Below are 43,659 nucleotides of genomic sequence, written 5' to 3'. Positions count from 1 at the left end.
CATCGGGCTCAATGCCAGGGCGGGCGTTTTTCAGCATGGCCTGGGCGTGCAGCGGAATGTCGGGGCGGGACCAGGCGTCCTGGGCCGGGGACAGGTCATCGGTGTTGGTTTCGCCGGGCACCTTGAATACGGTCATGGTGATCTTGTCGGCCAGGGGCGCACGCTCCAGGAACCAGTCGGCATCGGCCCAGGACTGCATCACCTGTTTGGCATGGGCATTGCCGGCCTTGGCCTTCTCGGCCACATCGTGGAAGGCGTCAAACATCAGCAGAGTGTGGCTCAGGGCCTGGGCGGCGATGGGGGCCAGGGCATCGACGTCGAGCAGTTCGATCAGCGGCTGGATGTTGTAGCCGCCCTGCATGGTGCCCAGCAGCTCGGTGGCCTGCTCGGGGGAGACCACGGGCGAGCTCACTTCGCCCTTGGCCACGGCGGCGAGGAACCCGGCCTTGACATAGGCGGCTTCGTCAACCCCGGGGGGGATGCGGGTAGAAAGGAGTTCGTAGAGGAAGGATTCTTCGCCGGCGGGGGGGGTCTTGAGAAGTTCAACCAGGGCGGCCACCTGGGTGGTGTTCAGGGGCAGGGGGGCCAGGCCGTCGGCGGCACGCTCGGCGGCCTGGTTGCGGTAGTGTTCAAGCACGATGAGGTCCTTTTGTTGAATAAGACGGGGCCCGGGGGCCCCGCCAGGGTTAGAGGTTGATCAGGCTCAGCAGGTAGGGGTCCAGCAGGCCCTCGGGGTAGTCGATGCTCATGGCCTTGCCGAGGCCGACCAGAAACAGCAGCTGGCCCGCCGCCACCGTGCCCGACAGTCGCCAGCGGGAGCCGGTGAACAGGCGCAGGAACAGCAGGGTGAAGATCACCGAGGTGCTGATAAAGCCCAGGGTGAAATAGAGCAGGGCAACGCCGAGGAACAGGCTGATATAGAGCAGCTCTCGGCCAACCTTCTGGCTGCCGGGCTCTGCCGGTTTGCGGCCGGTACCGAAGGCGACCGCCAGGGCCGAGCCGGCGGTGAGCAGGATGGCGAACAGCGGGAAGGCCCGGGTCAGCTCGGAGCGACCCCACACATCGAACAGGGCGAGGGCGCAGACGACCAGCAGCAGCGCGATGATGGCGCCGTCCAGCCGGCTCAGGGGGGCTCGTTCCGGCTTGGGTTCCGTATTGGCTTCGCCACCGGTCCTGGCGGCCAGGCGCTTGCGGATAAAGGGCACCGCGAAGCTGAGCAGGATCAGGCCGGCGATGATCAGCACACCGGGGCGCTGCATCCAGCCGTAGCCGTAGAACTGGATGCTCTGGAAGAAATAGTTCTCGGCACCGGCCGCCAGCACGAAGCCGATCAGGAAGGCCGGGCGCGACCAGTTGGCGCTTTTCAGCAAGATCCCCAGGGTGGCGATGGCGGCCAGCACCACGAAGTCGCCCAGGCTCTGGGTGGCCTGGTAGGCGGCGAACAGGATCAGGGTGAGCAGCACCGGGGCCATGCGCGAGAACGGGATCCGGGTAAGCATGGCCACCGGCGAGGCCAGCCCCAGGCAGAGCAGGGCGCCGAGGATATTGGCCAGGGCCAGAGACCAGACGATGGTGTAGGTCAGGTTGAGGTGGGTATCCACCATAGAGATGCCGGGCTGGATGCCAAGCAGCAACATGCCGCCGAGGAACACCGCCGCCGTGCCCGAGCCGGGCACGCCGAACAGCAGCGTGGGGATCATGCTGCCGCAGGCGCAGGCGTTGTTGGCGGATTCGGGCGCGATGACACCGCGGATCTCGCCCTTGCCGAAGCTGGACTTGTCCTTGCTCGACTGCATGGCGAAACCATAGGTCATCCAGTCCACCACCGAGCCGGCCAGGCCGGGGATGGCGCCGACCAGGCTGCCGAACACCGAGCACTTGCCCACCAGCGGCAGGTTGCGCAGGACGTCGCGCACGCCCTGGCCCCAGCCGCTGCCCAGGCTGTTGCCCTTGCCGGAAATGGACTTGTTGCGGATCAGCAGCTCGATGATTTCCGGCAGGGCGAAGATGCCGAGCCCCACCACCACCAGGGGAATGCCGTCGTACAGGTAGTCGATGCCCAGGGTCATGCGGAACTCCCCTGTGGCGGGGGCCGCGCCTATGGTGCCCACCAGCAGGCCGACGCCGCAGGCGGCCAGTCCCTTGAACAGGTTGCCGCCGGACAGCGAGGCCACCACGCTCAGGCCGAGCAGGGTGAGCATGAACAGCTCCGCCGAAGAGAACGACAGCACCAGCGGCCGGGCCACGATGATAAAGCCGCTGAGGATGATGGCCCCGGCCACCCCGCCGAGCAGCGAGGAGGTGAAGGCCGCGGACAGTGCCCTGGCCGCCTGGCCCTGCTTGGCGAGGGGAAAGCCATCCATCACCGTGGCTTGGGAGGCGCTGGAGCCGGGAATGCCCATCAGCACCGAGGTGAAGGTATCGCCGGTGGGCACTACCGCCACCAGGCCCATCAGCATGCCCAGACCGACGGACGGCTCCATGCCATAGAGGAAGGGAAGCAGCAGGGACATGCCCGCGATGCCGCCCAGGCCGGGAATGATCCCGATGATGAGGCCGATGATCACCCCCAGCACCAGATAACTGAGGTGCGCGACGGTGAGTATCTGGCCCAGTGCCGCCAGTAATTCGTTCATGAGTTCAGCTCCTTGCGACCGGACCAGGCCGGCTTATTCCACCGACACATTGAATTGGGTCTTCAGCCAGTCCTTGACCCAGGCCTGCAGCTCCGGGGTCATGCTCACCGCCTGCTTGAGGTGGACTTCCACCACGGCGCCGATCAGGTTCTGGTAGGGACCGATCTGCTCGACCGCATCCTGCTGGAAGGCTTCATCCTCGACCATGCGATCCACCGCCAGCAGCAGCTCCTGTTTCATGGGCGCGGGAATGTCCTTGGGCACCAGCAGCACCTTCTGCAGGGCGAAGCCGGCGGTCAGGAACTTGCGGTAGGCGTCGTACTGCAGGCCTTGCGGCTCCTCGCCCCTGTATTCCTTATAGACCTCCTCGAAGGTGGGTATATCCGGGAAGGCCGGGTCGCGCACGGTATTGCCTTCGTCATCGATGATGCCGAGGGAGAACAGGGGGACCGCCTTGTTGCCGTTTACCAGGTCGGTGACCGAGTTGATATAGGCGGACGTGGTCTGGAAGTCGACTTTGGCCTCGCCCCGCTCGAACGCCAGCCGGCCTTCGCCCCGGCTGGTCATGCCGAACACCGGCCGCAGATCCAGGCCCAGCATATCGAGCGCCAGCATCACCGGCAGCTCCAGCTGGGTAGGCCCCTGGGCGGCAAAGGGCAGGGTCACGCCGTCCAGCTTGCCCAGATCCTGGCCGGTGGCGACGCCGAGATCGGGCTGGATATAGACCACGCCGCCGGTGGGGGACGCCATGATCGGGGTCCACTTGTCGAAGTCGTAGCGGACCCGGGAATCACCCAGCATATAGGGATAGAGGGTGGAGGCGGAAATGCCCAGCATCTCGCTGCCGTTATCCTTGGCCCGCATGTAGAACAGATTGGTGCCGGTGATGGAGCCGCCGCCGGGCACGTTTTTGATCACCAGGGTCGGCGAGCCGGGCAGCTGTTTGGTCAGGTGGGGCGACATGAAGCGGGCCCAGACGTCGGTGCCGCCGCCGACCCCGAAGGGGATGGTCCAGTTGATGGTCGAGGGCAGGGCTTGCGCCAGTGCGGGGGTCGAGAGGGCAAAGGTACCGGCCAGCAGGGTGGCATTCAGCAGCATTGTTAATTTTTTCATGATTGACCTTCCTATGGTGAGTTTGCCTGGTGAGGGATGGCGACGGATTTTCAGGGTAGAAAAATGGTGCCGCTCAGTATCTTGCGGGCCGTGCGGATGAGTGAGACGGCGGTAATGCCGCTTTCATCGTCACCGCTTTTGCTGATTTCCAGCTCCAGCATGCCCGATGGGTGCTCTATTTTGATCATGGTGTTGTTGCGGTCGCGGGCAAGCTCGTTTGCCACCGAGCCTTCGAGACCACAGGCGGTGGCGATGGCGATACTGCCGGTCACCGCCAGTGCCTTGTGGCAGCTGTGGGGCACGAAGTAGCGGGCGTGGATATCGCCGCCGTCCCGGGCCGGCGCCAGCAGCACCGGCTTGGGGATCACCTGGTTGCTGACATCGCCCATGCCCATCAGTTGCCCGGCCTGGCGGCGGATGTGCTCAATCCTGGCCAGCAGAACCGTATCCTGGTCGAGTTCGGCGGGGGATTCATAACCGGTCTTGCCCAAATCCCGGGCCCGGATCAGCACGCAGGGAGTGGCGGCATCGATACAGGTGACACCGATATTGTCGATGCTGTCCCTGCTGTGCCCTGTGGGTAGCAGGTGGCCGGTCTTGGCTCCCTGCACATCGAGAAAGGTCAGCTTGATCGGCGCTGCCGGATTGGGGGCGCCGCTGATCAGGGCGTCACCTTCGTAGCTGATCTTGCCGTTCGGCGTTGCCACCTGGGCATGAATGATCTTGTTGGTGTTGAGGTTGCGGATCCGTACCAGGGTGACGGGCGAGCCGGCGGCCACCAGGCCGGTTTCGATGGCGAAGGGGGCGACTCCCGCCAGCATGTTGCCGCAATTGGGGGAAAAATCCACGCTGTGCTCTTTGACTCCTACTTGGGCGAAGAGGTAATCCACGTCGGCGGCGGGGTCGGTGGACACGCCGACCATGGCGACCTTGCTGGTCAGGCTGTTGCCGCCGCCGATACCGTCCAGCTGCAGTTCATGGCCGGAGCCCATGATCTGCTGCAGCATCAGGGCGCAGTCATCACGGTTTGCGGGCAGCTCGCTGAGCTTGAGGTAGGGCCCCCTGGAGGTGCCGCCGCGCATGATGATACAGGAAATGGCTTGTGACATGGTTGTTTCCCACAGGTTGCTTTCTTGGAGGGAAGGTTGTCACGGTTTTGACATTTGCATCAAATGCAAAGAAAATCGGGTATTGATTTGTTTATTGCATTAATGACCTATGCACCAGATTGAATTCAAGGACCTGGCGATCTTTATCCGGGTGGCCGAGAGCGGCAACTTCCACGAGGCGGCGGAATTCGTGCACCTGTCCCAGCCGGCGCTGAGCCGGCGGATGCAGCGGCTGGAGGCGATACTGGGCACGCCCTTGTTCGAGCGCACCACCCGCAAGACCTGGCTGACCCCGGCCGGGCGGGAGTTCCTGCCCAAGGCGCGCCGCATGCTGGAGGATTTCGAGCTGTCGGTGCTGGGCATCAAGGAAATGGCCACCCACCAGAAGGGCAAGGTCACCATCGCCTGCATACCGACCGCGGCGTTTTATTTTTTACCCGGCGTGATCCGCGAATTTAACCAGCTTTACCCCGGTATTCGCATCAAAATCCTCGACGTTAGCGCCAATGAGGGGCTGGAGTGCGTGATTCGCGGGGACGCGGATTTCGGTATCAACATGGCGATAGCCCAGTATCCGGAAGTCAGCTTTACCCACCTGCTGGACGATCCCTTCGTGGTCTGTATCCGGCGGGATCACCCCCTGGCACAACAGCAGGACATCGGCTGGTCGGACATGGAGCCCCACAAGCTCATCACCGTCAGCAAGGACAGCGGCAACCGTACCCTGCTGGACAGCGCCCTGGTGGAAAGCCATGTCAGGCTGAACGGCTTTTACGAGGTGCAGCACCTGTCGACCTCGCTGGGGCTGGTGGAAATGGGGCTGGGGATAGCGGTGATACCGCAACTGGCGATGCCGAGCAACGACAGCTCCATGCTCACCTGCCGGCCGTTGCGAGGGGCCCCGATCAAACGGGTGATCGGGGTGGTCAGGCGAACCCATACCAGCATCACCCCGGCGGCGGATCTCTTTATCAATATCCTGCTGGAGAAATGGTCGAAACCCTGACGTTGCCGGAACGGCGATGGTCGCCGCACGGTGGATTCAGCCTTCGGCCGGGCTTGCCTGCTGGTAGTCCTGGGGCTTGTCGGTAAAGATCATGTCCACGCCCCAGGCGGGAAAGTCCTTCACCTTGTCCGGATGGTTGGCGGTGTAGCAGTGCAGCCGGTAGCCGGCGGCCTTGACCGCCTCGGCCTGCTCCCGGCTGAGGTAGCGGTAGTTGCAGTGCAGGGCGGCGCAGTCGAGCTGCTCCAGCCGTGTTTGCCAGTCGTCGGGGATATGCTCCACCAGCAGGGCGCGAGGGATTTCGGGCTGCAGCACCTGCAGGTAGCGCAGGCAGTCGGGCTCGAAGCTGGAGAACAGCAGGCCGGCCTTGTCGAACCCGTGCTTGTCAATCAGCTTGCTGACCTTGCGGCACAGCCGGGCCGGGTTGTCCTTGTCATAGATTTTAAGCTCGATGTTGACCCTGATGCCGAGCTCCCGGGCGCGGGCCAGGTAGTCCCTGAGCCGGGGCACATGCTGGCCGGCGAACTCGGCACCAAACCAGCCGCCTGCGTCCAGCCGGGCCAGTTGCTCCCAGTCGTATTTGCGGACCTTGCCCTTGCCGTTGGTGCAGCGGTTGACCTTCTCGTCGTGGATCACCACCACTTTTTCATCCTTGGTCAGCTGGACGTCGATTTCCACCCATTCCAGCCCCAGCTGATGGGCCTTTTCCAGGCCGGCCAGGGTATTTTCCGGGGCCAGGCTGGCCACGCCTCTGTGTCCGCACAAGATCATCGCAATGTCCTTCTAAATGGATCCTTGGCCGAGGGTAGAGCGTCACCATGACAGATTTGTGACAATGCCGCCAGCCAGGACGGTCCCGTTTATCCATGGTGCGTCCGGCCAGCGCCTTGCCTGGCTGGGCTCCCCGGACAGGGTCTACCAGCTTTGCCAGCGGGCATGGGGCCTGGCCTGAGTCAGTGCCCGCTGCCTGACCACAGCTGGATCACTACTACCCCACTGATAATAAGGCCCATGCCGAGCAGGGCCGGCCAGTCCGGCAACTGCCGGTAGACCAGCGCCGCCAGCAGGGTGATCAGCACTATGCCTGCGCCGGACCAGATGGCATAGGTCACGCCCACCGGCAGTCGCTGCATCACCAGCCCCAGCAGCCAGAAGGCCAGTCCATAGCCGCCGATCACCAGCAGGCTGGGACCGGGTCGGGTAAACCCCGCCGTCGCCTTGAGCGCCGTGGTGGCCACCACTTCGGCGGCGATGGCCAGTAACAGCAGTACATATACGTTCACCCCAACCTCCGGGTCCGTGACGGGAAAAGCCTGTTATTTGACACCAATTCGGGCCCGGCGCAAAGTGTGGCGACCGGCGCGAAAGATGTATTCGGCAGGCCTTTACACTACAATACGCGCCTTATTTCACGGCGTTACCGGCAATACCATGACAGATCCCCTCGGCTACGGCCAGCGGCAATGGCTGCAGATCCTGAACGATTACGACCCCGCCCTGCGCCGCCGGGTGCGCGAACTGGTGCTGGCCCACAGCGAGCGGATGGCCGACGAGTTTTACCAGTACATGATCACGCAACCCGAGGCGCGCGAATTCCTGGACCATGACCAGGTCAACCTGCGTCTCAAGGCGTCGATGCAGCACTGGCTGGAGCAGTCCTTTGCCATCGACGACGAGGCCGCCATTGCGCTGACCATAGAGCGCCAACTGGAGGTGGGCCGGGTCCATGCCCGCATCAACCTGCCCATCAACCTGGTGTCGATGGGCGCCCGGCTGCACAAAAAGCGGCTGATGGCGCTGGTGTTCGGCCTGGAGGAGGAACCCGGCTACTGGCAGGCGGCCTGCGGTTACCTGCAGGAGGTGATGGACCTGTCCCTGGAGCTGATGAGCCTGGCCTATGTGTCCAAATCGGAGCGCAAGAGCCGGGCGGCGGAGGCCTACCGACTGCATACCCTGGGCCTCAATATGCCGGTGGAGCGCGAACGCCAGCGCGCCGCCCTGCTCGACTGGAGCCAGGAGCTGATCTTCGGCCTGCACCGGGGCGACCGGCCGCCGGGCGGCATCATCCGTTCCGAGTTCGGGCTCTGGTTTCAGCACAAGGCGGCCTCGGTGTTTGAGGGAGCACCCGAGCTTGGCCAGATTGAACAGGCCCTGCAGCAGATAGACCTGGTGATCCTGCCCGAGTTGCGGGCGGCGGGCAGCGACACCGAGCGGCTGGCCCGGCAGATGGCGGCACTCCAGCAGGAAGTGAAGGCCGTGGGCTATTTTCTCGCTACCCTGTTCGATCGCTATATCGAGCTGGAGCATGGCCGGGATACCCTGACCCGGCTGCTGGACCGGCGTTTCCTGCCGGCGGTGCTGAACCGGGAAGTACGGCTGGCCAAGCGGGGCGGCGCCGCCTTTTCGGTGATCCTGTTCGATGTCGACCATTTCAAGCAAATCAACGACAGCCATGGCCATGAAGGGGGCGATCTGGTGCTGCAGCAAATCGCCAACCTGGTGGCCGGCGCGGTGCGCAGCAGCGACTTCACCTTCCGTTATGGCGGTGAAGAGCTGCTGGTGGTGCTGGTGGAGGCGGAGCCGGCCAAGGCCCTGGAAATTGCCGAGAAAATCCGCGAAAAGGTCGCGGCCAACCGCCTGCAACTGCCCGAGGGCAAGACCATGCAGGCCACCCTGAGTGGCGGTGTGGCCGGGTTCGACGGCCACCCGGACTATGAGTATCTGATCGGGCGGGCCGACAAGGCCCTGTACCGGGCCAAGCACCAGGGCCGCAACCGTTGCCTGCTGGCCGACTGAGTCAGCAGTCCGGCTCGTCCCCCGCCAGCGGCGGCAGGGTCTCGTGCGCCAGCCGGGAAGGGGGCAGGGCGCCGACCCTGAGCTCCCATCCCCCCGGTGCGGTCTCGTCCGGCAGGCGGGGATGGATCAGCGCCAGTGTCAGCCCCGGGGCCCGCTGCTGCAGCCGCTGGGCGGTGCCCAGGCCATCGGCAATGTGGAAACGGCCCAGGGTGAGCAGCACCCGGTAACCCGGATGGGCCTCCAGGTAGCGCTCCACGCTTTCGGCCATGGTGTCGTCCCAGCTGGTCTGGGCGGCAAACTGGAATTCGGTGGGAGCCTGACCATGGTGGCGCGAGGCCATGAAGCGGGCCTTGTAGGCGTCGTCGGCCAGGGTCAGCCGGCGTGCCACCCAGGCCCGGTGGCTGGCGGGCAGGCGCTCCAGGTAGCCGGGGCCCTGACGGCCGATGCAGCGCACTATGTGGCGGGGGGCGTTGGCCGCCAACACGTCGATGCTGGCGGTGCGGGCCAGCTCCACCAGGGGCCGGTAGTCGCTGCGATAGCCGGGCCAGGCATTGGCGCGGCGAATAAAGGCCTCTTCGCCCAGCTCGCCGGCCAGGTAGGCGTCCACCGCCGGCTGGCGGTCGCGGCTGAACTGTTCCATGGCCAGGGCCACCGGCCGGGGTTCGGCCAGCAGCCGGGCCAGCAATTCGGCCTGGAAGCGGTGCACTCCAGGATGGCCGTGCAGCTCGCCCACCATAATCACGTCGGCCCCGGCCAGTTCGTGTGCCGCCTCGGCCAGGGACAGGGGCCGGCCGTCGGGGGCGTGCAGTTCAAAGTCGTAGAGGGTGGCGGGCACCCCGGCACGGGCCTGGCAGCCGGCGAGCAGGAGCAGCAACAACAGCATCAATGGGCGCATGGCGTCACCTTTAGCGCAATGGATAACAGCAATCCGTCGGTAAAGTTATTATCATAGACGGCATCATTTGCTAACCCTGTATCGGACATGGCGCCCGCTCTCTGGCTTTCACTGTTTTTTGCCGTTTATTACTTCGGCTACGGTATCTTCCTGCCGTTCTGGGCCCTGTGGCTCAGCCATGCGGGGGCCGAGGCGGGCTTTATCGGCCTGCTGCTGGGCCTGGGCATGGCCGCGCGCTGTGTCGGCAACCTGGCGGTGATGAGCCGGATCCGCGCCGCCGCCCACCTGCTGCCCGCCACCCGCTGGCTCGGCCTGTGCAGCCTGCTGGCCTTTGCCGCCTTCTACGGCTGGCAGAGCAGCCTGGGGCTGTTGCTGCTGATGCTGCTGGCCAACCTCATCTATCCCTCGCTGATCCCGGTCAGCGAGGCCATGGCCAGCCGGCTCATCGTGCAGGTCCGGCTCGATTACGGCAAGGCCCGGCTGTGGGGATCGGCGGCCTTTATCGCCGCCAACCTGGCGGTCGGCGCCCTGACCGACCGGCTGGGGCCCGAATGGGTGCTGCACACCATGGTGGCGGCGCTGGCGCTGATGCTGCTGCTCAGCCTGCTGCCGATGCATCCGGCGCCGGCCGATATTCACCCTGGGCGCCAGGGCGACTCCATCATGCAGGTGCTGCGCCGTCCGGGCGTGGGGCGCTTTTTGCTGATCACCTCGCTGCTGCAGGGCAGCCACGCCTTTTATTACGGCTTCAGTGCCCTGTACTGGCAGCAGCAGGGCTACCCGACCAGTGTCATCGGCTATTTGTGGGGGCTGGCGGTGCTGGCGGAAATCCTGGTGTTCGCCGCCGATCGCCGCTGGCTGGGGCGGTTCGGTGCCCGGCCTCTGCTGCTGGCGGGCTTTGCCTGCGCCCTGGTACGCTGGGGCATACTGGGGGCGAGCACGGCGCCGGGCTGGCTGATCCTGGCCCAGATCCTCCACGCGGGCAGTTTCTGCCTGAGCCACCTGGGGGCGGTGCGCTACATCAGCCGCGAGCTGGACGGCGAAGCGGTGTTCGGCGCCCAGGCCCTGTATGCGGCCATTCCCACCGGCCTGGCGCTGGCCCTGCTGCTGGTGGTGTCGGGCCAGTTCTATCCCGGGCTCGGCGGCCATACCTTCTGGTTGATGGCGCTGGCGGTGGTGCCGGTGGCCTGGCTGTTGCGCCGGCCGCTGCCGGGTTCGCGGCGGGAGGCGTGATGCAGGGCTGGACCGTCATCAATATCTCGCTGGCCTACCTGGCGCTGCTGTTCCTGCTGGCCTGGCTGGGCGACAAGGTGCGCCTGGGGGCGCGCTCGCGCCGGCTGCGGCCGCTGCTCTACAGCCTGTCGCTGGCGGTGTACTGCACCTCCTGGAGCTTTTTCGGCACCGTCGGCCAGGCCAGCACGGACGTCTGGTCCTACTTTTCCATCTACCTCGGCCCCATACTGGTGTTTACCCTGGGCGGCCCCTTTGTGGCCCGGCTGATCGAGGTGGCCAAACGCGAACACATTACCTCCATCGCCGACTTTATCGCCGCCCGCTACGGCAAGTCCCAGCGGCTGGCGGTCTACATTACCCTGATCGCCATCGTCGGCGTGCTGCCCTATATCGCCCTGCAGCTCAAGGCCATCGTGATGGGGCTCAACCTGATGGCCCCCGAGGTGGTCGGCGGCGCCGGCAAGGACGCGGGGGAGGTGGCCTTTATGGTGACGATGCTGTTCACCCTGTTCATCCTGCTGTTCGGCACCCGCCATATCGACGCCACCGAGCACCAGCGGGGGGTCATCGTCGCTATCGCCGCCGAGTCCGTGGTCAAGCTGGTGGCCTTCATCGTGGTTGGCGGCTTCGCGCTCTGGCTGATCCTGGCCTTTCCCAACCAGCAGCGCACCATGGTCACCCAGGATTTCCTCGGCCAGTTGACCGCCTTCAGCAGCGGCAACCTGCTCGACATGGGGGTCTATACCCTGCTGTCGATGAGTGCCATCATCTGCCTGCCACGCCAGTTCCACGTGACCGTGGTGGAGCATCACGACCCGGCCGACCTGCGCTGGGCCCGGCGCATTTTTCCGGTTTACCTGCTGCTGTTCGGCCTGCTGGTGTTGCCCCTGGCCCTGGCCGGCCAGCAGTGGTTGTCGGCGGGTACCTCGCCGGATACCTATGTGATCAGCCTGCCGCTGGCGCTCGACTACCCGCTGCTTGCCATGCTGGCCTTTATCGGCGGCGCCTCCGCCGCCACCGGCATGATGATCATCTCCACCATCGCCCTGGCCATCATGATCAGCAACGACCTGGTGCTGCCGATGATACTGCGCCGCCGTCAGCTGCAGGGCGACGGTTTCGACGACGTGGCCCAGCTGCTGCTCAATGTGCGCCGCACCGCCATCATCGTCATCATGGTCACCGCCTGGCTGGTGTTCCTCTGGCTCGGCGAAATCAGCAGCCTGTCGCGGATTGGCTACCTCAGCTTCGCCGCCATTGCCCAGTTTGCCCCGGCCCTGGTGCTGGGCCTGCTGTGGCGCGGCGGCAACCGGCGCGGCGCCTACTGGGGGCTGAGCCTCGGCATGGTGATGTGGCTGCTCAACCTGATGGCCGAAACCGGGCTGTTCGCCGGCGACGCCGACACCAACTTCCTGCTGCGCATGCTGACCCCGCCGGAGCTGGGCTGGCTGGCCGGCATGAGCTCGGTGACCTGGGGCATATTGCTCAGCCTGCTGTGCAACCTGGCGGGCTATCTGCTCGGCTCCTGGCTGTCGGTGCCCTCGGTGAGCGAGCGCTTCCAGGCCGGGGCCTTCGTGGGCCGCCAGCACAAGGACGACGGCGATGTCTACCGGGCCAAGGTGACGGTACGCGACCTGGAACAACTGGCTTCCCGCTTTGTGGGCGAGGCCAGGGTCAAACGCGCCTTCGCCCGCTACGCGGGCGAGCAGGGCACCCTGGACGGCAGCCTGCAGGCGCCCGCCAGCCTGATCCGCCACACCGAGCGGGTGCTGGCCGGGGTGTTCGGCGCTTCCTCGGCGCGGCTGGTGCTGGCCTCGGCACTGCAGGGCCGCTCCATGGAGCTGGAAGAGCTGGCCGCCATCGTGGACGAGGCGGGGGATGTCTTCCGCTTCAACCGGGGGCTGCTGCAGGGGGCCATCGAACATATTGGCATGGGCATTTCGGTGGTCGACAAGGAGCTCAAGCTGGTGGCCTGGAACCGGCGCTACATCGAGCTGTTCGCCTATCCGCCCGGCCTGATCCGGGTGGGACGCCCGATTGGCGACATCATCCGCTACAACGCCGAAAAAGGCCTGTGCGGGCCCGGCGAGGTGGAGCGGCAGGTGGCCCGGCGGGTGGCCCACATGCGCGCCGGCACCGCCCATGTGTCGGCCCGTACCCGGCCCGACGGCCGGGTCATTGAAATGCAGGGCAACCCCATGCCCGGCGGCGGTTTTGTCATGACCTTCAACGACATCACCACCTTCCGCCAGGCCGAGCAACTGCTGAAGGACGCCAACGAAGTGCTGGAGGCGCGGGTGGCGGAGCGCACCCGGGAACTGTCGGCGGTCAACCAGCAACTGCTGGCGGCGACCCGCCAGGCCGAACGGGCCAATGCCTCCAAGGGCCGTTTCCTGGCGGCGGTCAGCCATGATCTGATGCAGCCGCTCAACGCCGCCAAGCTGTTTACCTCTTCCTGGCTGGAAACCTCCGGCGACGAGGAAAGCCGCCGGCTGGCGGGCCATATCGACCGCTCCCTCACCGCCGCCGAGGAGCTGATCAGCGATTTGCTCGACATGTCCCGGCTGGAGTCGGGCAAGCTGACCGCCCGGCCGCGGGGATTTGCCCTCAACAGCCTGTTCGATACCCTGAAAGTGGAGTTCGGCGCCCTGGCGGAGCAGGACGGCGGCCGCTTCGAGGTGGTCGCCACCCGCCTGGGGGTACACAGCGATCCCCGCCTGCTGCGCCGTATCCTGCAGAATTTCCTCACCAACGCCCTGCGTTATAACCCGGGCGGGCGCATCCTGCTCGGTCTGCGCCACTGTGGCGAGGGCCTGCGCATCGAGGTGTGGGACAATGGTCCCGGCATTCCCGCCGACAAGCTGGAACTGGTGTTCGATGAGTTCCAGCGGCTGGAGCACGGTCATCGCCACCAGCAGGGGCTGGGTCTGGGGCTGGCCATCGCCCAGGGTCTGGCGGGCATTCTCGGTCATCGTCTGCAGGTACGCTCTTGGGAAGGCAAGGGCTCTGTGTTCAGCGTGACGGTGGCGCGGGCGGCGGTTCAGCCGGAACTGCCGGCCGAGCCGGTGGCCCGGGCGGGACCGGACCGGCTGGCGGGGCTGAGGGTGCTGTGCATCGACAATGAAGCGGACATCCTTACCGCCATGGACGGCCTGCTGTCGCGCTGGGGCTGCGAAGTGCGCCTGGCCGGCGGCGGCGAGGCGGCTCGGGCCCACTGCCGGGACGGCTTCCGCCCCCAGGTGATACTGTCCGACTACCATTTGGACGACGGCGAAACCGGGGTGGCGGCCATCAACCTGCTGCGCCTGGAGTTTGGCCGGATACCGGCGGTGGTGATCAGCGCCGACCGTCAGCCCGAACTGCAGCAACAGCTGCAGGAGCTGGGCCTGGGGTATCTGAGCAAGCCGGTCCGGCCGCTCCGGCTGCGGGCGCTGCTACAGCACCTGGTGGCCTGAGCCGGCGGTGCGGGCTCAGCGCTCGCCGCCATCGAGCTGGGACAGGGCAATGACCGCCTGAGTGCGGTTTTTGACGCCCAGCTTGCGGAAAATGGCGGTAACGTGGGCCTTGATGGTGGCCTCAGAGACATCCAGCTCGTAGGCGATCTGCTTGTTCAGCTTGCCCTCCGACAGCATGGTGAGCACCTTGAACTGCTGGGGGGTGAGGCTGGCGAGGCGGCCGGCGATGTCGTCCTCGGGGCTGTCGTCCAGGCTGATCCCCTCGGGAAACCAGGTGTCGCCTGCCAGTATGGTATTGAGGGCGCTGACCAGGGTGCGCATGGGAGCGGACTTGGGGATGAAGCCGAGGGCGCCGAACCGCATGGCCTGCTGTACCACGGCGGGCTCCTCGCTGGCCGACACCACCACCACCGGCAGTTCGGGATACTGGTTGCGCAGCTGGGCCAGGCCGGAGAAGCCGCTGGCGCCGGGCATTTTCAGATCCAGCAGCAGGAGGTCGACTTCCTCCGTTTCGCCGAGCAGTTGCATCAGGTTGTCGATGCTGTCCACCTCCTGCAACCGGGCGCCCTCGATCGCCAGTTGGACCGCCTGGTGCAGGGCATTGCGAAACAAGGGGTGGTCATCGGCAATGATAATGCTGTAGCCCGTTTCCATGTGTCGTCAGGATCCTTGTATCTGTTGTATAGGCAATGGAAACTTATCCCATCATTTTTCCCCTGTTATGATAGGGCTTTAGCCCCGGGCTGAGAACCGCCCGGAGGGATTTTCGTGATCGGAGGAGCGCATGGCTTCGACAAGGCCGGGCCAGGGCCTGGCGGAACTGCTGAACAACGACGAGGATGCCCGGCTTTGCCGCGACATCCCCGACGAGGCCTGCCGCCAGGTGCCGGGCAACCGGCGCCTGCTGGTGCTGTCCCAGTTGGCTACCGCCCTGGCCGAACTCATGGTCAACGCCAAGACGGTGCTGCCCTGGCTGTTCCAGGCGGTGGGCGCGCCCCTGTGGTTGATCGGCTGGCTGGTGCCGGTCCGGGAAAGCGGTTCCATGCTGCCCCAGATTATCCTCGGGGCCTATGTCCGCCAGTTGCCCCTGCGTCGGCGGGCCTGGCTGTGGGGGGCGGGCCTGCAGGCCGGCTGCCTGGTGCTGATGGCGGCGGTGGCCCTGTGGCTTAACGGCTGGCTGGCGGGGGGCCTGCTGCTGCTGTTGCTGATCCTGATGAGCCTGGCCCGGGGCCTGTGCTCCATTGCCGCCAAGGACGTGCTGGGCAAGACCATTCCCCGCCGGGAGCGGGGCCGGGTCACCGGCACCGGTGCCAGCCTGGCCGGTGGCCTGGGTCTGGTGTTCGGCCTGTTGCTGAGCCGGCTGGAAGACATTCCCCCCGGCGGATACGCGGCCATCCTGCTGGCGGCGGCACTGGTCTGGGGGATGGGGATGCTCTGCTACGGGCGGATCCGCGAACAGCCCGGCGCCACCGAGGGCGGTGTCAACGGCTGGCGCCACGGCCTGGCCAGCCTGCGGCTGGTGCGCGAGGATCCGGATTTCGGACGCTTCCTGCTGGTGCGTACCCTGTTGCTGTCCACCGCCCTGGTGACGCCCTATTATGTGCTGCTGGCGCGGGACAGCGATGCCAGCCTGAGCGTGCTGGGCAGCCTGGTCATCGCCCAGGGGCTGGCCCAGTTCGCCAGCAGCTGGTTCTGGGGCCGGCTGGCGGACGTTTCCTCTCGGCGGGTGATGCAGTTGGCGGGGTTGCTTGCCGCCGGGCTCGGCCTGGCGGTCTGGCTGCACCTGGGCTGGTTGGGCGGCGCCCCCCTGCCGGGCTATTTCGCCCTGGTGATCTTTGTGCTCAGCCTGGCCCATGCGGGAGTGCGGGTGGGGCGCAAGACCTACCTGGTGGATCTGGCCGGAGGGAACCGGCGCACGGATTATGTGTCTGTGAGTAATACCCTGATGGGGTTGCTGTTGCTGGTGGCCGGCGCGCTCAGCATGTTGCTGGCGCTGCTGTCCGGCCTGGCGGTGATACTGGTGTTTTCACTGTTGGGGCTGCTTGGTGTATGGTTGGCGCAAGGGTTGCCGGATGTACAGGCCGACCCGCCTAACGAGGATAAATGATGTTGCGAAAAAGCGTGATTGCGCTCTGTGGCCTGATGGTGGCCGCCCAGGTGTCGGCCCGGGATATCGATCAGATGCGGGCCGAATTTACCGTTTCCCTCAACGGGGATCAGACCCGGGGGGTCAATACCCTGACCATAGATCGCAACAGGGAGCAGTACCATGTGCATTTCGCCCTGAGCCACTGGCTGCTGGACGTGGATCAAAAGGCGAGCTTCACCTGGCAGGATTGCACCGCCCGGCCCGATACCTTCAATTACAAGGCCAAGGCGCTGGGGGTAACCCGGGAGGAGCGGCTGGTGTTCGACCGCCAGACCGACATGGTGCTCTACCAGGACAAGGATGGGGATCAGCTGCTGTCGACCGAGGGGGGGGTGTTCGATCCGGTGAGCTTCTTCTTTGAGGCGCGCTGCGATCTGATGGCGGGCAAGCAGGCGTTCGATTATCCGGTGCTGCGCAACGGCGAGATCAAATCGACCCCGTTCAAGGTGGTGGGCGAGGAGCCCCTCAAGACCGGTATCGGTACCTTCGATACCCTGGTGGTGGAACGGGACCGGGGCGACAGCAAGCGCAAGACCCGTTTCTGGGTGGCGCCCGAGCTGGACTACCTGCTGGTACAGATAAGCCACGAGGAAAACCGCCAGTTGGCGGTGACCGCAACCCTCGACAAACTGAGCTATACCCTGGTCGAGCCCGAGGACGTCGTGGCGCAGGAGGGTCAGCCCACCGCCACCGAGTGATCGAGCACCAGGTTTTCGCTGCAGATCCGGCAGCGGCCATTGTCCTTGGCCCGGTACAGGGCCCGATCGGCACGAACCAGCAACTGGTTCGTGCCGTCGCTTTTACGGGCCTCGGTCAGGCCGCCGCTAAAGGTAAAACCGATGGTCTTGTCCGCCAGGTAAAGAGGGGTTGCGGCCACGGTGTCGAGCAGGCGCTGGGCCAGGTGCATGCCCTGCTGGTGATCGGTTTTCGGCAGGATCAGCAGGAATTCCTCGCCGCCGATGCGCGCCAGTATGTCGGTGTCGCGGATGGTCTTGCGGCTGAGCCGGGCAAAATGGCGCAGCACTTCGTCACCGGTATCGTGGCCGTGCTGGTCGTTGATGTGCTTGAAGTGATCGATGTCCAGCATCACGATGCAGAACGGATGGTTGTAGCGTTGCAGGTTGGCCAGCTCGTACTGCAGCCGGGCCTCGGCGGCCCGCCGGTTGGGACAGTCGGTGAGCGGATCCGTGGTGGCCAGCTGCTTGAGCTGGCGGTTGAGGCGGACCAGCTCGTTGTTGGCCCGGCCCATCACCAGCCGATGGCGGCGGTTGCGCTTGAGGGTGAGGACCGTCAGCAGGCCGCCCCACAGAGAGCCGGTGGCGCCCAGGGTGATGAGGGTGGCCAGCCGGTCCTGCTCCAGCGCCAGCCGGTAGGCGGCGCTGGCGTCGGCCATGGCGTGCACCTGATAGCCTCCTTCCTCCGGCGCGTGGCTGACCAGCAGTACCGGCGTGCGCTCGTCGCCGAGCAGCAGCACCTTGGGCAGCAGGGGGCTCAGGACCAGGGGCAGGCGGGGATATTCCCGCTCGGCCGGGGTGGTGCCGGCACCGGGCAGGCGCAGCACATGTTGCAGCCAGCCGGCGTCGTCCGCAAGCGAGATCAGGCCCTGGCTGTCTGTGACCAGCAGGGATACCCGGTAGGCCTGGCGGGCCGGGCCGCCGACCGCGCTGCGCAGCAGCAGGATGGCTTCCCGCTTCCCGGCACCGACCGGGGTGGCGTAGTAGAAGGTCGCCTGCCGGCGCTCCGGCTCCAGGATAAAATGGCGCAGGCCGGGATCCTGCTCCAGGGCCAGGCTTACCTCGGCCGGCGGCGGTCCGGCGGGCGTCGGCAGCAGGGGCTGGCGGTCCGGCCCGAGCAGCCAGATGCCGTCCAGTCCAAAACCGCTGTCGAAGCGCTCCAGATCCGCCTGCAGGCTGGCGCGGGTGCTGTTTCCGGGGGCGGCGACAAAGGCCCGGGTGCTGGACAGGGAAGCCAGGGTGCGGGCGATGCTTTTGAGCTGGTGCCGGCTTTGCTGCAGATCCCGGGTGGCGGCAGCGGCGAGCAGGGCGGCCTGCTGGTGCAGATCCTCCAGTTGGGTGCCGATGCGCTGGCTGATCCAGTGCTGGCTGGTGAACCAGCTGGTCAGGGCAAGGGTGAGCAACAGCAGTACGATGGCGGCGAAGGAGTAGAGATCCTGGGGCAGCCAGCGGAGTTTGTTTTGCGGCGACATCCGTATTCCTGTTCAGCCATGGGTCTGTGGTCGGTTTGACGAGAGCGCCTTTATTTTAGTCAAGAATTGTCGCAGCGGGGGCCGGTTGTCATCGACTTAAAGTTGCATATTAAAAGTCACTTAAGGTGATCCAGATCAACGGCGGGCCGCCACCGATCGCCGACCATGGCATATTGCCGCCAAGGCATGACCAGAGGGGCCCCGGGAGTCGCCGTATGCATCTGACCCACTACACCGATTACGCGCTGCGCGTACTGATCTACCTTAACCTGCACCGCCAGCGGCGCTGCACCGCCCTGGAAATCGCCGAGCATTTCCGGGTGTCCCACCACCACCTGCGCAAGGTGATCCAGGATCTGCACAAGCGCGGCTATGTCACCACCATCCGGGGCAAGGGCGGTGGCCTGCAGCTGTTGCGCTCGCCGGACCAGATTGTGATTGGCACCCTGGTGCGGGAGCTGGAGCCGGACATGAACCTGACCGACTGTTTCGAGTCGCGCCACCATTGCGTCATTGCCCCGGCCTGCCGGGGCCGGCAGATTTTCGGCCTGGCGCTCAAGCAGTTTCTGGCGGTGCTGGATCAGCACACCCTGGCCGATCTGATGCCTGCCCGGGTGCGCAGCCAGTGTATCAACCTGCTGTATCAGGACTCGCCCGCCGCCTGATGGCGGTAGCGGGCCAGCTTGTCGTAGAGGGTTTTGCGGGGAATGCCGAGCCGCTCGGCGGCCAGGGCCACGTTGCCCTCGGCCCGTGCCATGGCGGTCAGGATCAACTGGCGTTCCAGCGCCGCCAGCTGGCTCGGCAGGGTGGAAGCGGTCTCGTCGGCCGGCTCGGACAAAACCCCCAGCACATACTGCTCCGCCGCATGGCGCAGCTCACGCACATTGCCCGGCCAGTCCCGCTGGATCAGTTGCTGGAGCAGGGCGTCTGAGGGCGGCGGGGCGTCCCTGTGGTACTGGATGCGGGCCTGTTCCACAAAGTGCAGGAACAGCAACGGAATATCGACCCGCCGCTCGCGCAGGGGCGGCAGCGCCAGGGTGACCACGTTGAGCCGGAAATAGAGATCGGGCCGGAACAGGCCGGCCTCGCCGGCGGCGTGCAGATCGATCTTGGTGGCGGCCACCACCCGGGCGTCCACCTCGATCAGCTTGTTGCCGCCGAGTCGCTCCAGCACTGATTCCTGCAGTACCCGCAGCAGCTTGGCCTGCAGGTTGAGGGGCATGCCTTCTATCTCGTCGAGGAAGAGGGTGCCGCCGTCGGCGTGCTCAATCTTGCCGATGCGGCGCTTGGTCACCCCGGTGAAGGCGCCGGGCTCGGCGCCGAACATCTCGCTTTCAAAAATCGACTCGGGCAGGGCGGTGCAGTTGACCGCCACGAAGTGGCCCTTGCGGCCACTGCCCTGGTGCAGGCTGCGCGCCACCATTTCCTTGCCGGTGCCGGTTTCTCCCAGGATCAGCACGCTGGCGTTGGTGTCGGCTATATTGTCTATTTGCCGGCGCAGCAGCTCGATTTGCGGGCTGTGGCCGAGCAGCAGGCCGGGATCCCGGCGTGCAGCCAGCTGCTCGCGCAGGCGGCGGTTTTCCAGCACCAGGGCGCGCCTGTCCATGGCCCGGCGCAGGCTGTGCAGCAGTTGCTCCGGCTCGTAGGGTTTTTCGAAGAAATCCTGGGCGCCCAGGCGCATGGCCGCCACCGCCATGGGAATGTCGCCGTGGCCGGTGAGCAGCAGCACCGGCAGCTCGGCATCGCGCTGCTGCAACTGTTGCAGCAGCGCCAGTCCGTCCATCCCCGGCATGCGCACGTCCGACAGCACCACCACCGGCGCCTGGGGCGACAGTGCCTGCAGCGCCTGCTCGGCGCGGGCAAAGCCGCGGGCTCTGATGTCGGACAACTGCAGGGTCTGCAACAGGGTCTGGCGTACGTCCTCGTCGTCTTCCACCAGCCAGACTTCAATTTCGGGATGGTTCATCTTCACTCCAGATCAGGGTAAATCGGGCGCCGCCTCCGGGCCGGGCGGCAATCTCCAGCCGGCCGTCGCTGGCTTCCACCAGGTCGCGCACTATCGCCAGCCCCAGGCCGAGCCCCTGGCCGGCCTGCTTGGTGGAGAAAAAGGGCTCGGTCACCTTGTCGAGCAGCTCGGGGGCGATGCCGGGGCCATTGTCCCACAGACAGAAGTGGCCGGCACCGGCCTCCAGGGTAATGGTGGCGTCCGCCGTGCCCGCCAGGGCGTCCAGGCTGTTGCTGATCAGGTTGGCCAGTACCTGCTCCAGGGCGTGGGGCTCCATCGGCAGCACCGTTCCCGGGGCCGGGCGCTGCAGCCGCACGCCCTGCTCGCCCACCCGGGCTCCCAGCCAGCTCAGCACATTGTCCAGCGCCTCGTCCAGCCGGGCCTGGCCACGGGTCTTGCGACGGGTGGCGGCAAACAGCTTGAGCTGGGAGGTCAGCCGGGCGATGCGGTCCACCAGCCGGCCCATGGTCTGCAGGCTTTGCTCTACCTGGTCGGTGTGGCCGCGTTGGGCCAGCAGCAGGGTGTTGACCGACTGATTCTTGAGGGCGGTCAGCGGCTGGTTGACCTCGTGGGCCACGCTGGCCGCCATCTGGCCGAGGGCGGCCAGCCGGTTGACCTGGATCAGTTCGTGCTGCATGGATCTGAGCCGGGCCTCGGCCTGGATCCGCTCCTGCACCTGCCGCTCCAGCTGGTGGTTGGAGGCGGCCAGGGCGGCGGTGCGCGCCATTACCTTGCGCTCCAGCTCGCCCTTGGCGCGGATCTGGGCCTGCACATAGCGCCGCCGCTGGCGCCAGTAGAGCAACAGCAGGGTCAGGGCGACGATGCTGATGCCGGCCACGGCGGTAACCAGGTGGGCGGTGTGGTACAGGGGGCGGTTCGGCCACCACAGCTGCAGCCGCCAGCGCAGCCGGGGCAGCGGCAATTCACTGACGCCATAGCCCTGGCCCTGCCAGCGCAACTGGCCGTCCCGCCGTTCCAGCGCGAGTGGCGTCAGGGGCATGGGCGTGTACTGGCGGGAGCGCTCCAGCCGGGACCTGGCCTCGTCGCTGAGCGGACTCAGGGTCTGGAACTTGAGTTCGGCGCGGGAAGCGAGGGCGATGACCTGGTCCGCATCCACCACCATCACCAGATCCCGCGCCGGCTGCCAGCTGCGTTCCAGTTCGAGCAGGGTGATTTTGGCGGCCAGTACGCCCTGAGTGCCGTCGACGCTGGCCAGGTGCAGGCCAAAGAAATAACCGGGAATGCCGGTGGTGGCGCCAACGCCGTAGAATTCGCCGACGCTGCCTTTGAGGGCGTCGGTAAAATAGGGGCGGAAGCGGTAGTTCTGGCCGATAAAGCTGTATTCCCGGTTCCAGTTGCTGGCGGCCAGGGTAAAGCCGTGGGCATCGATCAGGTAGAGCGCCTCCACCCCGGTTTCCGCCGCCAGTTGCGCCAGCAGCCGGTTGGCCCGGGCGATGGCGTGCGGGTCTGCAGGCCACTGCAGGGCCTGGCTGAGTACGGGATGGGAGCGCAGGGCGCGGGGGATATTCTCGAAGCGGGCGATCTCCGACTCCAGCGCCGCCCGGTACACCAGCAGTTGCTGTTGGGCGCGCAGCTCCTGCTCCACCGCCTGGCGTTGCCAGCTGCCGTGCCAGATCCAGGCCAGCAGCAGCAGGAACAGCGCCAGGCCGAGCAGCCAGAGCAGGCGTTTTTTCCATGCAGGGGTGTTCAGTTGACCTCCGCGGTCTCGCAGGCGGTGAGGGTGACGGCCGGCCCCGCCGGCAGCCAGTGGCCGAGCGGGCGGCAGGGAGCCGAGCCCGGGCAGAGGCTATAATCGCCGGTAAACTCGGAGCTGGCAAGCCGTACCTCGGCCAGCCGCAGGCCCGGTTGCCAGCGCCAGGCGCCGTCTTGCAGCCGGGCCTCGGGGGGCGGCTCCATGCCGGCGCCAGAGCCCCGCACGCTGGCTTCCGCCAGCAGCAGCCTGTCCCCGTCGACCCGGTAGTGCTCGCTCCAGCGAATTTTTTCCACCGAATGATCCCAGCTGAGGGTGAGGCTGCCGGTCAGCAGCATCACCAGGGCGGAACCCGAGGCCAAGCAGATCATCAGGCCACCGCCAGCGCCCGCTGGCGACGGTATTGCCACCAGTGGCGTCCCAGCAGCAGGGCGGCCAGGCCCAGGCCGAGTTCGTCGGTGAGCGGCAGCGAGAATACCAGCAGGCCGGCGGCGGCCACGGCCAGCAGCCGTTCCCACCAGGCGAAGGAAGCCAGCCAGTAGCCGATGGCGCCCATGCCCCACAGGGACACCGCCAGCAGTGCCTTGAACACCACGAAGACGGTGGCAACCAGGCCCGCATCGCCCTGCAGCATCAGCTCGGGGGCGTACACCGCCATGTAGGGCACCACGAAGCCGGCGATGGCGATCTGCAGCGAGCGGATGCCGATGCGCAGCCCCGAAGCCTTGGCGATGGGCGAGGCGGCGAAGGCGGCCAGGGCCACCGGCGGGGTCAGGTCCGCCATGATGCCGAAGTAGAACACGAACATGTGCGACACGATCAGCGGTACGCCGAGTTCGAGCAGCGCCGGGGCGGCGATGGAGCTGGTGATAATGTAGTTGGGGATGGTGGGAATGCCCATGCCCAGCACCAGGCAGGTGAGCATGGTCAGCGCCAGGGACAGCAGCAGGCTGTGCTCGCCCAGCTGGATGATGTAGCCGGCGACGATGGTGGCGGCGCCGGTGAGCGAGATGACGCCGATGATGACGCCCACCAGGGCGCAGGCCACGCCCACCGGCAGGGCATGCAGCGCGCCCTGGTAAAGCGCGTTGACCACGGTGGACAGGATGCCCTGCTCGCGCTTGACCAGCAGCAGCACGGCCAGCACCGCCACGATCACGAAGATGGCGGTGATGCCGAACCGGTTGAAGGTGGCGCAGGCCAGGCCCAGGCCGATCCAGAAGGCGTAGCGCAGCCCTTTGGCGCCCAGGTGTTTGGCCACGCCGTTGCCCATGATCAGCACCACGGTGAGCGCCAGGCCCATCATGCCGGCGAACAGGGGGGTGAAACCGGAGAACAGCATCACCACCAGCGCCACCAGCGGCAGCAGCAGGTACCAGCGGGTCCTGAGCGCGGCCAGGGGGCTAGGGCACTCTTCCTTGGGCAGGCCGTGCAGGCCGGCGCGGCCCGCTTCCAGGTGCACCATCAGGAACACGGTGAAGAAGTAGAGCACGGCGGGGATCAGCGCCGCCTTGGTGATCTCCACATAGGGCACGTTGATGGTTTCGGCCATGATAAAGGCCACGGCGCCCATCACCGGCGGCATGATCTGGCCACCCATGGAGCTGGTGGCTTCCACCGCCCCGGCAAAGTCGGCCTTGTAACCGAATTTTTTCATCAGCGGTATGGTGAACTGGCCGGTGCTGACCACGTTGGCCACGCCGGAGCCGTTGATGGTGCCCATCATGCCCGAGGACAGCACCGACACCTTGGCCGGGCCGCCGCGGGTATGGCCCACAGAGCCGATGGCCACGTCGTTGAACAGCTTGAGCATGCCCGCCTGTTCCAGGAAGGCGCCGAACAGGATAAACAGGAAGATGTAGCTGGACGACACATAGGTGGGGGTGCCGTAGATGCCCTCGGTGCTGAAGGCCAGCTGGGAGACCACCTGATCCAGGCCGTAGCCCCGGTGCATCAGGGCGTCGGGCAGGTGCTGGCCGAACAGGGCATAGCCCACGAAGGCCAGGCAGATCAGCGGCAGCGCCCAGCCCATCAGCCGGCGGGCGGCGTCGAACACCATCACCAGGGTAACGCCGCCGATGATCCAGTCGGCCTGGTTCATGTCGCCGGCGCGGTAAATCAGGTCCGCCTCGAACCACCAGTGGTAAAAGGCGAACAGCAGGGCCACGGCCCCCAGCAACATGCCCCAGACCGAGGGGCGGGACAGGTGCTGGCCGCGCGCGCCATGAAGCTGATACACCAGGAACAGCAGAAAGCCGACATGGATGGCCCGCACCACTGTGGTGGACAACGGGCTGAAGGCGGCGGTCACTATCTGGAAGATTGAAAAGGCCAGGGCGCCGTAGAATATCAGCGCGTGGGGCCGGGAATGGGCACTGCTCATCATCTCTCCTCAGCCCGTGTCGCCAACGGCGCACGGACTGCTGTCTTGATCGGGTCGGTTGTTATTATGGTAACGGCCCGGCGCCAGCCGGGCCGTGGCGGGCTCAGTCGATCAGGCCCTTTTCCTTGAAATAGCGCTCTGCGCCCGGGTGCAGCGGCAGCGGCAGTCCTTCCACCGCCAGCTCGGGATCGATGCCGTTGGCTGCGCTGTGGGCGTTGCTCAGGGCGGGGAGGTTTTCATACACCTGGCGGGCCATTTCATAGGCGGTGCTGTCGGACACGTTTTCGTGGGTCACCAGCAGGTTGCTGATGGTGACGGTGGGCACGTCCGCGTCCTGGCCGGTATAGGTGCCGGCGGGGATCACCCCGGTGCGATAGGCGTCGTTGCCGATGCGGGCGACCACTTCCCCGGGAATGGGAATGAACACCACGGGAGCGTGGGAGGCCAGATCGCGGAAGGCGGCCATGCCGAGGCCGGCGGACTGCAGGGTGGCGTCCAGCTGGCGGTTTTTCATCAGTTCCACCGACTCGCCAAAGGGCAGGTACTCGGTGCGGGAGAAGTCGTCATAGCCCATGCCGGCGGCCTTGAAGATGGCGCGGGCGTTGAGTTCGGTGCCGGAGCGGGGGGCGCCGACCGAGATGCGTTTGCCCTTGAGATCTTCCAGGCTGGTGATGCCGCTGTCGGCCCGGGCTACGATCTGGATATAGTTGGAGTAGGTGGAGCCCACCGCCCGCAGTTTTTTCAGCGGCGCCTTGAAGCCGGCCTCTTCCACGCCGTTCCAGGCATCGCCCACGCTGTCGGCCAGGGCGAAGCCGATCTCGCCCCGTCCCCGGTCGAGCAGGGTCAGGTTTTCCACCGAAGCGCGGGTGGCCTGCACCTGGACCTTGGCGTTGGGAATGTGTTCGCCGTAGAGCTGGGAAATGGCCACGCCGAGCGGGTAGTAGACGCCGCTAGTGCCGCCGGTGAGCACGTTGATGAACTCACTGGCCTGGGTGGCGGTAACGGACAGGGCCAGGGTGGCGCCGAGCATGCATTGTTTGATGACCTTCATTGGTTAGCTTCCTTGGTTATGGTTGTGCAGCGATAAGGTTGCACTTTTGATGCCAAGGGTTAAATTCCTGTTTTTGTTTTTAACTCTTTGATTTTATTAGGGTGGTCCTGTTATGTATTCCGAAAATCCGGAATATGGCCGTCATTGCGTTCCGATATTCCGGAATCCGGCGGGCCTTGGTCCGCCGCCCGGCTGTGTTACCATGCGCCGGTGTAACCCGGACAGAGGATGTGGAACATGATGCTGGTGCTGGCCCTGTTGGTGGTGTTGCTGGCGGCAAGGCAACTGGACTGGAAGGCATTGCTGGCAGACAGGCTCCGTCAGCACCTGTGTTTCGGAGCGGCCATCGCCCTGGTGCCGTTATGGATGCTGCAGGCGGGGGTCAAGGATGGACTGGAGGTGCACTTTCTCGGCCTGACCACCCTGGCCCTGGTGCTGGGCTGGCGCATGAGCCAGCTGATGGCCTTGCTGCCCCTGCTGCTGGTGACCCTGTTCGGCTTCGAGTCCTGGCCGGCCTTTGGCGCCAACCTGCTGTTGGGCGTGGTGTTGCCGCTGGCGGTGAGTTATTTCGTGTTCCTGCTGACCTATAGTTACCTCTACCGCCATCTGTTCGTGTATCTCTTCGTGGCCGGCTTCTTCAACGCCGCCCTGACCATCGCCGCCAAGACCCTGGCGTTTGCCGCCTACATGACCTGGTCCGGCCAGTATCCCTGGCCGGTAGTGCTGGACAACTATGTGGCCATACTGCCACTGCTGCTGTTTCCCGAGGCGCTACTCAACGGCATGGCCATCACCCTGCTGGTGGTGTTTCGGCCCCAGTGGGTGCGCACCTTTTACGACCGGGATTATCTGCTCAATAAGTGAGGCTGAGCACTTTTGGCGATCCGGCCTGTCTGTTAGGCTGTGTTTAAGTTATCCCGATGCGAGAATACGATGAAAAAGCGAGTACTGAAGACCCTGGTTCCCCTGTTGGCCCTGGGCCTGACGCCCCTGGCCCAGGCCGAGATGAGCCGGGAGGAGTTCCAGCAGCTGGTGCGCGAAACCCTGCTGGAGCAGCCCGAAATCCTGCGCGAGGCCATCATCAAGCTGGAGGAAAAAGACAAGCTGGCCCAGCAGCAGCAGTTCGAGCAACAGCTGAAGGAGCAATCGGCGCTGCTGTTCGCCAGCAGCACCGACGGCATCATGGGCAATCCCGGCGGCAAGATAGAAATGGTGTATTTCACCGACTACAACTGCCCCTATTGCCGCCGCCTCAACCAGACCCTGCTGGAAGTGCTGAAAACGGAGCCGGAACTCAAGGTAATCGTCAAGGACATCGGCATACTGGGGCCGGATTCGGTGCAGGCCGCCCGCCTGGCCCTGGCCGCCGCCCGGGAGGCGCCCAAACAGTATGAGGAGCTGCACCAGGCGCTGATGAGCCAGCAGCGGGTACAGGCCGCTGCCCTGGCGACCATCGCCGACAAGGCGGGGCTGGATGCCAAGGCGCTGCAGGCCAAGGCCGACAGCAAGGAGATTGCCGACAAGCTGACCGAAAACCTGAGCCTGTTCCGCAGCCTGGGGCTGAACGGCACCCCGGCGCTGGTGTTCCCGGACGGCACCCTGATCCCCGGCGCCATCGATACCGCCGGCCTGAAGGAGATCCTCAAGGACAAGCAGAAGTCGTAGGGATTGGGGGAACCGGGACTGAGGACTGGGGATCAGACAGTTCCGGTTTCCCAGGGGGTAAAAACAAAAGACCCGGGCCAAGGCCCGGGTCTTTTGTTATCGGAGCGCAGGCGGCTCGCCTGCAATGGCGCCGAAGGCGCCAGCATTGCCTGATTGAAGCGAGGGTTCAAGGTTGCCGCTTCACGCCAAGATACGGGGATGCGGGCAGGCTGCCCGCGCTCCGAAGGCACGATTCAGACATCAAGCCCCGGCGTTTTGCCCGGTGAAGCCGGGCTACCCAGTCCCGAATCCCCAGTCCCCGGTTTTTACTTCCAGCTGGCCTCGCGCTTGGCCTTTTGCAGCTTCTCATAGGTGGCCAGCAGTGCCTGGTGGGCGGGGAAGTCCGCCAGGCTTTCGTCGGAGGCGGTCAGGCCGTGGAAACGGGCCTCGCCCGCCACCTGTTGCCAGGCCTGGGCCACGGTGTCGGCGCCGAACATGCTGTCGAAGGCGGATCTGTATTGGGCCGGCTCGCGGTGCTCATCCAGGTGCAGTTCCAGGGAGGCCTTGAGGCAGCGGTAGTAGCGGTGGCGCTCTTCGGTAAACACCGAGGCGTTGAAGCTCAGGGTCCAGTCGGCGTAGTCCAGGGCGGTTTCCAGCTCGCCGGCGGCCAGGGCCAGCATACACTTGAGCTCGCCCACCCGCAGGGTGTGCCAGGCGGTGCCCTTGGTGGAGGCGATGCCAATCAGCTCCCGTACCCGGGTAAAGTCGTCCAGCCCTTCTTCTTCCAGCTGCTCGTACAGGCCCATCAGCTGCTCGCCATCGGCGTCGCTGCCGGGCAGGCTCAGCAGTGTCGCTCTGAGCCCCGCGCCCATATTGTTGTTGGCCAGCTCCAGATCCTCCACCGGATAGATGTCGGACATGCCGGGCACCAGGATACGACAGGCGTACACGCCCAGGTGCTCGTAGTCGGCGATGTACACCGGCTGTTCCAGCTCGTTGAATACCGCCATCAGGTGGTTGAATTCCTGCTCGGAGGTGCCGCTGAAGTCCCAGTCGGCAAAGGCGTAATCGGCCTGGTCCTTGAACAGATCCCAGCTGATCAGGCCGGAAGAGTCGATGAAGTGGGTTTCCAGGTTGTGGTGGTCGGCCACTTCGTCGTCGTCGAAGGAAGGCGGCACGAACACGTCAAGATCCTTCAGGCCGCGGCCCTGCAGCAGTTCGGTAACGGTACGCTCCAGCGCGACCTGAAAGCGCGGGTGGGCGCCGAAGGAGGCAAAGCAGGTGCTGTTGGCGGGGTTGAACAGTACCACGCAGATCACCGGATAGCGGCCGCCCAGGGAGGCGTCGAAGGCGTGGATGGGGAAGCCTTCCGCTTCCAGCGCCGCGATGGATTCCTGGATGTGCGGGTAGCGGGCCATCACCTCGGCGGGGATGGCCGGCAGGCTGATGCGCTCGGCTATGATGCGGTTTTTGATATGGCGCTCGAACACCTCCGACAGCCCCTGGGTGCGGGCTTCGGTCCTGGTGTTGCCGGCGCTCATGCCGTTGGACACATAGAGGTTGCCGACGATGTTCATCGGGATGTAGACGGTTTTATTGTCGCCCTGGCGCTCGAAGGGCAGGGCGCAGATGCCGCGCTCGGCGTTGCCCGATTGCAGATCGATCAGTTGTTCGGCGGTCAGTGCCCGCTCCGGATCGTAGAAGCCGCGGGTGTAGTCGTCGAGCAGGCCGGCGGGCAGCTGATTGTCGGCCGGAATGGGGAACCACTGCTCGTTGGGGTAGTGCACGAAGTCGCCCCCGGCGATGTCGCGGCCCAGGTAGAAGTCGGCAAAAAAGTAGTTGGTGGCCAGGCGCTCGAAGTATTCGCCCAGGGCCGAGGCCAGGGCGGCTTTTTTACTGGCGCCCTTGCCGTTGGTGAAGCACAGGGGGCAGTCCTTGTCGCGGATATGCACCGACCAGACGTTGGGCACCGGATTCAGCCAGGAGGCTTCCTCGATGTTGAACCCCAGCGCCTGGAGCTGGCGCTGGAAGTAGTCGATGGAGTCTTCCAGGGCGGCATCTTTGCTGGGGATAAAGGTTTTCATGGTGTCCTCGGGCGTGATCGGCGAAAAAAGGGGGCCGATCCTAACCCGAGGCGATAAAGTGAACAAGGACTGTTTCAGCCCGGGGCGGGCAGGCGCAGGCGGGAGAGTTCGGCCATCCAGGCGGCGGAACTGTGCTCGGCCCGTTCGACCTGCGCCAGCAGCTGCGCGTCGTCCGCGCCCCGGGCGCGCAGCGCCAGGGCCTCGGCGAAGGCCTGGTCCAGCGCCTGGCGGCAGGCCGCCAGCCCGGGATCGGGATGCTGCTCCAGCCACTGGCCAAAGCGGCCCTGTTGCTGCAATGCCGCCATCCGTTCCCGCGCTGCCATGTCCTCCCCGTCTTCCAGCAGCCGGTAGCCGGTTTGCTTCAACACCAGCTGTTCGACCTTGAGCAGGGACTGCAGCCCCAGCCAGCGGGCCTGCTCCACCAGGCCGCGGGTCTGGCCGGCGGCGGTATTGGTGGTGATCACCACTTCCTCCACATGGCGGATGGCCAGGTCGGCCTGGCGGGCCTGCTGATCGGTCTGTTGCTGGCGCAGGCCGAGTTCCTGCATGCTGGCCTCGAAGGCCGCCAGGTGCTCGGCAATGCCCGAGGCCGTGGCCTGGGTTCGTTCCGACAGGGCGCGCACCTCGTTGGCCACCACGCTGAAGCCGCGGCCGTGTTCGCCGGCGCGGGCGGCCTCTATGCTGGCGTTGAGCGCCAGCAGGTTGGTCTGGTCGGTAATCTCGCGGATCATCGCCAGGGCGTCGACGATATGCTGTCGATGCCGGTCGAGCTGCTCGGCTGCCTGCCGCATCTGCGCCATGTGCTGCTGGATTTGGCGACTGGCGTCGGCTACCTGGCGCACCCGGCTCTGGGCATCCCCGGCGCTGGCGGCGCTGTGCTCGGCCAGGCCGTGTACCTCGGCCATCAAGCGGTCGATGTCGCCCAGATCCCGTTCGGTCACCTGCAGGTCCTGCAGCAGGTGGCGGGCATTGAGCCGGTGCAGGCCGGCGGTGAGCCGGTTTTCGCTGGTCAGCGCCTGCACCCGCGACATGACGCCCATGGCGTCGTTGATCTTGTTGAGGGACTGGCTGAAGTCCCCGGGCAGGCCTACCGTCATCGCCTGGCGGGAAAAGTCCCCCTCGGCGGCATGGCCGAAACAGGCCGAGGCCTCCTTGAAATAGGTTTCGATGACATCGAGCAGGTCGTTCAGGGCCCAGGCCACCTGGCCCACCTCGCCCTTGTTGCGGGTGTTGCCGAGCCGCTGATAGATATGCCCGGCCGCGGCGTTTTGCAGCCGCCGGCAAATATGTTCCTGGGTCAGGGCGGCCTGGCGGGCCTCGCGCAGGGCCAGGGCGATCAGCGCCAGGGCCAGCAGCAGGCTGGCGCCGAGAAACCAGCCGAAATAGCGGGGCAGCCAGTATTGCAGCACCAGCTGCAACACCATCAGGGCCAGGATGACGACGCAGAACAGGGTGAACTGGGAGTAAAAATAGGGCGCCCAGGAACGCTTGTGACGCGGTTTAGCCGGCATGGCGCAACTCCAGGGCATCCCGGTAGAGACGGTTGACCCAGGCGGGGTAGCTGCAGTCCTGCTCCGCCAGGTAGTCGCACAGCGCCTGGTAGGACACCTCGGTGGCGGCCTTGCGATCCAGCCCCTGCTCCCGCTGGCACAGCCGGCGGTAAAGGGGCTCTATCACCGCCAGGGCCCGTTCCGGGGCGTGGCGGCGTACCGAAAAATAGCCGTTCTTGCGGCCGTTGAGATCGAAGGAAGGCGTGATGTTGGCGTAGACCCAGTAGTAATCGCCGTTGGCGGTGCTGTTTTTGACAAAGCCGAAAAACTCCTGGCCCTGCTGCAGGGTCTGCCACAGCAGCTTGAATACGCCCCTGGGCATGTCCGGGTGGCGGATCAGGTTGTGCGGCCTGGCCAGCAGCGCCGGCTCCGCATAGTCGGAGACCGCCATGAAGGTGCGGTTGGCGTAGGTGATGTGGCCCTTGAGATCGGTTTTGCTGACGATCAGCTTGTCGGCCGGCCAGTCGATGCGGCGGCCCCGGCGGTCGTTGATATGAGACATTCCGTTATCCACTCCAGTAGTCCCTTGGGCTCTGCGCGGACGGCAAGGGCGGCAGAGGGTCAAATCAGATTCGTCCGAAGACATTCTACTTTAGTGATAAGCCGGGGGGATTTTATGATCCAGAACAAGTTTTGTTCGGTTTGCGGCGGTTGTCTTCAAACTGTCATGGAGGGCGGCGGCAACACAAAAACGCCCGCGCGGGGCGGGCGTTTGGAAGCAAGGCGACGGCTCAGGGCAGCAGGTGCAGCATGCGGCGCAGGGGCTCGGCGGCGCCCCACAGCAGCTGGTCGCCCACGGTAAAGGCGGACAGGTACTCGGGACCCATGTTCAGCTTGCGCAGGCGGCCCACCGGCACGGACAGGGTGCCAGTGACGGCGGCCGGGGTCAGCTCTTCCATCGACAGCTGGCGGTCGTTGGGGATCACCTTGACCCAGTCGTTGTGGCCGGCCAGCAGCTTTTCGATCTCGGGGATGGAGATGTCTTTTTTCAGCTTGATGGTAAAGGCCTGGCTGTGGCAGCGCAGGGCGCCGATGCGTACACACAGGCCGTCCACCGGGATGGCGGCGCCGGTCTGCAGTATCTTGTTGGTCTCGGCCTGGCCCTTCCACTCTTCCCGGCTCTGGCCGTTCTCGAGCTGGGTATCGATCCAGGGGATCAGGCTGCCGGCCAGGGGCACGCCGAAGTTGTCCACCGGCAGGTCGCCGCTGCGGGTTTTCTCGGTGACCTTGCGCTCCAGCTCCAGGATGGCGGAGCCCGGGTCGGCCAGCTCGGCGGCCACTTCGTCGCGCAGCAGGCCCATCTGGGTCACCAGCTCGCGCATATGGCGGGCGCCGCCGCCGGAGGCGGCCTGGTAGGTGGCGACAGACACCCACTCCACCAGATCCTGCTCGAACAGGCCGCCCAGGGCCATCAGCATCAGGCTGACGGTGCAGTTGCCGCCCACAAAGGTTTTGGCACCGTTGGCCAGGGCCTGCTGAATTTGCTTGCCGTTGACCGGATCCAGCACGATCAGGGCGTCGTCGTCCATGCGCAGGGCGGAGGCGGCGTCAATCCAGTAGCCGTTCCAGCCGGCGGCGCGCAGTTTGGGATAGACTTCCTTGGTGTAGTCGCCGCCCTGACAGGTCAGCACCACGTCCAGCGCCTTGAGGGCGTCGATGTCGTAGGCGTTCTGCAGGGTGCCGGCGTTCTTGCCGAAGTCGGGGGCAGGCTGACCGGCCTGGGAGGTGGTGAAAAAGACGGGATCGATACGGGCGAAGTCACCTTCTTCCACCATGCGGCTCATCAATACCGAGCCGACCATGCCACGCCAGCCGACCAGACCTACTTTTTTCATTATCAAGTGTCCTTTCTTTGGAAGTGAATAAACGAAAACCTTATTCACAATACTGATTGAGCGCAAAGGTGCAAGGGGCAAGCGGAAATGGGAGGCGGATTTTTGGCGCTGTCAGCCGGAGATCAAGGGGTTGGCCTTGGTCATCTCGTTGCAGGCAGCGACCACCGCCAGCGCCAGGGCCGAGCGGATGACCTGCTCCTGGCGTTGCCGCTGCATCTGCTGCAGGCCGGGATCCAGCTCGCCGGCCGGGGGCGGCGCCGCGAAGGGCGGTACCTCCATGGCGGCCACCATGTGCAGCGCCTTGAGCGGCCCGGCCACTTCGGGGTCGGTCAGCCGGTATTCCCGCCCCTGGCTGTTGAGGTAATCCCTGAGCGCAATCAGCCGGTCCAGGTCCTGGTAAAGGGACTGGGACAGGATGCCGAGGCCGTAGAGCAGTTTGAGCCGGACCGCCAGATCCGCCAGCGGCCCCATGGTGCCGAGCAGGGGCTCGACCGCGAACTTGACCGCGTAGTCGTCCTTGCGAAACACTCTCTGGATCAGCTGATCGAGCATGTCGTCGAACACGTCCACCATGGCAATCACCAGCCCCCGGGCGGAGGGGCTGTGCTGCAGGCGTTCGAAAATTTCGGCTTCTTGCTCGCGGTTCAACATCTTGCGGCCCGGTTGATCAATGGTCTCCCCGCGGTTTCAGCGCGAGGTACTGCTGTGCTATTCGTCCGGCGACATCACCGTCGGCCCGCAGCCCGGTGTAGTGGGCCAGGGTGGCCCCCAGCCCTTCCGCTGCCAGCCGCTGTTGCAGCTCCACCGCCTGGGGATCGTCCTCGTTGCGGTAGCAGAAGGCGGCGGCAATGCCTTTTATCAGATTTGCGTTGTCGATGCCATATTCCAGGGTGCCGAGCAGGGGCTTGATCAGCCGGTCCTCGGGACCCAGCTTGCGGATGGGCTGGCGGCCGACCCGGTCGATTTCGTCCACCAGGTGGGGATTGGCGAAGCGGCCGAGGATCTTTTCGATATAGGCCTGGTGCTGCGCTTGGTCGAAGCCGTAGCGGCGGATCAGCACGGCGCCGCTTTCCTGCATGGCGGCCTTGACCTGCGCCCGGATCGCCGGATCGGCAATGGCCTGGCCTATGGTGCGATAGCCCGCCAGGGCGCCCAGGTAGGCGGTGATGATGTGGCCGGTGTTGAGGGTGAACAGCTTGCGCTCGACAAAGGCCATCAGGTTGTCGGTCAGTTCCATGCCGGCAATGGCGGGCGGCGGGCCCTTGAACTGGGTCCGGTCCACTATCCATTCGCTGAAGGTTTCCACCGTGACCGCCAGGGGATCGCCCTGGTCGGCGGAAGGGGGCACTATGCGGTCCACCGCCGAGTCGACGAAGCCGACAGACTGCTCCAGCTCGGCCAGGTAGCGGGCGTCCAGGTGCTTGAGTACTTCGCCCTTGAGGAAAGTGGAGCCGCGCACCTGGTTTTCGCAGGCGATGATGTTGAGCGGGGCGGTGTTGCCGCGCTCGAAGCGCCGTTGCAGGCCCTGGGCCAGGGTGCTGGCGATCAGGGTGAGCACGGTCGGGCCCACGGCGGTGGTGATGAGGTCGGTGCCGGCGATAAGCTCCAGCAGCTCGGGGCGGCGGGAGTCGATGGCGTCGACGCCGGTGACGGTGTCGGTGCGCACTTCCTGGCCGACGATGTGCACCGGGTAGCTGTGCCGGCGTTGCAGTTCATCGACCAGTTGCGGATTGACGTCTGCGAAGGTCACGTGGATGCCGGCGTCGGCCAGCAGCTTGCCGATAAAGCCGCGGCCGATATTGCCGGCGCCGAAATGAATGGCGGTTGTCATGGGTTCACCTGTTTAAGGGAGGCCCGGGGGCCTCGGGTTGCTGACTAGTTTTGGCCATGAAACCTGCAGTTGAGGTGCTAGGCGACAAAAGCATTAGCTCCTCCGACTCGCCGTAAACCCATCCATGGGGGCTCATCCGCGCCATCCTTGGCGCGGATGGTCGGCTGAGCTAACCGCTTTCGCCGCCACCACTTATTACAATCGCCGGTCTCATGGTTATTCTCGGTCAGGCCGGATTGAGCGCCTTCAGTACCTCGTCCACATTGCCGGTGGTGGTCAGTTTGGCGATCACGGCGTCGTCGTCGAGGGCGCCGGTGATGGCGGCGATCACGTCGAGGTGCTCGTTGTTGCGGGCGGCGATGGCGATCACCAGCCTGGCGATGTCGTCCTCGTCGTCACCGAACCTCACCCCCTGCGGGTACTGGCAGACGATGACCCCGGTCTTTTTCACCGCGTCCTTGGCATCGCTGGTGCCGTGGGGCACGGCGATGGACTCGCCCAGGTAGGTGGAGGTCAGTTTTTCGCGGGCCAGCATGGCGTCCACATAGGAGGGCTCCACATAGCCGCCCTGCACCAGTTGTGCACCGGCGAAGCGGATGGCATCTTCCTTGCTGGCGGCGCTCAGCCCCAGGTGGATGTTTTCCGCCCGCAGCCGGAAGGGGGCATTGTCATCCGCGCCGGCCTCGTCGGCGGCAACTGGAGCCGCGACCGGGGCGGGTTCGGCCTTGGCGCGGCCCTGGCTCAGTCGGGCCACCAGGCTGTCGTACAGGGCGCCGTCGAGGAAGTTGTTGAGCGAGATATGCTCGGCTCCGGGCGCATGGCGTCGGGCCCGGTCGGTCAGATCCCTGTGGGTGAGCACGAGATCGGCGCTGTCGTCCAGGCTGTTGATCGCCAGGTTGCTGACCGAGATATCAAGGCCGGCGGCGGCCACCTTTTTGGCCAGCATGCTGGCGGCCATGGCGCTGGAGCCCATGCCCGCATCGCAGGCAACGATGATCTTGCGTATCGCCGCCGGGTCCTTGGTGATGCCGGCGGTTGCGGCCATCCCCTTGCTTTCGGCTTTCATCGCCTGCACCTTGGCGGCGGCGGCATCCAGCTCGTCGCCGTTACCGGTTTGTCGCTGGGTTTTCAGCAGCAGGGCGGCGATCACGAAAGAGACCGCCATGGAGGCGACGACTGCCAGGGCCACGCCCAGGTGGGCACCCTTGGGGGTCATCAGCATGACCGCGAAGATGGAGCCGGGGGAGGCCGGGGCCTGCAGGCCGGCGTTGAACAGGGTGAGGGTGAATACCCCGGTCATGCCGCCGGCGATCACCGCCAGGATCAGGCGGGGGTTCATCAGCACATAGGGGAAGTAGATTTCGTGGATGCCGCCGAAGAAGTGGATGATGGAGGCACCGGCGGCGGATTGCTTGGCGTTGCCGCGGCCGAAGAAGATGTAGGCCAGCAGCACGCCCATGCCCGGGCCCGGGTTGGCCTCAATCAGGAAGAAGATGGACTTGCCGAATTCGCTGGCCTGCTGGATGCCGAGCGGGGTGAAGATGCCGTGGTTGATGGCGTTGTTGAGGAACAGGATCTTGGCCACTTCCACGAAGATGGAGGTCAGCGGCAGCAGGCCGGCGTCCACCAGGGCACCGACCCCGGCGGCCAGGGCCGCGGACATCAGCTTGACGAAGGGGCCGATCAGCAGGTAGGCGACGATGGCGCAGAGCATGCCGATGATGCCGGCGGAGAAGTTGTTGACCAGCATCTCGAAACCGCTCTTGACCTTGCCCTCGATGGCCTTGTCGAAGTGCTTGATGGCCCAGCCGCCGGCGGGGCCGACGATCATGGCGCCCATGAACATGGGGATGTCGGTGCCCACTATCACCCCCATGGTGGTGATGGCGCCCACCACGGCGCCGCGGTCGCCGCCCACCAGCTTGCCGCCGGTGTAGCCGATCAGCAGCGGCAGCAGGTAGGTGATCATGGGGCCGACCATGGTGGCCAGGGTGTCGTTGGGCAACCAGCCGGTGGGAATGAAAAGGGCGGTGATAAAGCCCCAGGCGATAAAGGCGCCGATGTTGGGCATCACCATATTGGACAGGAAACGTCCGAAATTCTGGATTTTTACTTTACTGTTCTGGGATAGCATAGCGTTAACCCCGCCTGGTGCGATGTCAGTTCCGTTGAGGAGGATGCCCCTGGGCACCCGATGGATGAGCTCGTAGGAAATCTAACACTTCCGGGAAAAAGCGGCGCAAAGGCGCACCATAGCGTGATCATGATCACGCTATGGGTGTGGTATTCAAAAAAATAAGGTGATCAATGTCACGATAAATGGCGGTAATTTTATTACATTGCCGTTTTTTTATCCATTATCGACCTTTGTTTGTGATTTATGTCACTTTTTATATTGAGAGGGCTTAATTATAAAGGGTGATTTTTGTCACAATTTATGAATATGACGGCACCGGAGCCCTGAGTGCCCGTAACGGATAGCCTCCGCCAATCCGAAATATGGGCGTCACTCGATGCTTTTTTGGCGTCGATGGCGACAGGTGTAATAAAATTACTATTTCAGCCGCCGCTGGACAGGGACAGGAAGCCGAGGATCAGCACCGGGCCCGCCAGGCTCAGCACAAAGCCCGACACTATGGCCACCGGCACTATGGTGACACCGCCCGAGCGTTGCAGCACCGGCAGGGTAAAATCCATGGCGGTGGCGCCGCCGTAGCCGATGGCGCAGGAGGGATGGCGTCGCATCAGCGCCGGTATGATCAGTATGGCTACCAGCTCCCGGGCCAGATCGTTGAGAAAGGCGGCGCTGCCGAGCACGGGCCCGAGCTGGTCGCCGATCAGGATGCCGGACAGGGAATACCAGCCGTTGCCGGAGGCGAAGGCGAGGCCATGGCTTGCTGGCATGTCCAGCAGCCAGGCGCCGGCCAGGCCGCCCACCCAGGAACTCACCATCACCACCAGGGCGATGGCCAGGCCCCAGCGGTTGAGCAGGATCTGGCGCAGCCGCATGCCCGAGTTGCGCAGCTGGATGCCGATCAGCAGCAGCAGCAGCATCAGCGCCCACTCGCTCAGGGTATCCACCGCAAACCACTGCGGGTCGAGCCATTGTCCCACCAGCAGGCCGCCGATGATCACCAGGCACAGCCGGGCGGAATCCAGCAGCAGCGACCATTTGCTCAGGGCCGGGGCACCCCTTTCTCCTTCCACCCGGCCGCGCCGGACATCGAGCAGCCAGAGGCCGGCCAGGTTGCACAGGGTGATGCAACCGAGAAAAACCAGGCAGACGGTAAAAATTGTGCCCAGATGAGTACTAAGATTATCCACAAAGGCCAGGCTTATCCCCATCAGGAACAGGATCAGGTACACCATGCGGGCCACGGCCACATTGATAAAGTGCACTATGGACTGGGAGCGGCAGGGGATACAGTAGCCCAGGGCGAGGGGCAGTAATACGATGAGCATGCCGGAGTACATGAGAATAATCTTCCAATTGATTGATGCGGCGTGATTTTTGACCGTCACTGTCGTGCCCGACAGCATACGTGAGCCGATCGGGAAAAAAAAGCCGGTGTCCGGTGCCGGGTGAAGCCGGCGTTGCCGGGAGTGAATAACCAGCGCCTAGCGGTTCCCTGGCTTTGCCGTGGTTGGCAAGCCGGCGGTATGGTGTAATATTCGTTGCCTGATGTTTTATTCGCTATTTTTGAATAATTTTATACTGTAACGCTGTGATATCATCGTATAAAAAACCGACCAACACCGTACTGGAAAGGCGATTATGTTGTTATTGACGGCGGCAGATGGTAATTTTGCGGCAGCGGTTAACAAGTCGTTAACCATGATCAAGGACTCGGTCGCCGCGGCGACACAGGAACAAAAGGTCTAACGGATGAGCAAACCAGCCCTGGAAGTGTCGGGCCTGCACAAGCATTACGGCTCCCTGGAAGTACTCAAAGGCATCGATTTGACCGCGGTCAAGGGCGACGTCATTTCGATCATCGGTTCGTCCGGCTCCGGCAAATCCACCTTTTTACGCTGTATCAACCTGCTGGAAACGCCCTCTGCCGGCGAGGTGCGGGTGCACGGCGAACTGATCGAAATGCGCACCAACAAGGCCGGCGAGCGGGAGACCGCCAACATGCGCCAGGTGGAGCGGATCCGCTCCCGGCTGGCCATGGTATTCCAGAGTTTCAACCTCTGGTCGCACATGACCATCCTCGAAAACATCATCGAAGTGCCGGTACATGTGCTCAAGGTGCCCAAAAAGCAGGCCGTCGACAAGGCCGAGGCCCTGCTGCACAAGGTCGGCCTGTTCGAGCGCCGCGACTACTATCCGGGCCACCTGTCCGGCGGCCAGCAGCAGCGCGCCGCCATCGCCCGGGCGCTGGCGGTGGATCCTGAAGTCATGCTGTTCGACGAGCCCACCTCGGCGCTCGACCCCGAGCTGGTGGGCGAGGTGCTGGGCGTGATGCGCGGCCTGGCGGAAGAAGGCCGGACCATGCTGGTGGTGACCCACGAAATGAGCTTCGCCCGGGATGTCTCCAACAAGGTGATGTTCCTGCATCAGGGGCGGGTGGAAGAGCAGGGCGATCCCCGCCAGGTGTTCGCCAATCCGAGTTCGGAGCGGTTCAAGCAATTCATTTCTTCGGTTTATTGATGCAAAAGGCAATACCCAAGACCTAACACAAGGAGTAAGGCTATGAAAAAACTGTTGGTTGCCGGCGCCATGATGGCTGCCCTGGCCGCAGGCACTGCGCAGGCCCAGGACTGGAAAACCGTACGCTTTGGTATTGAAGGCGCCTATCCTCCCTTTTCCTGGACCGATGAAAGCGGCCAGTTGCAGGGCTTCGACGTGGACATGGCCAATGCCCTGTGCGAGCAGATGCAGGTCGAGTGCCAACTGGTGGCCCAGGACTGGGATGGCATTATCCCGGCCCTGCTGGCGCGCAAGTACGATGCCATTATCGCCGCCATGTCCATTACCGAGGAGCGTAAGCGCACCGTCGACTTTACCGGCAAGTATGCCCTGGTGCCCAACAAGTTTGCCGCCCGCAAGGGGACCGAACTGGATTTGAGCAAGGAAGGCCTGGCCGGCAAGCGGGTTGGGGTGCAGATCGCCACAACCCACGACAAATACCTGACCGACAACTTCGGCAAGGACGTTTCCCTGGTGCGCTACGGTACCGCCGACGAAGCCTACCTGGATCTCAAGGCCGGCCGCATCGATTATGTGTTCCTGGACGCCACCGCCATCGAAGAAGGCCTGCTCAACAAAGAGGGCGGCGACGCCTTCGAGTTTGTCGGCCCCTCGGTGACCGACGAGCAATGGTTCGGCGAAGGATTCGGCATTGCCGTGCGCAAGCAGGACCAGAAGCTCAAGCAAATGCTCGACAAGGCCATCCTGGAACTGCGTGAAAACGGCAAGTACCAGGAAATCAACGGCAAGTACTTCGAATACGACGTGTACGGCGGTTAATCAGTGGTTACCGGCCCTGCGGGGCCGGTATGATAGGAAGTCGTTATGCTGGATCTGAAAGGATACGAAGGTGCCCTCATGGAAGGGGCCTGGGTCACCATCGAAGTGGCCCTGCTGTCGCTGCTGCTGGCGGTGGCCCTGGGATTGCTGGGGGCATTGGCCAAACTCTCTTCATTCAAGCCGGCCCGCTGGCTGGCCACCGGTTATACCACCGTCATCCGCGGGATACCGGATCTGGTGCTGATGATGCTGATCTTCTTCGGCGGCCAGGTATTGCTCAATAATTCGCTCTATTCCATCAATCAGAGGCTGAACGACTGGATTGGCGGGGGCAACCCCGATCACCAGTGGGTCAGCTATGTACCCGATTACATCGAAATCAGCCCCTTTATGGCGGGCATTATCACCATTGGCTTTATCTTCGGGGCCTACATGACCGAGACCTTCCGCGGCGCGATACTGGCGGTGGACAAGGGCGAACTGGAAGCGGCCCGGGCCTACGGCATGAATCCGTTGCTGGTGTTTCGCCGCATCCTGTTTCCCCAGATGATGCGCCACGCCCTGCCGGGCCTGGGCAACAACTGGCTGGTGTTGCTCAAGACCACGGCCCTGGTGTCGATCATCGGCCTCGACGACATGGTGCGCAAGGCGTCCCTGGCGGCGGGCGCGACCCAATTGCCCTTCACCTTCTACCTGGCGGTGGCCATCATCTTCCTGCTGTTCACCACCCTGTCCACTTCCATGCTCAAGTGGGCCGAGCGCCATTACGCCATCCAGACGAGGTAAGCCATGGATTTTTCAATCATCCTGAACGAGTGGGAAGTGTACTGGCAGGGGCTGTACACCACTGTGTTCCTGGTGGCGGTGTCGCTGCTGCTTGGCCTGGCCATCGCCGTGCCCGCGGGCATCTGCCGCAACAGCGCCAACTGGCTGATCAAGGGGCCGGCCTGGGCCTATATCTATTTTTTCCGGGGTACGCCGCTGCTGGTGCAGTTGTTCCTTATCTACTACGGCGCCGGCCAGTGGCAGTGGCTCAAGGAGTCCTGGGCCTGGGAATGGTTCAGCCAGGCCTGGTTCTGCGCTATCCTGGCCTTTACCCTCAATACCGGTGCCTATACCGCCGAAATCATCCGCGGTTCGATCAACGCCATGCCCAGAGGGCAAATCGAGGCGGCCTATGCCTATGGCATGAGCCGGATGCTGACCCTGCGGCGGATTATTTTGCCCAACTCCTTTCGCCGGGCCCTGCCTGCCTACAGTAACGAGGTGATCTTCATGCTGCACGGCTCGGCGGTGGCGGGGGTGATCACCATCGCCGATCTCACCGGCGCGGCGCGCATCGTCAACTCCCGCTATTACTCGCCGTTCGAGGCTTTCCTGGCGGCGGGGCTGCTGTATATGTGCCTGACCTTCCTGCTGGTGTGGGGCTTTCGCAGGCTGGAAAACCGCTGGTTCCGGCACTTGCGGCCGAGAACGGCGTAAGACCAGGGGACTGGGGATCCGGGACTTGGGATGGGTGATAATTTCCAGTCCCCAGTCCCTGCGCTTTATTCCCCGAAACTGGCCCAGATGGGGGCGTGATCCGAGGGCTTTTCCAGGCCCCGCAACGGATAGTCGATGCCGGTTTCGGCCAGTTCCTGCACCAGGGGGCGGGTGGCCAGGATAAGGTCGATGCGCAGGCCCCGGTTGTCGTCGAACCCCTTGCTGCGATAGTCGAACCAGGAATAGATGCCGGTCTCGTCCGGGTGCTGGTATCGCCAGGTATCGACCAGTCCCCACTCCAGCAGCCGGTCCAGCCACTCCCGCTCCTCCGGCAGGAAGGAGCATTTGCCTTCGCGCAGCCAACGCTTGCGGTTGGGTTCGCCGATGCCGATGTCGAGATCGGTGTGGGAGATGTTCATGTCCCCCATGATCACCACTGCCTCGTCGGGCCGGTGGCAGTCCCGCAGGTAGTGTTGCAGGTCCTCGTAAAACCGGCGCTTGGCCGGAAATTTGGTGTCGTGGCTGCGGTTCTCCCCCTGGGGGAAATAGCCGTTCAGTACCGTCAGCGGCTGGCCGTCGGGACGGGCGAAACGGCCGATGATCATGCGTCGTTGGGCGTCTTCCGGATCGGCGGGAAAGCCCTTTTGGACGGCCAGCGCCGGTTGCCGGCTGAGCAGGGCCACCCCGTAGTGCCCTTTCTGGCCATGGAAGTAGACGTGGTATCCCATGGCTTCCACCTCGGCCACCGGAAAGGCGTCGTCGTGGACCTTGATTTCCTGCAGGCCGATGATGTCGGGGTTGTGCTTGTCGATAAGGGCCTGCAACTGGGGCAGGCGGGCTCTCAGGCCGTTGATATTGAAGGAAACAACTTTCATGGCGGTGCCGCTTTGGTAAAGGTGGCCCCATGCTAGCAGAAAGCGGCTCAGTCGGCAGCCGCCCCCGGGTAGATCATCCGTTTGCTCATGCCGCCGTCGATCACATACTCCTGGCCGGTGATGAAGCCGGCCTCCGAGGACAGCAGGAAGCGGGCCAGGGCCGCCACGTCTTCCGCTTCGCCGACCCGGCCCACGGGGTGCTGGCGATGGTCGCCGGGGCCGGGCGGCGACTCGCTGCGTTCCGGCTGCAGCCCGGTCACGTCGATCCAGCCCGGGCTGATGGTATTGACCCGGATATCGGGCCCCAGGCTGATGGCCAGGGCGTGGGTCAGGGCGATAAGGCCGCCCTTGGCGGCGGCGTAGGCTTCGCTGTCGGGTTCGGATTGGTGGGCCCGGGTGGAGCCGATATTGATGATGGCCGAGCCCGGGCGCATCAGGCCGGACAGATGCTTGCAGATCAGCATGGGACCGGTGAGGTTGACCGCCAGCACCCGTTGCCAGTGGGCCAGCGAGAGCTGGCGCAGGGATTCGTGATGGGGCAGGCTGATGGCGGCGTTGTTGATGATGCCGCTGAGCCGGCCGAACTGGCGCTCCACCAGCCGGGCCAGGGTCTGTACCGACTGTTCGTCGGCTACGTCCAGATGCACCAGCTGCAGCCCCGGCAGCTGGGCTTCGTCCAGTTCGGTAAGGGCGTACTTGTCGATGTCCAGCCCCAGCACCTGGTAGTCGTGGCGCAGGAAATAGCGGGTCATGCCCAGCCCCAGGCCCCTGGCGGCGCCGGTGATCAGTATCTTGCCCTGGCTCATGCTGTCTCCTCGGCAAAGCGGGTGCGCGGTCTGACTAAAGCGTAGTGGGATTTTCGGCGGCTTGTCACGGTCTCAACCGGGGGGCTGCCACACTTTGTCACATCTTTGACGGCAATTGACATAGTCTGTGTTCCGCAAGCCGGTACACTTGGAGCCAGACGTGGATAAGGAATCACACAATGCGCAAGAACAACCATTACCTGGGACCGCTGTTCGGCTGCCTGCTGCTCTGCTCGGGTGGCCTGGCCGCCCAGGGCGGTCCTGTGGTGTCCACCGTCAGGGTGACCGAACAGGCGGTGCCGGCCTCCCTGGAACTGGTCGGCACCCTCAAGGC

36 protein-coding genes and 2 pseudogenes (1 of these 38 running past the window's edge) are annotated in these 43,659 nt (G+C 64.7%); 14 read left to right on the top strand and 24 right to left on the bottom strand.

Annotated elements, in window-relative coordinates; translation table 11 throughout:
* The 4 genes and pseudogenes from C7I36_RS07225 to C7I36_RS07210 all read right to left on the bottom strand — a co-directional run.
* A pseudogene (locus tag C7I36_RS07225) lies at positions 1–637 on the bottom strand (bifunctional aconitate hydratase 2/2-methylisocitrate dehydratase); the annotation flags it as partial.
* Positions 638–686: 49 nt separating this feature from the next.
* On the bottom strand, positions 687–2,636 hold the full coding sequence (locus C7I36_RS07220; protein ID WP_106453050.1) for a tripartite tricarboxylate transporter permease: 1,950 nt from the start codon (positions 2,634–2,636) through the stop codon (positions 687–689).
* A 33-nt stretch (positions 2,637–2,669) separates the two neighbouring features.
* Positions 2,670–3,749: a Bug family tripartite tricarboxylate transporter substrate binding protein gene (locus C7I36_RS07215; RefSeq protein WP_106453049.1), complete on the bottom strand. Its 1,080-nt coding sequence runs from the start codon at positions 3,747–3,749 to the stop codon at positions 2,670–2,672.
* A gap of 50 nt (positions 3,750–3,799) precedes the next feature.
* Positions 3,800–4,858, bottom strand: a complete 1,059-nt coding sequence (locus C7I36_RS07210) for a 4-oxalomesaconate tautomerase (protein WP_106453048.1) — start codon at positions 4,856–4,858, stop codon at positions 3,800–3,802.
* A gap of 109 nt (positions 4,859–4,967) precedes the next feature.
* Between C7I36_RS07210 and C7I36_RS07205 the strand changes: the two genes are divergently transcribed.
* On the top strand, positions 4,968–5,864 hold the full coding sequence (locus C7I36_RS07205; protein WP_106453047.1) for a LysR family transcriptional regulator: 897 nt from the start codon (positions 4,968–4,970) through the stop codon (positions 5,862–5,864).
* 36 nt (positions 5,865–5,900) lie between these two features.
* Here the strand turns inward: C7I36_RS07205 and C7I36_RS07200 are convergent, their stop codons facing one another.
* Together C7I36_RS07200 and C7I36_RS07195 are read right to left on the bottom strand one after the other, a co-directional pair.
* Positions 5,901–6,632: a glycerophosphoryl diester phosphodiesterase gene (locus tag C7I36_RS07200; protein ID WP_106453046.1), complete on the bottom strand. Its 732-nt coding sequence runs from the start codon at positions 6,630–6,632 to the stop codon at positions 5,901–5,903.
* Positions 6,633–6,814: 182 nt separating this feature from the next.
* Positions 6,815–7,144, bottom strand: coding sequence for a DMT family transporter (locus tag C7I36_RS07195; RefSeq protein ID WP_106453045.1), 330 nt, complete (start codon positions 7,142–7,144; stop codon positions 6,815–6,817).
* A 148-nt stretch (positions 7,145–7,292) separates the two neighbouring features.
* Here C7I36_RS07195 and C7I36_RS07190 point away from each other — a divergent pair, with 148 nt between their 5' ends.
* Complete coding sequence (locus C7I36_RS07190; protein WP_106453044.1) at positions 7,293–8,657, top strand: diguanylate cyclase; 1,365 nt, start codon at positions 7,293–7,295, stop codon at positions 8,655–8,657.
* A gap of 1 nt (position 8,658) precedes the next feature.
* Here C7I36_RS07190 and C7I36_RS07185 read toward each other — a convergent pair whose 3' ends face one another.
* On the bottom strand, positions 8,659–9,552 hold the full coding sequence (locus tag C7I36_RS07185) for a ChaN family lipoprotein (RefSeq protein ID WP_106453043.1): 894 nt from the start codon (positions 9,550–9,552) through the stop codon (positions 8,659–8,661).
* Between the two features lie 87 nt (positions 9,553–9,639).
* Here C7I36_RS07185 and C7I36_RS07180 point away from each other — a divergent pair, with 87 nt between their 5' ends.
* Together C7I36_RS07180 and C7I36_RS07175 are read left to right on the top strand one after the other, a co-directional pair.
* Positions 9,640–10,785 (top strand): 3-phenylpropionate MFS transporter, encoded by a 1,146-nt coding sequence (locus tag C7I36_RS07180; protein WP_106453042.1) that lies wholly within the window; start codon positions 9,640–9,642, stop codon positions 10,783–10,785.
* A complete protein-coding gene (locus C7I36_RS07175; RefSeq protein ID WP_106453041.1) occupies positions 10,782–14,240 on the top strand; it encodes a hybrid sensor histidine kinase/response regulator in 3,459 nt (1,152 codons plus the stop codon). The genes C7I36_RS07180 and C7I36_RS07175 overlap by 4 nt, the downstream gene beginning before the upstream one ends.
* Positions 14,241–14,255: 15 nt before the next feature.
* On the opposite strand, the gene C7I36_RS07170 is transcribed toward C7I36_RS07175, so the two are convergent.
* On the bottom strand, positions 14,256–14,894 hold the full coding sequence (locus C7I36_RS07170) for a response regulator transcription factor (RefSeq protein ID WP_106453040.1): 639 nt from the start codon (positions 14,892–14,894) through the stop codon (positions 14,256–14,258).
* A 130-nt stretch (positions 14,895–15,024) separates the two neighbouring features.
* Between C7I36_RS07170 and C7I36_RS07165 the strand changes: the two genes are divergently transcribed.
* Positions 15,025–16,347 carry an MFS transporter gene (locus C7I36_RS07165; RefSeq protein WP_106453039.1) on the top strand — a complete coding sequence of 441 codons (1,323 nt, stop codon included), beginning with the start codon at positions 15,025–15,027 and terminating at the stop codon, positions 16,345–16,347.
* Positions 16,344–17,087, top strand: a complete 744-nt coding sequence (locus tag C7I36_RS07160; protein ID WP_245880059.1) for a DUF3108 domain-containing protein — start codon at positions 16,344–16,346, stop codon at positions 17,085–17,087. The genes C7I36_RS07165 and C7I36_RS07160 overlap by 4 nt, the downstream gene beginning before the upstream one ends.
* Here C7I36_RS07160 and C7I36_RS07155 read toward each other — a convergent pair.
* Positions 17,066–18,595, bottom strand: a complete 1,530-nt coding sequence (locus tag C7I36_RS07155; protein ID WP_106453037.1) for a GGDEF domain-containing protein — start codon at positions 18,593–18,595, stop codon at positions 17,066–17,068. The genes C7I36_RS07160 and C7I36_RS07155 overlap by 22 nt on opposite strands.
* A gap of 215 nt (positions 18,596–18,810) precedes the next feature.
* Between C7I36_RS07155 and C7I36_RS07150 the strand changes: the two genes are divergently transcribed.
* Positions 18,811–19,260, top strand: a complete 450-nt coding sequence (locus tag C7I36_RS07150) for an RrF2 family transcriptional regulator (protein ID WP_106453036.1) — start codon at positions 18,811–18,813, stop codon at positions 19,258–19,260.
* Here the strand turns inward: C7I36_RS07150 and C7I36_RS07145 are convergent.
* The 5 genes from C7I36_RS07145 to C7I36_RS07125 form a co-directional block, all read right to left on the bottom strand.
* The gene (locus C7I36_RS07145) at positions 19,239–20,561 is read right to left on the bottom strand and encodes a sigma-54-dependent transcriptional regulator (RefSeq protein WP_106453035.1); all 1,323 of its coding nucleotides are present in this window, start codon (positions 20,559–20,561) and stop codon (positions 19,239–19,241) included. The two genes, C7I36_RS07150 and C7I36_RS07145, sit on opposite strands and share 22 nt — an antisense overlap.
* Positions 20,542–22,206, bottom strand: a complete 1,665-nt coding sequence (locus tag C7I36_RS07140) for an ATP-binding protein (RefSeq protein WP_245880058.1) — start codon at positions 22,204–22,206, stop codon at positions 20,542–20,544. Before C7I36_RS07140 ends, C7I36_RS07145 begins: the two co-directional genes overlap by 20 nt.
* 101 nt (positions 22,207–22,307) lie before the next feature.
* Positions 22,308–22,682 (bottom strand): DUF1850 domain-containing protein, encoded by a 375-nt coding sequence (locus C7I36_RS07135; RefSeq protein WP_106453033.1) that lies wholly within the window; start codon positions 22,680–22,682, stop codon positions 22,308–22,310.
* Positions 22,682–24,694, bottom strand: coding sequence for a TRAP transporter permease (locus C7I36_RS07130; RefSeq protein ID WP_106453032.1), 2,013 nt, complete (start codon positions 24,692–24,694; stop codon positions 22,682–22,684). The genes C7I36_RS07135 and C7I36_RS07130 overlap by 1 nt, the downstream gene beginning before the upstream one ends.
* 103 nt (positions 24,695–24,797) lie before the next feature.
* Entirely contained in the window at positions 24,798–25,745 is a 948-nt protein-coding gene (locus C7I36_RS07125; RefSeq protein ID WP_106453031.1) for a TAXI family TRAP transporter solute-binding subunit, read from the bottom strand.
* Positions 25,746–25,982: 237 nt separating this feature from the next.
* Between C7I36_RS07125 and C7I36_RS07120 the strand changes: the two genes are divergently transcribed.
* Both C7I36_RS07120 and C7I36_RS07115 read left to right on the top strand, forming a co-directional pair.
* On the top strand, positions 25,983–26,609 hold the full coding sequence (locus C7I36_RS07120; protein ID WP_106453030.1) for an energy-coupling factor ABC transporter permease: 627 nt from the start codon (positions 25,983–25,985) through the stop codon (positions 26,607–26,609).
* 69 nt (positions 26,610–26,678) lie between these two features.
* Complete coding sequence (locus tag C7I36_RS07115; RefSeq protein ID WP_106453029.1) at positions 26,679–27,410, top strand: DsbA family protein; 732 nt, start codon at positions 26,679–26,681, stop codon at positions 27,408–27,410.
* 305 nt (positions 27,411–27,715) lie between these two features.
* On the opposite strand, the gene ycaO is transcribed toward C7I36_RS07115, so the two are convergent.
* The 8 genes and pseudogenes from ycaO to C7I36_RS07075 form a co-directional block, all read right to left on the bottom strand.
* Positions 27,716–29,473: a 30S ribosomal protein S12 methylthiotransferase accessory factor YcaO gene (ycaO, locus tag C7I36_RS07110; RefSeq protein ID WP_106453028.1), complete on the bottom strand. Its 1,758-nt coding sequence runs from the start codon at positions 29,471–29,473 to the stop codon at positions 27,716–27,718.
* A 509-nt stretch (positions 29,474–29,982) separates the two neighbouring features.
* A pseudogene (locus C7I36_RS17970) lies at positions 29,983–30,237 on the bottom strand (methyl-accepting chemotaxis protein); the annotation flags it as partial.
* A 736-nt stretch (positions 30,238–30,973) separates the two neighbouring features.
* Positions 30,974–31,525 (bottom strand): PAS domain-containing protein, encoded by a 552-nt coding sequence (locus C7I36_RS07100; protein WP_106453026.1) that lies wholly within the window; start codon positions 31,523–31,525, stop codon positions 30,974–30,976.
* Between the two features lie 229 nt (positions 31,526–31,754).
* Complete coding sequence (gene asd, locus C7I36_RS07095) at positions 31,755–32,858, bottom strand: aspartate-semialdehyde dehydrogenase (RefSeq protein WP_106453025.1); 1,104 nt, start codon at positions 32,856–32,858, stop codon at positions 31,755–31,757.
* Between the two features lie 111 nt (positions 32,859–32,969).
* Entirely contained in the window at positions 32,970–33,509 is a 540-nt protein-coding gene (locus tag C7I36_RS07090; RefSeq protein WP_106453024.1) for an MltR family transcriptional regulator, read from the bottom strand.
* Between the two features lie 16 nt (positions 33,510–33,525).
* On the bottom strand, positions 33,526–34,689 hold the full coding sequence (locus C7I36_RS07085; RefSeq protein ID WP_106453023.1) for a mannitol-1-phosphate 5-dehydrogenase: 1,164 nt from the start codon (positions 34,687–34,689) through the stop codon (positions 33,526–33,528).
* A gap of 226 nt (positions 34,690–34,915) precedes the next feature.
* Positions 34,916–36,823 (bottom strand): PTS mannitol transporter subunit IICBA, encoded by a 1,908-nt coding sequence (locus C7I36_RS07080; RefSeq protein ID WP_106453022.1) that lies wholly within the window; start codon positions 36,821–36,823, stop codon positions 34,916–34,918.
* Between the two features lie 425 nt (positions 36,824–37,248).
* Positions 37,249–38,163, bottom strand: coding sequence for a LysO family transporter (locus C7I36_RS07075; protein WP_106453021.1), 915 nt, complete (start codon positions 38,161–38,163; stop codon positions 37,249–37,251).
* A gap of 412 nt (positions 38,164–38,575) precedes the next feature.
* Between C7I36_RS07075 and C7I36_RS07070 the strand changes: the two genes are divergently transcribed.
* From C7I36_RS07070 to C7I36_RS07055, 4 genes are read left to right on the top strand one after another with little or no spacing between them, the layout of a single operon-like run.
* A complete protein-coding gene (locus C7I36_RS07070; RefSeq protein ID WP_106453020.1) occupies positions 38,576–39,343 on the top strand; it encodes an ABC transporter ATP-binding protein in 768 nt (255 codons plus the stop codon).
* A gap of 42 nt (positions 39,344–39,385) precedes the next feature.
* Positions 39,386–40,162 carry an ABC transporter substrate-binding protein gene (locus C7I36_RS07065; RefSeq protein WP_106453019.1) on the top strand — a complete coding sequence of 259 codons (777 nt, stop codon included), beginning with the start codon at positions 39,386–39,388 and terminating at the stop codon, positions 40,160–40,162.
* 45 nt (positions 40,163–40,207) lie between these two features.
* The gene (locus tag C7I36_RS07060) at positions 40,208–40,948 is read left to right on the top strand and encodes an ABC transporter permease (protein WP_106453018.1); all 741 of its coding nucleotides are present in this window, start codon (positions 40,208–40,210) and stop codon (positions 40,946–40,948) included.
* 3 nt (positions 40,949–40,951) lie between these two features.
* Entirely contained in the window at positions 40,952–41,644 is a 693-nt protein-coding gene (locus tag C7I36_RS07055; RefSeq protein ID WP_106453017.1) for an ABC transporter permease, read from the top strand.
* Between the two features lie 65 nt (positions 41,645–41,709).
* On the opposite strand, the gene xthA is transcribed toward C7I36_RS07055, so the two are convergent.
* Both xthA and C7I36_RS07045 read right to left on the bottom strand, forming a co-directional pair.
* Positions 41,710–42,519 (bottom strand): exodeoxyribonuclease III, encoded by an 810-nt coding sequence (gene xthA, locus C7I36_RS07050; RefSeq protein WP_106453016.1) that lies wholly within the window; start codon positions 42,517–42,519, stop codon positions 41,710–41,712.
* A 47-nt stretch (positions 42,520–42,566) separates the two neighbouring features.
* On the bottom strand, positions 42,567–43,325 hold the full coding sequence (locus tag C7I36_RS07045) for an SDR family oxidoreductase (RefSeq protein WP_106453015.1): 759 nt from the start codon (positions 43,323–43,325) through the stop codon (positions 42,567–42,569).
* Between the two features lie 179 nt (positions 43,326–43,504).
* On the opposite strand from C7I36_RS07045, the gene C7I36_RS07040 reads away from it, so the two are divergent.
* A protein-coding gene (locus C7I36_RS07040; RefSeq protein ID WP_106453014.1) for an efflux RND transporter periplasmic adaptor subunit crosses the window boundary here: on the top strand, positions 43,505–43,659 show its start. 868 nt of this gene lie beyond the right edge of the window; 155 of the gene's 1,023 nt are visible here — the first part of the coding sequence; its start codon is at positions 43,505–43,507; its stop codon lies beyond the right edge, outside the window.

The organism is Zobellella taiwanensis (genome assembly GCF_003012795.1).
GTDB classification, from domain to species: domain Bacteria; phylum Pseudomonadota; class Gammaproteobacteria; order Enterobacterales; family Aeromonadaceae; genus Oceanimonas; species Oceanimonas taiwanensis.
This window is presented reverse-complemented; position numbering and strand designations above follow the sequence as displayed.

Coding starts and splice junctions, on each gene's coding strand:
- C7I36_RS07080 (WP_106453022.1), bottom strand. CDS start 36,823: ATGCTATCCCAGAACAGTAAAGTAAAAATCCAGAATTTCGGACGTTTC.
- C7I36_RS07125 (WP_106453031.1), bottom strand. CDS start 25,745: ATGAAGGTCATCAAACAATGCATGCTCGGCGCCACCCTGGCCCTGTCC.
- C7I36_RS07220 (WP_106453050.1), bottom strand. CDS start 2,636: ATGAACGAATTACTGGCGGCACTGGGCCAGATACTCACCGTCGCGCAC.
- C7I36_RS07205 (WP_106453047.1), top strand. CDS start 4,968: ATGCACCAGATTGAATTCAAGGACCTGGCGATCTTTATCCGGGTGGCC.
- C7I36_RS07200 (WP_106453046.1), bottom strand. CDS start 6,632: ATGATCTTGTGCGGACACAGAGGCGTGGCCAGCCTGGCCCCGGAAAAT.
- C7I36_RS07165 (WP_106453039.1), top strand. CDS start 15,025: ATGGCTTCGACAAGGCCGGGCCAGGGCCTGGCGGAACTGCTGAACAAC.
- C7I36_RS07150 (WP_106453036.1), top strand. CDS start 18,811: ATGCATCTGACCCACTACACCGATTACGCGCTGCGCGTACTGATCTAC.
- C7I36_RS07130 (WP_106453032.1), bottom strand. CDS start 24,694: ATGAGCAGTGCCCATTCCCGGCCCCACGCGCTGATATTCTACGGCGCC.
- C7I36_RS07055 (WP_106453017.1), top strand. CDS start 40,952: ATGGATTTTTCAATCATCCTGAACGAGTGGGAAGTGTACTGGCAGGGG.
- C7I36_RS07045 (WP_106453015.1), bottom strand. CDS start 43,325: ATGAGCCAGGGCAAGATACTGATCACCGGCGCCGCCAGGGGCCTGGGG.
- C7I36_RS07135 (WP_106453033.1), bottom strand. CDS start 22,682: ATGATCTGCTTGGCCTCGGGTTCCGCCCTGGTGATGCTGCTGACCGGC.
- C7I36_RS07190 (WP_106453044.1), top strand. CDS start 7,293: ATGACAGATCCCCTCGGCTACGGCCAGCGGCAATGGCTGCAGATCCTG.
- xthA (WP_106453016.1), bottom strand. CDS start 42,519: ATGAAAGTTGTTTCCTTCAATATCAACGGCCTGAGAGCCCGCCTGCCC.
- C7I36_RS07180 (WP_106453042.1), top strand. CDS start 9,640: ATGGCGCCCGCTCTCTGGCTTTCACTGTTTTTTGCCGTTTATTACTTC.
- asd (WP_106453025.1), bottom strand. CDS start 32,858: ATGAAAAAAGTAGGTCTGGTCGGCTGGCGTGGCATGGTCGGCTCGGTA.
- C7I36_RS07185 (WP_106453043.1), bottom strand. CDS start 9,552: ATGCGCCCATTGATGCTGTTGTTGCTGCTCCTGCTCGCCGGCTGCCAG.
- C7I36_RS07115 (WP_106453029.1), top strand. CDS start 26,679: ATGAAAAAGCGAGTACTGAAGACCCTGGTTCCCCTGTTGGCCCTGGGC.
- C7I36_RS07210 (WP_106453048.1), bottom strand. CDS start 4,858: ATGTCACAAGCCATTTCCTGTATCATCATGCGCGGCGGCACCTCCAGG.
- C7I36_RS07075 (WP_106453021.1), bottom strand. CDS start 38,163: ATGTACTCCGGCATGCTCATCGTATTACTGCCCCTCGCCCTGGGCTAC.
- C7I36_RS07160 (WP_245880059.1), top strand. CDS start 16,344: ATGATGTTGCGAAAAAGCGTGATTGCGCTCTGTGGCCTGATGGTGGCC.
- C7I36_RS07070 (WP_106453020.1), top strand. CDS start 38,576: ATGAGCAAACCAGCCCTGGAAGTGTCGGGCCTGCACAAGCATTACGGC.
- C7I36_RS07060 (WP_106453018.1), top strand. CDS start 40,208: ATGCTGGATCTGAAAGGATACGAAGGTGCCCTCATGGAAGGGGCCTGG.
- C7I36_RS07170 (WP_106453040.1), bottom strand. CDS start 14,894: ATGGAAACGGGCTACAGCATTATCATTGCCGATGACCACCCCTTGTTT.
- ycaO (WP_106453028.1), bottom strand. CDS start 29,473: ATGAAAACCTTTATCCCCAGCAAAGATGCCGCCCTGGAAGACTCCATC.
- C7I36_RS07085 (WP_106453023.1), bottom strand. CDS start 34,689: ATGACAACCGCCATTCATTTCGGCGCCGGCAATATCGGCCGCGGCTTT.
- C7I36_RS07155 (WP_106453037.1), bottom strand. CDS start 18,595: ATGTCGCCGCAAAACAAACTCCGCTGGCTGCCCCAGGATCTCTACTCC.
- C7I36_RS07145 (WP_106453035.1), bottom strand. CDS start 20,561: ATGAACCATCCCGAAATTGAAGTCTGGCTGGTGGAAGACGACGAGGAC.
- C7I36_RS07090 (WP_106453024.1), bottom strand. CDS start 33,509: ATGTTGAACCGCGAGCAAGAAGCCGAAATTTTCGAACGCCTGCAGCAC.
- C7I36_RS07120 (WP_106453030.1), top strand. CDS start 25,983: ATGATGCTGGTGCTGGCCCTGTTGGTGGTGTTGCTGGCGGCAAGGCAA.
- C7I36_RS07215 (WP_106453049.1), bottom strand. CDS start 3,749: ATGAAAAAATTAACAATGCTGCTGAATGCCACCCTGCTGGCCGGTACC.
- C7I36_RS07065 (WP_106453019.1), top strand. CDS start 39,386: ATGAAAAAACTGTTGGTTGCCGGCGCCATGATGGCTGCCCTGGCCGCA.
- C7I36_RS07100 (WP_106453026.1), bottom strand. CDS start 31,525: ATGTCTCATATCAACGACCGCCGGGGCCGCCGCATCGACTGGCCGGCC.